The 57671-nt window shown below is 45.4% G+C and carries 45 protein-coding genes and 1 pseudogene (1 of these 46 running past the window's edge); 30 read left to right on the top strand and 16 right to left on the bottom strand.

Annotated elements, in window-relative coordinates; genetic code table 11:
- From QZ076_RS10785 to QZ076_RS10775, 3 genes are all read right to left on the bottom strand, one after another.
- Positions 1-144, bottom strand: the start of a protein-coding gene (locus tag QZ076_RS10785; RefSeq protein WP_293713277.1) for a hypothetical protein. Its footprint begins 324 nt before the window's first position; 144 of the gene's 468 nt are visible here — the first part of the coding sequence; the start codon lies at positions 142-144; the stop codon falls past the left edge of the window.
- A 31-nt stretch (positions 145-175) separates the two neighbouring features.
- On the bottom strand, positions 176-1252 hold the full coding sequence (locus tag QZ076_RS10780; RefSeq protein ID WP_293713276.1) for a GNAT family N-acetyltransferase: 1077 nt from the start codon (positions 1250-1252) through the stop codon (positions 176-178).
- Between the two features lie 165 nt (positions 1253-1417).
- Positions 1418-1933: an outer membrane beta-barrel protein gene (locus tag QZ076_RS10775; protein ID WP_293713275.1), complete on the bottom strand. Its 516-nt coding sequence runs from the start codon at positions 1931-1933 to the stop codon at positions 1418-1420.
- 150 nt (positions 1934-2083) lie between these two features.
- On the opposite strand from QZ076_RS10775, the gene panB reads away from it, so the two are divergent.
- Entirely contained in the window at positions 2084-2911 is an 828-nt protein-coding gene (panB, locus tag QZ076_RS10770; RefSeq protein WP_122352554.1) for a 3-methyl-2-oxobutanoate hydroxymethyltransferase, read from the top strand.
- Positions 2912-3100: 189 nt separating this feature from the next.
- Positions 3101-4432: a cobyrinate a,c-diamide synthase gene (locus tag QZ076_RS10765; RefSeq protein ID WP_293713274.1), complete on the top strand. Its 1332-nt coding sequence runs from the start codon at positions 3101-3103 to the stop codon at positions 4430-4432.
- On the opposite strand, the gene QZ076_RS10760 is transcribed toward QZ076_RS10765, so the two are convergent.
- Positions 4425-5132, bottom strand: coding sequence for a DNA alkylation repair protein (locus QZ076_RS10760; protein WP_293713273.1), 708 nt, complete (start codon positions 5130-5132; stop codon positions 4425-4427). The genes QZ076_RS10765 and QZ076_RS10760 overlap by 8 nt on opposite strands.
- A gap of 101 nt (positions 5133-5233) precedes the next feature.
- On the opposite strand from QZ076_RS10760, the gene QZ076_RS10755 reads away from it, so the two are divergent.
- Genes QZ076_RS10755 through QZ076_RS10745 form a run of 3 tightly spaced genes read left to right on the top strand, consistent with a single transcriptional unit; the run spans position 5234 to position 7944 of the window.
- Positions 5234-5728 (top strand): hypothetical protein, encoded by a 495-nt coding sequence (locus QZ076_RS10755; protein ID WP_293713271.1) that lies wholly within the window; start codon positions 5234-5236, stop codon positions 5726-5728.
- A gap of 19 nt (positions 5729-5747) precedes the next feature.
- A complete protein-coding gene (locus QZ076_RS10750) occupies positions 5748-7376 on the top strand; it encodes a flotillin family protein (RefSeq protein ID WP_293713269.1) in 1629 nt (542 codons plus the stop codon).
- 1 nt (position 7377) lies between these two features.
- Positions 7378-7944 carry a cob(I)yrinic acid a,c-diamide adenosyltransferase gene (locus tag QZ076_RS10745; protein ID WP_293713267.1) on the top strand — a complete coding sequence of 189 codons (567 nt, stop codon included), beginning with the start codon at positions 7378-7380 and terminating at the stop codon, positions 7942-7944.
- A gap of 22 nt (positions 7945-7966) precedes the next feature.
- On the opposite strand, the gene QZ076_RS10740 is transcribed toward QZ076_RS10745, so the two are convergent.
- On the bottom strand, positions 7967-8812 hold the full coding sequence (locus tag QZ076_RS10740) for a histidinol-phosphatase (RefSeq protein WP_293713265.1): 846 nt from the start codon (positions 8810-8812) through the stop codon (positions 7967-7969).
- 203 nt (positions 8813-9015) lie between these two features.
- Here QZ076_RS10740 and QZ076_RS10735 point away from each other — a divergent pair, with 203 nt between their 5' ends.
- Positions 9016-9186, top strand: a complete 171-nt coding sequence (locus QZ076_RS10735; RefSeq protein ID WP_165359877.1) for a hypothetical protein — start codon at positions 9016-9018, stop codon at positions 9184-9186.
- Between the two features lie 80 nt (positions 9187-9266).
- Here the strand turns inward: QZ076_RS10735 and kbl are convergent, their stop codons facing one another.
- Positions 9267-10457, bottom strand: coding sequence for a glycine C-acetyltransferase (gene kbl, locus QZ076_RS10730; RefSeq protein ID WP_293713262.1), 1191 nt, complete (start codon positions 10455-10457; stop codon positions 9267-9269).
- A 250-nt stretch (positions 10458-10707) separates the two neighbouring features.
- On the opposite strand from kbl, the gene QZ076_RS10725 reads away from it, so the two are divergent.
- A complete protein-coding gene (locus QZ076_RS10725) occupies positions 10708-11661 on the top strand; it encodes an NAD-dependent epimerase/dehydratase family protein (RefSeq protein WP_293713260.1) in 954 nt (317 codons plus the stop codon).
- Positions 11662-11965: 304 nt separating this feature from the next.
- On the opposite strand, the gene QZ076_RS10720 is transcribed toward QZ076_RS10725, so the two are convergent.
- The gene (locus QZ076_RS10720; RefSeq protein WP_293713258.1) at positions 11966-12841 is read right to left on the bottom strand and encodes an aldose 1-epimerase family protein; all 876 of its coding nucleotides are present in this window, start codon (positions 12839-12841) and stop codon (positions 11966-11968) included.
- 125 nt (positions 12842-12966) lie between these two features.
- On the opposite strand from QZ076_RS10720, the gene porU reads away from it, so the two are divergent.
- Genes porU through QZ076_RS10705 form a run of 3 tightly spaced genes read left to right on the top strand, consistent with a single transcriptional unit; the run spans position 12967 to position 20294 of the window.
- On the top strand, positions 12967-16401 hold the full coding sequence (gene porU, locus QZ076_RS10715) for a type IX secretion system sortase PorU (RefSeq protein ID WP_293713256.1): 3435 nt from the start codon (positions 12967-12969) through the stop codon (positions 16399-16401).
- 33 nt (positions 16402-16434) lie between these two features.
- Positions 16435-17424 carry an L-glyceraldehyde 3-phosphate reductase gene (mgrA, locus tag QZ076_RS10710; RefSeq protein WP_293713254.1) on the top strand — a complete coding sequence of 330 codons (990 nt, stop codon included), beginning with the start codon at positions 16435-16437 and terminating at the stop codon, positions 17422-17424.
- Positions 17421-20294, top strand: coding sequence for a PD-(D/E)XK nuclease family protein (locus QZ076_RS10705; protein WP_293713252.1), 2874 nt, complete (start codon positions 17421-17423; stop codon positions 20292-20294). Before mgrA ends, QZ076_RS10705 begins: the two co-directional genes overlap by 4 nt.
- On the opposite strand, the gene QZ076_RS10700 is transcribed toward QZ076_RS10705, so the two are convergent.
- The 7 genes from QZ076_RS10700 to QZ076_RS10670 form a co-directional block, all read right to left on the bottom strand.
- A complete protein-coding gene (locus QZ076_RS10700; RefSeq protein ID WP_293713250.1) occupies positions 20295-21011 on the bottom strand; it encodes a porin family protein in 717 nt (238 codons plus the stop codon). It abuts the gene before it with no gap.
- Positions 21012-21016: 5 nt separating this feature from the next.
- Complete coding sequence (locus tag QZ076_RS10695) at positions 21017-21583, bottom strand: flavin reductase family protein (protein ID WP_293713248.1); 567 nt, start codon at positions 21581-21583, stop codon at positions 21017-21019.
- Positions 21584-21588: 5 nt separating this feature from the next.
- Positions 21589-22053, bottom strand: a complete 465-nt coding sequence (gene pyrI, locus QZ076_RS10690) for an aspartate carbamoyltransferase regulatory subunit (protein ID WP_075557846.1) — start codon at positions 22051-22053, stop codon at positions 21589-21591.
- 14 nt (positions 22054-22067) lie between these two features.
- Positions 22068-22982: an aspartate carbamoyltransferase gene (gene pyrB, locus QZ076_RS10685; protein ID WP_293713244.1), complete on the bottom strand. Its 915-nt coding sequence runs from the start codon at positions 22980-22982 to the stop codon at positions 22068-22070.
- A 67-nt stretch (positions 22983-23049) separates the two neighbouring features.
- Positions 23050-24744, bottom strand: coding sequence for an alkaline phosphatase (locus tag QZ076_RS10680; RefSeq protein WP_293713242.1), 1695 nt, complete (start codon positions 24742-24744; stop codon positions 23050-23052).
- A 19-nt stretch (positions 24745-24763) separates the two neighbouring features.
- Complete coding sequence (locus QZ076_RS10675) at positions 24764-25939, bottom strand: Xaa-Pro peptidase family protein (protein ID WP_293713240.1); 1176 nt, start codon at positions 25937-25939, stop codon at positions 24764-24766.
- 79 nt (positions 25940-26018) lie between these two features.
- A complete protein-coding gene (locus QZ076_RS10670; protein WP_293713238.1) occupies positions 26019-28310 on the bottom strand; it encodes an excinuclease ABC subunit UvrA in 2292 nt (763 codons plus the stop codon).
- A 100-nt stretch (positions 28311-28410) separates the two neighbouring features.
- Between QZ076_RS10670 and QZ076_RS10665 the strand changes: the two genes are divergently transcribed.
- The gene (locus QZ076_RS10665; RefSeq protein WP_293713236.1) at positions 28411-28890 is read left to right on the top strand and encodes a DUF456 domain-containing protein; all 480 of its coding nucleotides are present in this window, start codon (positions 28411-28413) and stop codon (positions 28888-28890) included.
- Between the two features lie 42 nt (positions 28891-28932).
- Here QZ076_RS10665 and QZ076_RS10660 read toward each other — a convergent pair whose 3' ends face one another.
- The gene (locus QZ076_RS10660) at positions 28933-29439 is read right to left on the bottom strand and encodes a bacterioferritin (protein WP_293713234.1); all 507 of its coding nucleotides are present in this window, start codon (positions 29437-29439) and stop codon (positions 28933-28935) included.
- 142 nt (positions 29440-29581) lie between these two features.
- On the opposite strand from QZ076_RS10660, the gene QZ076_RS10655 reads away from it, so the two are divergent.
- From QZ076_RS10655 to QZ076_RS10625, 7 genes are all read left to right on the top strand, one after another.
- Positions 29582-29923: a hypothetical protein gene (locus QZ076_RS10655; protein WP_293713232.1), complete on the top strand. Its 342-nt coding sequence runs from the start codon at positions 29582-29584 to the stop codon at positions 29921-29923.
- Between the two features lie 45 nt (positions 29924-29968).
- Positions 29969-32161, top strand: coding sequence for a DUF4838 domain-containing protein (locus tag QZ076_RS10650; protein WP_293713230.1), 2193 nt, complete (start codon positions 29969-29971; stop codon positions 32159-32161).
- 191 nt (positions 32162-32352) lie between these two features.
- On the top strand, positions 32353-34074 hold the full coding sequence (locus QZ076_RS10645; RefSeq protein ID WP_293713227.1) for a phosphoethanolamine transferase: 1722 nt from the start codon (positions 32353-32355) through the stop codon (positions 34072-34074).
- Between the two features lie 30 nt (positions 34075-34104).
- A complete protein-coding gene (locus QZ076_RS10640) occupies positions 34105-36579 on the top strand; it encodes an ATP-binding protein (protein WP_293713225.1) in 2475 nt (824 codons plus the stop codon).
- A gap of 366 nt (positions 36580-36945) precedes the next feature.
- Entirely contained in the window at positions 36946-38121 is a 1176-nt protein-coding gene (locus QZ076_RS10635) for a DUF418 domain-containing protein (RefSeq protein WP_293713223.1), read from the top strand.
- Positions 38122-38171: 50 nt separating this feature from the next.
- Positions 38172-39491: a sigma-54 dependent transcriptional regulator gene (locus QZ076_RS10630; RefSeq protein WP_293713220.1), complete on the top strand. Its 1320-nt coding sequence runs from the start codon at positions 38172-38174 to the stop codon at positions 39489-39491.
- A 38-nt stretch (positions 39492-39529) separates the two neighbouring features.
- Positions 39530-41101: an ATP-binding protein gene (locus QZ076_RS10625; RefSeq protein WP_293713217.1), complete on the top strand. Its 1572-nt coding sequence runs from the start codon at positions 39530-39532 to the stop codon at positions 41099-41101.
- Here QZ076_RS10625 and QZ076_RS10620 read toward each other — a convergent pair whose 3' ends face one another.
- Entirely contained in the window at positions 41102-41566 is a 465-nt protein-coding gene (locus QZ076_RS10620; RefSeq protein ID WP_293713215.1) for a TspO/MBR family protein, read from the bottom strand.
- 188 nt (positions 41567-41754) lie between these two features.
- Between QZ076_RS10620 and QZ076_RS10615 the strand changes: the two genes are divergently transcribed.
- From QZ076_RS10615 to QZ076_RS10560, 12 genes and pseudogenes are all read left to right on the top strand, one after another.
- The gene (locus QZ076_RS10615) at positions 41755-42669 is read left to right on the top strand and encodes a site-specific integrase (RefSeq protein WP_293713213.1); all 915 of its coding nucleotides are present in this window, start codon (positions 41755-41757) and stop codon (positions 42667-42669) included.
- 508 nt (positions 42670-43177) lie between these two features.
- Positions 43178-44557 carry a DUF3575 domain-containing protein gene (locus tag QZ076_RS10610; protein WP_293713211.1) on the top strand — a complete coding sequence of 460 codons (1380 nt, stop codon included), beginning with the start codon at positions 43178-43180 and terminating at the stop codon, positions 44555-44557.
- 15 nt (positions 44558-44572) lie between these two features.
- On the top strand, positions 44573-45481 hold the full coding sequence (locus tag QZ076_RS10605) for a DUF5119 domain-containing protein (protein WP_293713209.1): 909 nt from the start codon (positions 44573-44575) through the stop codon (positions 45479-45481).
- 31 nt (positions 45482-45512) lie between these two features.
- Positions 45513-46430 (top strand): hypothetical protein, encoded by a 918-nt coding sequence (locus QZ076_RS10600; protein ID WP_293713207.1) that lies wholly within the window; start codon positions 45513-45515, stop codon positions 46428-46430.
- 34 nt (positions 46431-46464) lie between these two features.
- Positions 46465-47376 carry a fimbrillin family protein gene (locus tag QZ076_RS10595; protein WP_293713205.1) on the top strand — a complete coding sequence of 304 codons (912 nt, stop codon included), beginning with the start codon at positions 46465-46467 and terminating at the stop codon, positions 47374-47376.
- 64 nt (positions 47377-47440) lie between these two features.
- A complete protein-coding gene (locus tag QZ076_RS10590; RefSeq protein WP_293713203.1) occupies positions 47441-48391 on the top strand; it encodes a fimbrillin family protein in 951 nt (316 codons plus the stop codon).
- 21 nt (positions 48392-48412) lie between these two features.
- Positions 48413-49354, top strand: a complete 942-nt coding sequence (locus QZ076_RS10585) for a fimbrillin family protein (protein WP_293713201.1) — start codon at positions 48413-48415, stop codon at positions 49352-49354.
- 47 nt (positions 49355-49401) lie between these two features.
- Positions 49402-50724, top strand: coding sequence for a fimbrillin family protein (locus tag QZ076_RS10580; RefSeq protein ID WP_293713199.1), 1323 nt, complete (start codon positions 49402-49404; stop codon positions 50722-50724).
- A 23-nt stretch (positions 50725-50747) separates the two neighbouring features.
- Complete coding sequence (locus QZ076_RS10575; protein WP_293713197.1) at positions 50748-51869, top strand: fimbrillin family protein; 1122 nt, start codon at positions 50748-50750, stop codon at positions 51867-51869.
- Between the two features lie 85 nt (positions 51870-51954).
- The gene (locus tag QZ076_RS10570; protein ID WP_293713195.1) at positions 51955-53109 is read left to right on the top strand and encodes a fimbrillin family protein; all 1155 of its coding nucleotides are present in this window, start codon (positions 51955-51957) and stop codon (positions 53107-53109) included.
- 13 nt (positions 53110-53122) lie between these two features.
- The gene (locus tag QZ076_RS10565) at positions 53123-56509 is read left to right on the top strand and encodes a BACON domain-containing carbohydrate-binding protein (RefSeq protein ID WP_293713193.1); all 3387 of its coding nucleotides are present in this window, start codon (positions 53123-53125) and stop codon (positions 56507-56509) included.
- Between the two features lie 759 nt (positions 56510-57268).
- A pseudogene (locus tag QZ076_RS10560) lies at positions 57269-57671 on the top strand (hypothetical protein); the annotation flags it as partial.

Here is a 57671-nt window from a genome sequence, read left to right as displayed (position 1 = left end):
GCTCTTTTTTCTTTCTATATGGGCATTCCTGGAACGGGGACAACCGAACATCCGGACCATCGTCTGGTTAAGAATATGTTCGGCTGTGTGCATAGGTGGATACTCGGCTTTGTTGTGCTCGTTTAATTGAATTTCTTGTTCCATAAATAAATTGAATATCTCTGTTTTTGATTATTTATTCTGCAATATCCTTTTTCAAGATACTATATACATTAATATCTGTGTATTCACCGTTTATTAAAAGTTCGCCGTCGCGTTCCGTACCTTCTTGCTTGAATCCTAAGCGTTGGGGAATGGCATTGCTGGCTGCATTGCCTACGGCACATCTTATTTGGATACGATTGAAACCTTTTTCAAAGAAAGCTAACAGGCATAGGTGATGTACGGCCCGGGTAACAAGACCTTTTCCTCTGTATTCAGGAAGTAGCCAATAACCTATTTCCGTACGATGGTTGGCGCGGTCTGAGAAATGAAAACCGATCAGTCCGCAAATATTTTTCCCTTTTTCAATCATATATACGATATCCCGTTCTTCATACGGCACCTGTAACGATGAGGAAAGGAAGGCTTGTTCATCGCCAACACTTTTCAGGCCATCGACAAAAGGTAACCAGGTCCGTAAGTCGTCGCGGTTTTTATCTATTGCATCGAAAATGATTCCGGCATCTTCATAAATAGCTTCACGGATAGTGTAGCCCGGAACTCCGAAAGACGAGGCATAAGGATAAATACATTTCTCGAACGCTTTCCTTATATTATTACCTCTGTAACGAACCTCTCCTGTATATTGGAATCCCAGCGAATCGATCAGGTGAAGCATATATTCATTGTCATAATTTGTATCGACGCGGAAGTTATAGATTCCTTTCTGACGACTGACCTCTTCGGCTTCCAGCATAAAACGCTTAGCCATTCCCTGATGTTTCATTTCATCGGCAACAGCCAAACGGTGGACAATCATATAAGGTAATTCATTCGTCCATTGTCCATCAATGTCATTGTAGACCGGCTCTCCGTCGAAGGAGATAACACCGTATGCCACAACCGTATTTCCTTTGCAGAAAACATAGCCGTTTCCAGTTTCTATATCTTGCTGGATTGTTTCGAAGGTCGGATAATGTTCATCCCACTGATGGCTACCCAGCTGGCGCATTTGTGCTTTGGCTTGTCCGATAATGACCCAGATACGTTCGAGGTCTGCTTCTTCGGCCTTTCGGAATTGTAAGTTAGATGTGATATTTTTGTTGTCCATATATTCCCCTTTCAAAAGACACAAATATACGGAATGTTTTGGACTGGCGGATGTTTTGGGGAAAGAATGTGTCTTGGGGGTAAAAAGTGTTTCACCCTAATGAAACAACTGTTTCTCCTAGGTGGAACAACTGTTTCATTAGGGTGAAACACTTTTGGAGATAGCCTAAAATTCGTAGTGGAAACCGAATGTCAGGTCTTCTGAACTTAGGCTGATACCGGATACGCTGTTGCCATATTTGTAATCATCGCGGTAACCAGCAAATCCGTATTTGGTAACGAATGACAGATGTTCGCAGATTTCAATAGCAATACCTGGCTTGACACCAACTTCGAAACCGTTGACATTGTTACCATGCTTCTTTATATAAGTAGAAACTCCTACACCACCATCAACGAACAAACGAACGATTCCTTTTTCGAAGAAAGAGTAGCGGGCATAAGGAGCGAAGTGGAAAGCATTCCCTTTTACTCCATCTATTTTAAAATGAGAATAACCGATTTCGGCAGCGATAGCCCAATTTTCAGTCAGATGATAACCAACTTCCGGAGCGATAGAAAACTGTGTTTCATCTGAGTTTCCATTGTGAGTCAGATTGAAAGAACCACCTACATAAACCTGTGCATCAGCACTGATGATTGCCATAAATGCAACCACCAAAGTAAAAATCAACTTTTTCATCTTAGCTTGTATTTTAAACGTTAAATGTAAACGGGCGCAAAGATAAACAAAAATAAACATATGTTGTACGGCATAAATATTTTATTGTTTGTCTTGCTTATTACAGAATATCCTTAACTTTGCCACCGTAACAATTAATAAAAAAGCATTATGTCAGTTGCAAAGAGGGATTTAGATGATACTAGAAAGGTGACTACACATCGCCTGATGGAAATGAAACAACGTGGAGAAAAAATATCCATGTTGACAGCTTACGATTATTCAATGGCTAAACTGATCGATCAGGCAGGTATGGATGTTATCCTGGTCGGCGATTCAGCATCAAATGTGATGGCCGGAAATGTAACAACGCTTCCTATAACACTGGACCAAATGATTTATCATGGTAAATCTGTTATGAAAGCCGTTAATCGTGCATTGGTAGTAGTAGATCTGCCTTTCGGTACCTATCAGGGTAATTCGAAAGAGGCTTTGGCTTCCGCTATCCGTGTCATGAAGGAAACACATGCTGATTGTATTAAACTGGAGGGAGGAAGTGAAATAAGAGAATCTATTGAACGCATCCTTTGTGCAGGTATACCTATAATGGGACATTTGGGTTTGACTCCGCAGTCTATTAATAAATTCGGTACTTATACAGTTCGTGCCCGTGAAGAGGCTGAAGCACAGAAGCTGATTGATGATGCACATCTGTTGGAAGAGATCGGCTGTTTTGCCATCGTGTTGGAAAAGATTCCGGCAGACCTGGCTGCTCGTGTCGCTTCTGAGCTGACTATTCCTATTATTGGTATAGGTGCCGGTGGAGGTGTAGACGGACAGGTTTTGGTTATGCATGATATGCTGGGTATCAACATGGGATTCTCTCCGCGCTTCCTTCGTAGATATGCTAATATCGGTGAAGAAATCACTCGTGCTGTACAAGCTTACATCGAGGATGTGAAGACACAGGATTTCCCGAATGAAAAAGAGCAGTATTAATACTGATTGAACTTATAAGAAGCACGTGTTTCGTGCTGTTGATTCTGTTTTGCCAGTGTGATGGCAAATGTCTGCCACTAGAATGGCAGAACATTGCCATTACAGCGGCAGGGCTCTGCCATCCTAGTGGCAGAATTGTTAGTTTAGCATAAAACCTTCCCTTTATTATTGATAAACATCTTATAGATCATGAAATCTCACCTTTTAATAGGAGCCGCTTCTTCGGGAAGTGGGAAGACAACATTTACACTCGGACTACTTCGGGCATTGAAGAACCGGGGAGGGGAAGTCAGACCCTTTAAATGCGGACCGGATTATATCGATACACGCCACCATAAGATGGCCGCCGGTTCTCCTTCTGTAAATCTGGATAGTTTCATGATGTCGGAGCAACATATAAAGGAGCTGTATCGGTATTATACTTCCGAAGCCGATTATGCAGTGACTGAAGGAGTGATGGGGCTTTTTGACGGATACGACGGAATGAAAGGCAGTAGTGCTGAAATAGCCGGTCTGTTGGGTATTCCGGTCATACTGATTGTCAATGCAAAGAGTACGGCTTACTCTGTCGCTCCATTATTATATGGATTCAAAAACTTCCATAAAGAACTTAATCTGGTTGGAGCGGTTTTCAATTTTGTCGCTTCGGAGAACCATTATTCTTTCCTGAAGCAGGCATGTCTTGATGCCGGGGTGGAAGCATTAGGATATCTTCCTAAACAAGCGGATGTAGAGATTCCTAGTCGCCATTTGGGTTTATCATTAGATGAGGCATTTTGTTTCGATACGTTTGCCGATCGTGTAGCCGAATTGGTAGAAAATCATGTCGATATAGACCGGCTTTTGGAACTGACGGCTTATCAACCTGATGCATCTGCCTCTCATCTTCTTGCTCAATCAGGGGAGATTACACCGTCTTCTTTAAGAATATCGATTGCCTGGGATGCCGCTTTCAGCTTTGCTTATGAAGAGAATATCCGGTTGTTGCATCGATTAGGTAAAGTTACCTTTTTCAGTCCTCTGAAAGATACTACATTGCCGGAGTCTGATTTTGTCTATTTGCCAGGAGGCTATCCGGAACTATATCTGTCTGAATTATCATCCAATCAGTCCATGCTCCGGGCGATCCGTCAGTATGCGGAAGCAGGAGGGAAGCTGCTGGCAGAATGTGGCGGGATGATGTATTTATGCAACGAGATAAGATCGGCAGAAGGAACCGTTTATCCGATGGTTGGCTTGTTCAAACAGTCGGCTACTATGGAACAGATGAAACTTTGCCTGGGATATCGTATCTTGCATTATAAAGACTATATTATGAAAGGACACGAATTCCATTATTCCCGTGTCTTGCCCGGTGAAGGACATCTTGCATCAGTTGCTACCGCGCAAACGGCAAAAGGAGCCTCTGTCGATACTCCACTTTACAGGTATAAGAACGTGCTGGCAGGTTATACGCACCTGTATTGGGGTGACAGCACGAATAATAAATGGTTTATAGACTATTTGAACGGACTTATTTAGCCATAGCCTGTACTTTCAGTTCTTTGGGCATCTTCTCGATGGCATATCTTAATGAGGTACGGGGCATAGTCGCTTTTTTCGACATCACATAATCGAATACCTCTTCCTGATGAGCTTCGCTGGCAGCTTTCAGCATCCAGCCATATCCTTTTTGTACCAGATCGTCCGGGTCGTAAAGGAGAATATCTGCTATCTCGAAAATATCTTGCAGGAACAAACCTTTTCTGGCGGGGATAATCAGGGTGACAGCCGCTGCCCGTTTAGTCCAGCGATTATCCGACCGTGCCCATTCTTTCAGACGGGATATATATTCGGGATACATTTCAAGAAATGTTCCGACCGTATGATTGCATAGTGTGTCGCAGGATGCCCAATTGTTGACATACGAGTTTACCCATTTTTCAAATACGGTAAAGTCTTCCGGTTGGTATTGTGTATAAATATAGTAAGACCAGTTGCAGGCAATGTACGATTCCTCCGAATAACCGGATTCCCACAATGCCTCACATAAAGAAAAGATTTCATTTTTAGGAAGTTCTTTGATCGACGTGAAAAACTCTTTACTGATCTTGTTGACAAGAGGAACCTTTACACCATGATACAGAATCTTTTCCTTGAAGAAGTTCTGGGCATTGCCACGAGTCTTTTCGTCTATGTTTTCAATGAGTGCCTGTTGTACTGTTTCTATGATTGTTCGCATAAGGTCGTCTTAATAATTTACTGCAAACATACATATTTTTATTATATATGCCGGTTTTATCGAAATAATCCTTATTTTCGTGAACACTAATAATTCATACCATGGTCAATACTATTTTTCTCGGTATCGCAATAGTTGCTTCAGCTATATTTCTGATACAGTTTATCATGTCTATCTTTTTCGGTGACCTGGATACAGATACGGATATCGATGCAGATCTTAGTAGTGCCGTATCATTCAAAGGTTTTACTCATTTTTGTATCGGCTTCGGTTGGTATATGTATATTGCTCAAAGTACAGCCATATCGACTTTCCTGATCGGTATCCTGATCGGATTGGCATTCGTTTTCGTCTTATGGTTCCTTTATAAAAAGGCTTATCAGCTTCAGAAAGAGAATAAACCGGAGAAGACGGAAGCCCTTGTTGGCCGGGAATGTACGATTTATGCACACGATGGTATTCGTTACATCGTACAGGTGGCTCAGAATGGGGCTCTCCGTGAAGTGGAAGTCCGTTCGTTGGAGGGAAAGAAGTATCAGACCGGAGACCGTACGATTATTTGCAAAGTAGAATCAGGAACAATTTATATACAATAACAAACTCAAGGATTAAGTTATGACACAGGAAATGTTAATTATGGTAGCCATTCTGGTAGTGGTTATCATCCTTTCTTTTATCGGGATACTTTCCCGTTATCGCAAATGTAAGAGTGATGAAGTGTTGGTGGTGTATGGTAAGACATCCGGTGAGAAGTCTGCCAAACTCTATCATGGTGGTGCTGCCTTCGTTTGGCCTATCATCCAGGGGTACGAATTCCTGTCGATGAAACCGCTTCAGATCGATTGTAAGCTGACCGGAGCCTTGTCTGCCCAGAATATCCGTGTGGATGTTCCGACAACCATTACGGTGGCGATCAGTACGGACTCCGAAGTGATGCAGAATGCAGCCGAACGTCTATTGGGGTTGCAACCGGAAGATAAACAGAACCTTATTACCGATGTCGTATACGGTCAGATGCGTCTGGTTATCGCCGACATGACAATCGAGGAATTGAACTCCGACCGTGACAAATTCCTGTCTAAGGTACGCGACAATATCGATACGGAACTGCGCAAATTCGGTCTTTACCTGATGAACATAAACATCAGTGATATCCGTGATGCCGCCAACTATATCGTCAACCTCGGTAAAGAAGCGGAAAGCAAGGCTTTGAACGAAGCTCAGGCAAATATCGAAGAACAGGAAAAACTGGGTGCTATCAAGATTGCCAACCAGATTCGTGAACGTGAAACGACTGTTGCCGAAACGCGCAAAGATCAGGACATTGCGATTGCTGAAACCAAGAAACAACAGGAAATTTCTGTGGCGAATGCGGATAAGGAGCGTATCGCACAGGTTGCCGTAGCCAATGCAGAAAAGGAATCGCAGGTTGCCCGTGCCGAAGCCGATAAGAATATCAATATCGAAAGAGCGAACACTGATAAAGAAAGCCGCGTGGCCGAATTGAATTCCGATATGGAAATCAAGAAAGCCGATGCCGGAAGAAAAGCAGCCGTAGGACGAAACGAAGCAAACAAGGAAGTGGCCAAGTCAGATGCCGAACTTGCCGTAACTCAAGCAGAGGCCAATAAACAGGCAGGTGAAGCAGCAGCCAAATCGGAAGCCTCTGTACAGGCAGCTCGCGAAATTGCACAACGTGAGGTGGAAGAAGCGAAAGCCAAAAAGGTAGAATCTGCCCTGAAAGCACAAAAGATCGTGCCGGCCGAGATTGCCCGTCAGGAAGCGATCCTACAAGCTGAAGCAGTTGCCGAAAAGATGATCCGTGAAGCTGAAGCGAAAGCAAAGGCAACATTGGCACAGGCCGAAGCCGAAGCTCGTGCGATTCAGATGAAACTGGAAGCCGAAGCTGAAGGTAAAAAGAAATCGTTGCTTGCCGAAGCCGATGGTTTCAAGGCGATGGTTGAGGCTGCCGAATCGAATCCGGCTATCGCTATCCAGTACAAGATGGTGGATCAATGGAAAGAAATTGCCGGCGAACAGGTGAAAGCCTTCGAACATATTCAGCTGGGTGATATTACTGTCTTTGACGGTGGTCAGGGTACAACCGGTAATTTCCTTAACCAATTAGTTAAAACAGTGGCTCCGAGTTTGGGAGTCTTGGATAAATTGCCTATTGGTGATACTGTAAAGGGAATCATACATCCGGAAGAAAAAGAAGAAAAGAAAGATACAACAAAAAAGTAAGATGAGAATTTATACCAGAGGAGGAGATAAAGGCCGTACCGGTATCCACGGCGGCGAACGGGTAGACAAAGACGATATCCGTATCGAAGCGAACGGTACATTGGATGAAGTGAATGCACAAATCGGTATCGTGCGGGCTTTATTGCCTCCTGAACATGAATGGCAGGATGTCTTAGGTAAAATACAGCGGGAACTGATGGTGGTTATGTCGCATGTAGCGACCCCATCGGCTATCCGTGATAAGAATCCGAACAGTCTTTCGGAAGATCTGGTGTTTTTCTGTGAGCAGCAGATTGATGCCCTGACTGCGCAGATGGAAGATAACGGATTTTTCATCCTTCCGGGAGGCACATTGATCTCCGCCCATCTGCAACTGGCCCGCACGATTGTCCGTCGTGCCGAACGTCGTTTGTGGACGTTGAACAGGCAAGATCCCGTTGAAGAGAATATCCTTCAATTTACTAATCGCTTGTCGGATTTACTCTTTACGATGGCACGGTATGAGATGTTCCGCCAGGACCATACCGAGGAGCGATGGCAATCTTTTTTGTATAAGAGAAAAAAATAAGGTGACCTTAGGGCCACCTTTTTTATATTGCAACATCTTGCCAACTACCTTTTACTAATTCCCGTGTTGTTTTAAAACCAATTTCTTTCAATATTTTGAACGCTTCTTCGCGTCCGTCATTTACCAGATCGGGATAATGGCAGTCTGAATTGACCATTACCGGTATATTCATTTCTTTCAACAGGCCGAGATATTCTTTGCGTGGAAATATCTGTTGTTTTTTTACCAGATTCTTGGTATTGACTTCAACCATTAATCCTTTTTGAACTATCAGGTCGAGAGTTGCTTTGAATGGAGCCTGATACCAATCTGCATCAAAAGAGAAATCATTGCATTTGTGTCCGTTCATATAGATCTTGTCCATATGTCCCACAATGTCGAAACCACCTGCTTCGATCATTTTTAATGTAGAGTCGAAATAGCGGGCAACCAGTTTGCCGATATTACCTTCGAAATAACGGTCAACCGAATTTTTGTAATCGGAAAAAGCCCCGTCTATGCACACCATATTATCTTCACTCAGATGTTCCGATAAAGGCAGGAAATGAATGGAGCCGATCCGATAATCTAACGGAAGTTCCTGAAAATAGGTGATGGAAGGATTATAAGTCTCATCCAGGTAGTCGATTTCCAGAGATGTATATATTTCCAGTCGGTCTGCATATTTCTCCTTCAACCGGCTTATCTCCGCCAGATATTCGGGCATATCATCTTTTGACATATTCCAGAAAGTTTCAAAAGGAAGGGGCGAGTGTGAGGAAAAACCGTACGCCCGGAATCCATGCGATATAGCGAATTTTACAAAATCTTCTGGAGTACTACGCCCATCACAGAATGTGCAATGACTGTGATAATTACTAAGTTGCATATAAATATTATATTGTCAATTGTTTTCGGTATGCAAAGATATGAAATCTTTCCATCTTATCGAAGTGGCTTCCCATAATAAATGGGGCCATAGCGGAACGCTTAAAATTTACGTTGTACAGACTGTTTTTGATGAACATATTGGCAATTGCGATTGTTTATTAATTGAGTGATTGTTAAAAAAGTGATAAATAAAAAATAGATATGAACAGGCGCGAAAGATTGGAACTGGAGATATCCAATATCCAGACGAAAATAGATAATCCTCCAAAAGAGACACCATCCCATATCCTGAAATCATGGAAAAAGGACCTGGTAAGTCTGGAGTTTGAATTGAATAATCTCGTGGATGGCGAGGAAGATAATAATTATTAAAGGTTAATGGTTTGTTCTGAAAGAGAAGAAGCGGTAACAAATATGTTCCGCTTCTTTTTTATTTATAGAAAAATGTTCATTTATTTAATCACATTCAGTTCTTTACCAACTTTGATAAATGCAGCGATCGCCTTGTCTAAATGTTCTTTTTCATGTCCGGCAGACAACTGAACACGGATACGTGCCTGGTCTTTCGGAACTACCGGATAATAGAATCCTGTTACATAGATTCCTTCTTCCTGCATCTTGGCTGCGAAATCCTGAGATAATTTGGCATCATATAGCATAACAGCGCAGATAGCAGACTGAGTCGGTTTGATATCGAAACCGGCAGCCAGCATCTTATCGCGGAAATAGGATACGTTATCCATCAGTTTTGTATGCAGTGCATCGCTTTCTTTCAGCATCTTGAACATTTCCAGACTAGCTCCGACAATAGCAGGTGCTACCGAGTTAGAGAACAGATAAGGACGTGAACGTTGGCGAAGCATGTCGATAATTTCTTTTTTACCTGTAGTGAAACCACCCATTGCACCACCGAATGCTTTTCCTAACGTACCTGTAAAGATATCTACTTTTCCATATACATTATATTGTTCTGCTACACCGTGGCCAGTCGGACCGACAACACCCGCAGAGTGAGATTCGTCTACCATTACCAGTGCATCATATTTTTCTGCCAGTTCGCAGATTTTATCCATCGGAGCAACATTTCCGTCCATTGAGAATACACCGTCTGTTGCAATGATGCGGTGACGTTGAGCCTGAGCTTCCTGTAGACAACGTTCCAGATCAGCCATATCGGCATTTGCATAACGATAACGTTTTGCTTTACACAAACGTACACCGTCGATGATAGAAGCGTGGTTCAGTGAATCGGAGATGATAGCATCTTCTTCGCCGAATAACGGTTCGAACAAACCACCGTTTGCATCGAAACAAGCAGCATACAGAATAGTATCTTCCGTTTTGAAATAATCGGAAATAGCAGCTTCCAATTGTTTGTGCAAATCCTGAGTTCCGCAGATGAAACGAACGGACGACATTCCATATCCGTGAGTATCCATAGCTTCTTTTGCAGCTTTGATCAAACGTTGGTTGTCTGACAGACCAAGGTAATTGTTGGCACAGAAGTTTAAAACATCACTTCCGGCATTTACTTTAATGTCGGCTCTTTGAGGCGTAGTAATAATACGCTCATTTTTGTACAATCCGGCAGCTTTAATATTTGCCAGTTCCTGTGTAAGGAATTCTTTCAGTTTACCGTACATAACATTGTTTTTTGTTAGTATTTTTGAATCAAGTAGACGAAATTGTTTATAGTTGATGCGGACAAGTTACAGTTTGAAGCTTTTTATAAATGTAAGCTGCCAACTGTTAATAGTCAACTGTCAACTGATGAAGCAAAGGTCATATTTTTTTTTGAATTTTGGTATTAAAAAACACAAGAAAATAATGCAGGAACAATTTTATTCTCTATACCTTTGCCGCGGAAAAAACTTAAAAAGACAATAAAACGCAATGAAGAATGTATTAATTATTGGTTCTACCGGTCAGATCGGCTCAGAGTTAACCATGGAGTTGAGAAAACGTTATGATGGCGACATCGTGGCAGGTTATATTTCCGGTGCAGAACCTAAAGGAGAGCTGCTGGAATCGGGACCTTCTGCTATTGTTGACATAACAAATGAACAGCAGATTGCTGAGACGGTTTCTAAATATAAGATCGATACGATTTATAACCTGGCAGCTTTACTTTCGGCGGTAGCAGAAGCAAAACCCCAGTTAGCGTGGAAGATCGGTATGGGTGGTTTGTTCAATGTGTTGGAGGTGGCACGTGAAATGAAATGTGCTGTCTTTACCCCGAGTTCTATTGGTGTATTCGGTAACAATACTCCGAAAGACAAAACTCCGCAGGATACAATTCGCAACCCGCGTACAATGTATGGTGTAACAAAAGTTTCCGGTGAGTTGCTGAGCGATTATTATAATATTCGTTTCGGTGTCGATACTCGTTCGGTTCGTTTCCCGGGATTGATCTCTTATGTAACTCCTCCGGGTGGTGGTACGACCGACTATGCTGTTGATATTTATTATTCTGCAGTTAAAGGCGAGAAGTTCGTATGTCCGATCGCTGCCGGAACATTCATGGACATGATGTATATGCCGGATGCATTGCATGCAGCTATCCAGATCATGGAAGCTGATCCTACTCGTCTGCAACACCGTAACTCATTCAACATTGCTTCTATGAGTTTCGATCCGGAAATTATTGCAAATAACATCCGTAAATATATTCCTGACTTCCAGATGGAATACAATGTGGATCCGTTGCGTCAGGCAATTGCCGAGTCATGGCCTAACTCATTGGATGATACTTGTGCTCGTGCAGAGTGGGATTGGAAACCGACTTATGATCTGGATACCATGACCCGTGATATGATTACAAAGCTGAAAGAGCGTTTCGATAAATAACAAATATAAGAGGTTTGGTGATGAGAGGGGATGTCCGGTTTCGGGTATCCCCTTCATTTTTATCTAACGAATAAGAAAGTTTCTAATAATAAATGGTTGCTTTTGTATGTTTTAGAACATGTTTTAGGTAAATAATGTTAATGGAGTGCGTTTTTCTTGCAAATGTTATGCTGTATAACATAAAAGCGCTATATTTGCACTGTGTTTTTCATGGTATTAGATTTAAGGTTAACAATGAAGATTGGCTGTCTGTGATAGATAGCCTTTTTTTTGTTCCATTAGGCCAATCTGTCATCCGTTAAATTCAATGAATCTCCACCAGATAGCTTGCACTGAATGTCTTTCCCGGTTGTAGATGTTGCATCCAGTCTCTGTCCTTGTATTCACCGGTATAGTTTACCCGGTCGCAACGACCGTACCAGGGTTCGATGCAGACAAAAGGTGCATTTTTCGCAGGTGGCGACCATAGGCCGACTACGGGGGTGGTGAAATAGACAGTGAGGTAGGAGCTACCATTCTGGTTGAGCAAATCTATCCGTTTCACCTGACTGTTTTCGAGAACCAAAGCATCTTTATCGAAAGTGTGTGTATCCAGAGGCAACAATCCTTCTTTATCCAGTGGCAATGGATATTCCTGATTTCCTAAGCAGCCTTTTTCCTGAATTAGTTTATACTTTAGTCCTTTTGTGCGGTCGAAGGCAAAGAAACCGCGTTTTTCACTGTTTGCATTATAATTGGGGTAATAGAATGCAGGATGTGCTCCGATTTGGAAGTACAGTTCTTCGCTACCGGTATTTTTCACAACCCATACGATTTCTATCTGATTACCGGCCAGGCGGTAACCGATTTCGAGATAGAACGGGAATGGGTATAGTTTTAACGTGTCTTCATTTTCAGTCAGTTTAAAACGTAGTTCCGTATCTGTTTCTTTTATCAGTTCAAAATCTTTGTCGCGGGCAAAGCCATGTTGCAAAAGTGAATAAGTGACACCGTTGTGTCGGTATTCATTATTCCATAGACTGCCGACAATAGGGAACAAAACCGGAGAATGGCGTTTCCAGAATGCCGGATCGGCTTGCCAGAGATATTCTTTTCCCGTAGCATTGGCAACAATGCTGCTTAACTCGGCACCGTGGGGAGACACTTGGATGGTTAGTAAATCGTTTGATAATGTTTTCATATTCTGATAATTTTTGTATCGTTTTCAAGACAAGCAAAGTTAGTAAACTTCTTTTGGGAATTCCCGGCTGTTTTATAATAAAACAAAACGGGAAGCGTTAAAAGATCATTGAATAGTTGAAAAATATGATACTACACAAAAGAAGATTGTCAGCGAAAAGCTGTTTCGTGTTTCTGTTTTGTTTTTGTCTGTCGCTCTCGTTAGGGGCACAGGAGAGGTATGCTAAAAACTCCGTACTAAGCAATGGAACCTGGGTGAAAATAGCGATCGAGAAGGATGGAATCTATAAACTAACAAATTCCGAACTAAAGAAGATGGGGTTTGATGATCCTTCGAAAGTGGCTGTGTATGGCTATGGCGGCTGGCCGCTCGAAGAAGATTTCTCGAAGCCTTATGTGGATGACCTGCCTGCGGTTCCGGTCTTGAGGAAAGATGATTATCTGCTTTTTTATGGGCGGGGGACGACGAAGTGGGAGTATAAGTCTGAACAGTATACCGGCCAAACCGAAAGAAAGACCTTTGTTCATACAAATAATCCTTATTCTGAATACGGATATTATTTCCTTACTTCTTCTCAGAACGCAAAAGAAATGGAGACGATAAAATCAGAGTCCAAAGATGCAGTGGAAGTATTTAATACTTTTGACGATTGTCTTTTACATGAAAAGGATTTGGTCTCTCTCAATACTTCGGGGCGTGAACTTTATGGAGAGTCGCTTATGTCGTCGATATCAGTGCCTTTTAATAATGTAGAAGGAATAGTGCAGGAAGATGCTATGGTGAAATGCCGATTGGTTGCTAAAACGAATGAAATTAAAAATTTTACCCTTTCGATAGAGAATGAAGATGTTGTGAAAGGGTCTGTATCGGGCATATCTTCAAGTACAAAAAACTTCATTTATATAAAAGCCAGATCGGCTGAAGGATCTGGTTATTGGAAAGGACAAAAAGGTAAAGATTTTATTATCAAAGTGAATTATTCCGAAAGAAATAATAAAACTGCATTTCTGGATTACATTTGTGTACACCTGAAGAGAGAACTTCGAACGTATAATGAACCGACTTTTTTTCGTAATGTTTCATCGATAGGACATAAATCCCGTTTTACAATAAAAAATGCCAACTCAAATACGACTGTGTGGGATGTTACGGATGCGTTAAATCCGAAAGTGATGGAGGCTGAATTGAGTGGAACAGACTTGTCATTTATAATTCCTGAAGCAGATCTGCTAAGAGAGTTTGTTGTTATTCAGCTGGACAAGACTATTCCGTCTATTTCAGCAAAAGAGGCACAACTGGTTACTAATCAGAATTTGCATGGATCTGAACAGGTCGATATGGTGATTATCTCTCCTTCGGCTTTTAAAAGTGAGGCGGAAAGATTGCAAAAAGCGCATGAAGAGAAAGATGGTCTGATTACCCGGATATTTACCCCGGAGGAAATCTATAATGAATTTTCAAGCGGGACACCAGATGCCACGGCTTATCGACGTCTGATGAAAATGTTTTATGACCGAGGTAAAGACAACGCAAAATCTCCTAAATATCTTTTGCTTTTTGGAGACGGTTCGTTTGATAACCGGTTCCTGACAAAAGATTGGCAGGATGTGAGTGAGAGTGAGAGAATGAATATGTTGCTAACCTATCAAACGACTGAGTCATTGGATATGTATTCGTATCCGGTAGATGATTATTTCGGTTTTCTGGAAGATAGTAATAAAAGTTTGTCATCGGCAGATTTGAATCTTGGTATCGGACGTTTCCCTGTTCGCACCCGTAAGCAGGCAACAGTGGTTGTGGATAAAGTTATCTCCTATATGAATAATTCAGATTTTAGTATTTGGAAGAACAACCTGTGTTTCATAGCTGATGATGGTAATAATGCGGATAGCTTTGATATTGTACATCAGAATGATGCTGAGGCTTTAGCAAAAGTGATAGAAGAGTCCCGTCAGGAGTATATCGCAAATAAAATTTATTTCGATGCCTTTAAAAAGGATCTGGGAGGTGGTGGCAAATATCCGGAAGTGGAAGAGAGAATTATAGAGAAACTGAGAAATGGAATGTTTCTCCTGAACTATGTTGGCCACGGAAACACGGAGAGTCTGAGTGACGAAATGGTTATAAAACATAGTGATATTTTAAAATATACATACAAACATTTACCTTTATGGATCACTGCAACCTGCGACTTTTGTCGTTTTGATGCTGTGGCTACATCTGCCGGAGAAGATGTGTTTTTAAGAGAGAAGAGCGGTGGTATTGCCTTGTTTACTACTTCTCGCGTAGCTTTTGTGGATATTAATGAGGAGATTAACGCGAAGTTTATGAATTTGTTATTTGATAAGAAATATTCTCAACTAACGTTAGGTGATATTATAAGGAAAACGAAGTCTAATTCTTCTGATGTACGCAAACTAGGCTTCTGTCTGATCGGTGATCCGGCATTGAAGTTGTCTTATCCCAAGCATCGTGTTCAGGTTACCGCAATTAACGGTTTGGCGATAGAAAAAGATACGGTTGTTTTTAATGCAAATGCCTGGATAACTTTGGAAGGAGATATTCTAGATACGAAAGGAAGCCTCGTCTCTGATTTTAATGGAGAATTGCGTACAAAGATCCTGGATGGCTACCGAAAAGATTCCACATTGGGAAATAATCCTTATAAAAATAAGATCTATTATCATGATTACTTTAATACTGTTTTTGAAGGAGGCGGTTCTGTGAAAGACGGTAAGTTCAAATTCACCTTTAAAGTACCAAAGGACATTTCCTATTCAGCGAAAACTTGCGGTAAAATGAGTTTATACGCTTTTGACGAGACTTCGGGTGAGGATGCACAAGGTTATTTTGATAAATTCCTTGCCAATGGGACGAAAGATGATCCGGATAATGATACGCAAGGTCCTGAAATACGATCCTTGTTTCTGAATGATTCTACTTTTGTGAGTGGGGATCAGGTAAATAATACCCCTTATTTCTATGCAAAGCTCTGGGACAAAAGCGGTATAAATGTGACAGGTAGTAGTATCGGACATGATATAACACTCAATATTGATAATAATCCGGCAACAAACTATACGTTAAACCGGTATTATGAATTTGTTCCCGACTCGGAAGGAGAAGGCATTGTTAGGTTTGCTGTTCCGGCATTGAAACCGGGTTTGCATGAAGCCGAATTCAAGGTTTGGGATATAATGAACAATCCAACGAGTTATACTTTCCGATTCGAGGTAGTGGAAGGTTTGAAACCTTTCCTCTCCCGTATCATTGCAACCCCGCCGCCGGCCAACGGCAATGTGAAGTTTCATCTTTCACACAATCGTCCTGAGACACAGATGAAGGTCGGCATCATGGTCTATGATATTAGCGGACGTTTACACTGGAAGCATGAGGAAACAGGATCGTCCGAATTGTTTAAAGACTATGTGATCGATTGGGATTTGAGAAATAATGCAGGCTCGCATGTACGCCCTGGCATTTATTTATACCGTGCCGCTATCAGCACCAATAATTCGAAAGAAGCAACTGAGACGGAGAAAATGATTATTTTATGGTGATTTTATCTACATTTGTAGGAAATAAAATAAACCATGGAAAGTATATACAAGGCAAATGAAAACAGATACAACGGAATGATGTATCGTCGTTGCGGCCGTAGCGGGATATTACTGCCGGCTATTTCACTGGGGTTATGGCATAACTTCGGAAGTGTGGACGTATTCAGCAACTTTATCAGAATCGCTCATGCCGCTTTCGACAATGGGATCACCCATTTTGATTTGGCTAATAATTACGGACCGGTCTACGGATCGGCGGAAGAGAACTTCGGCAGGATATTGAAAAAAGGTCTCGGCGCCTATCGTGACGAACTCCTTATTTCGACCAAAGCCGGTTACGATATGTGGCCCGGCCCGTATGGAAACTGGGGAAGTCGTAAATATCTGATGGCAAGTCTGGACCAGAGCTTAAAACGTATGGACCTCGATTATGTGGATATTTTCTATTCACACCGTCCTGATCCGGAAACGCCTCTGGAAGAAACGATGGGTGCTTTGGCTGATATTGTCCGTCAGGGGAAAGCCTTGTATGTCGGCATCTCCAATTATAATGCAGAGCAGACAGCGAAAGCCCTCGCGATATTGAAAGAACATCGTGTGCCCTGCCTGATTCATCAGGCACGTTATTCCCTGTTCGACCGTTGGACTGAACCCGATTTATTGCCTTTATTGAAAGAAGAAGGAGTCGGTATGATTGCCTTTTCACCTTTGGCGCAAGGAATGCTTACCAATAAATACCTGCATGGAATACCTGAAAACTCCAGAGCTGCTAAATCGACCGGACACTTGCAACGTGAGCAGGTGACGGAAGAAAAAATAAACAAGATCCGTCAGTTGAACGAGTTGGCGATGGAACGTGGACAGACATTGGCAGAGATGGCTTTGGCCTGGTTGCTGAAAGACGACCGCGTAACCAGTGTACTTGTCGGAGCCAGTTCGGTAGATCAGTTGCTCGATAATCTGAAAGCATTGGAGAATATCAGTTTTACAGCGGAAGAGCAAGAAAGGATTAAAAGAATATGAAACCATTCTTATATCAGATAGCTTCTATATTCTATCAGCAATACGGTGCGGAAGTCTGCAAGCTTGCTTTTGTGTTTCCTAACCGCCGAACGGGACTTTTCTTTCAAAAATATCTTTCGGAGGTAGCCGAGAAACCTCTTTTCTCGCCAACCATCCTCACGATCAACGACCTGTTCGTGCAGCTAAGCGGTAAGCAGACAGCCGACCGTATCAATATGCTGTTTATGTTATACGATATATATATACGCCATAGCGGTTCGACAGAAACATTCGACGAATTCCTGTATTGGGGTGAGATGCTATTGAACGATTTCGACGATGTCGATAAATACATGGCGGATGCACGTATGCTCTTTACCAACGTTACCGACTTGCGCGAGATAGAGAATGATTTCAGCTTTCTGGATGAAGATCAGATTGCCGCTATCCGTACTTTCTGGTCCTCATTTTATCCGAAAGGCGATTCGCCCAACCAGGAAGAATTCCTTGCTGTATGGAAGATACTTTATACATTGTATGATGACCTGAAGAAGGCCCTCGCTGCCGAAGGCAAAGGCTATGAGGGAATGATCTTCCGTGAGGTTGTCGAGCAGATGGAGCAGGATCGTTGTTGTGACCTGCCTTATACGAAGGTCGTCTTTGTAGGATTGAACGCCCTTTCTGTTGCAGAGGAACGTTTCCTCTTGCAGCTCCAGAAAAGAGAGATCGCCGATTTCTACTGGGATTATGCTTCAGCCAAAGTGACTGACCCTAATAACAAAGCCTCTTATTTCGTGGAACGTAACCTGAAGAACTTCCCTTCGAAATATCCTCTTCCCAAAGAAGAAGAGGTAAACACAAATATCGAAGTGATCGGTATTCCTTCAGGTATCGGCCAGGCCAAACAGGTATATTCCTTATTGAATGAACTTTGCAAAGAAGATGAAATGAGTCCCGAAGAGGCATTACGTACGGCTGTTATCCTGCCGGACGAACATTTGCTTATCCCTGTACTCAATGCAATTCCCGAGCAAATCCGCCGTATTAATGTAACGATGGGGTATCCGCTGGCCGGTACGCCAGTGGCTTCACTGATGGAATATATTCTGGCACTGCAAAAGAATGTCCGTTACGTAGACCGGCAGCCGATGTTTTATTTCCGTGATGTATTGCCTATACTGAACCACCGGTATATCAGCACCACGAACCCGGAGACTGTCTCTTTCCTGATCAGGGATATAGCTGAGAACAATAAGATATATATTACTTCTGCCGATCTGGGTAAAACTGCTCTTCTTTCTGTTCTGTTTACTCCGGTAACGGATGTCGAAACCTTCTCCGATTACCTAATCAATGTCTTGCAGGAACTGAATAAGGTGATGTACACCCTTTCCAACGAAGAGGAAGAAGACGCTACCCAGCGGACCAATGATATCGAACAGGAATTTATCTTCCATTATTTCACGACTGTGAACCGTATGAAAGAGATCATGCAGGACACCGGTATTGAAATGAAGATCGACACCTATTTCCGCCTGCTGAAACGTGTGACGGATACGATTACGATTCCTTTCCGGGGTGAACCGCTTTCCGGCCTGCAGATTATGGGAGTACTGGAAACCCGTGCACTCGATTTCGACCGCCTGATCATTCTTTCTATGAATGAAGGGATCTTCCCGTTGAGGAAAGCGGCCAATTCGTTTATCCCGTATAACTTGCGTCGTGGGTTCGGATTACCCACCTACGAGCATCAGGACAGTGTCTGGGCCTATCACTTCTATCGCCTGATCTATCGGGCAAGCCATGTCAGCCTATTATATGACACCCGGAGTAACGGATTGCAGACGGGAGAGGTGAGCCGTTTCGTCCATCAGTTGCATTATCATTATGAACAGCCGATGCATGATAAATTGGTTGTCTATAATGTCTCGTCCGCTAAGACTCCGGCCTTACAGGTCCAAAAGACCGATGAGGTGATGGCGCGTTTGGCGGCATTCCGTAAGGGTGGTGTACGTGCCATTTCCGCCAGCGCCGTAAATACCTATCTGGATTGTCCGCTTAAGTTCTATTTCTCAGTCGTTGAAGGTATCCGTGAAGAAGAGGAGGTGAGTGAGACGATAGAGAGTAATGTGTTCGGTAGTATCTTGCATAAGGTAATGGAAGAATTATATGAACCTCTTTGTGGAAAGATGGTGACAGCCGATTTGCTGAAAGCCATCAAAAAAGATACTCCGGTACTGACCGGCGCCATTGCACGTGCATTCGCTGAGGTCTTTTTCAAGACAGACGTGGTGCGTCCGCTGACAGGACAGAACTTCCTGATCGGTGAAATGATCCGTAAATATGTCGAAAAGATACTGGAGCGCGACAGCAAGCTCACCCCGTTCAAATACATCGAATCCGAGAGACTGATCAACCGTCTCTTTACCCTGAGCGACCGCTCGGAGATCCAGTTGAAAGGTTTTATCGACCGCATCGACGAGGTGCGGGATGCTGTCCGTATTATCGACTACAAGAGCGGTAGCGGGACTTCTACGTTTACTACCGTGGAAAGTCTGTTCGATATGGAAGAGAAAGACCGTGCCAAAGCAGTGATGCAGGTCTTCATGTATTCTTTGATGTATGGAGAAGTTCCGGCGGGGAAAAAACTTCAGCCGGGTATCTATTATATGCGTACGCTTTTCTCAGACTCGTTCGATGCAGCCGTAAGCCGCCGTATAGAAAGAACCCGGTCGGAACGGGTGACTGATTTTGCGGAATATTCGGCAGCCTTCGAAGACGGTTTGCGCGGCTGTCTGGATGAAATATTCAGCCGCGAGAAACCATTCGTGCAGACCCCGACGGAAAAAGCCTGTGCCTGGTGTCCTTTCAAGGATATATGCGGAAAATAATCAGAAAAGAAATCCCAGTGAGAAACTCATCATATTGGTACGCTTGTCGATCGAAATATTTCGTTCGACAGGCAATTGTGATGATCGGTCTTTGAAATCGGATTCGATCTGGTTGATTCCGAACTCGTAGGTAAACTCAAAGAACAGACGCCAGATGCTTACGCCCAGCCCGGCGGCAATACCTATACCGAAAGGTGTATTGTCATTGATATATTCATTGGTAAGTTCGGAGAAATGGGTCGTGTAGCGTAACTTATAATTGTATTTCAATTTAGGTCCGACCATCATACTGAGAGCATACGGACCCTCTTTCACCAGATAATATCCGATCATGACCGGAAGTTCCAAAGAGGTAGACTTAAGTTTAAGCTGGTCGTTTCCGGAATTTTTGCCTGCCATGGTTCCGGCACTTTCTGTTTCCGGTAGTGAGAAAAAGATATCGCCTTCTGTCCGATACCAGGACAGATCAGGCTGAATAAAAAAACGATCGATGTTGATCCTGCAAAAGATAGAAGCCTGGTAACCAACCTTGTATTGCAACCGGATGTTCTCGGCTTCGACATCATCGATCCTGAGCGAGTTCACGATCGGGAAAGTTGAGTTGACACCGACTTTAGCTCCGAAATTGAAAGCTTTATCCTCGATCTGGATAAACTTTTGTGCCTGGACGGAGATACCGGCAAAAGACATAAACAACAGAAGGAAGATCTTTTTCATAATACTTATTTTTTCTTTTTCACCGACCAGCCGAACTTACCGACAAAGTCTCCCAGTCCGTAATATTTTCCATGCGAGTAAGCCAACAGGTCGGCACGTTGCATGTCGAATGCTCCTGTTTGCGGGTCCAGATACCGGTCGTCTGCCTGTACATTCAGTACGTCGGCGATAAACATATCGTGACTGCCCAGGGCAATTACTTCTTTTACCCGGCATTCGATACAGAGAGGAGCTTCTTCTATGGTAGGACAATCGACCCGGGTCGCTTTACCAGGCGTAAGTCCCATTTCCTCAAATTTATGATGGTCTTTTCCCGAGTTCACACCGCACCAGTCGGTGGCATAAGCCAGTTCGCGTGTGGTCAGGTTGATAACAAATTCCATATTCTTTTTCAGAACAGGATAGGAATGACGTTCGGGACGTACGGATATATAACACATGGGTGGATTGGTACAAATCGTACCAACCCACGCCACAGTAATGATATTGTATTCTGAAGGTTCGCTACCACAACTAACCATTACTGCTGGCAATGGATAGATCATGGTACCGGGCTTCCAGTTCTGCTTCATATTATTTATTTAATAATGATATCTTCTTTATTGATCTTACGTTCGCAATAATGACATTTGATCGTGCCTTTTTCCTTATCTATCACCTCGAAGCGACTTGGCATCGGTTCGTTATTGGTGATACATTTCGGATTATTGCATTTTACCAGACCAACCAGTTCGTCCGGCAAAGTGACCGTTTTCTTTTCTACAACCTCGTAATCACGGATAATGTTCAGGATCACTTTTGGAGCGATCAGGGCGATACGGTTAATCTCGTCTTCCTCAAAGAATTTATCAGAGATCTTGATTACACCTTTGCAACCCATTTTATTGCTGTGGAAATTGTTTCCGATCGTGATTGTGTTATCCATATTTTCAAGGCCCAGCAACTTGGCTACTTTAAATAACTGGCTGGGGGGGATATGGTCGATAGCAGTTCCGTTCTCTAAAGCGGCTACCTGCAATTCTCTTTTCTTTTCTACTGACATAATGATTATCAGAATTAAATATTGATACCTAAAACTTCACAAATAATGGCCTGGCGGGCAAACAGTCCGTTGCGTGCCTGCTGGATATAGTAGGCCTTCGGATTATCGTCTACATCATAGGCGATCTCGTTGACGCGGGGTAGCGGGTGAAGTATGCGAAGGTTTTCACGGCTATTTTCCAGCATCTTGTTACGCAGGATATATACATTCTTAACCCGTTCGTATTCTTCCAGGTCGGTGAAGCGTTCGCGCTGTACGCGTGTCATATAGAGAATATCTGTATTGTTGATTACTTCTTCATCGAAAGTGGTATGTTCGTAATATTTGATACCGTGTTCGTCGCAGAAGTTCTTGTATTCGTCCGGCATGCGAAGCTCGTCCGGCGCCACGAAATGAAAAGTAGGATTGAAGTGCGACATGCCGACGATCAGCGAGTGTACCGTACGGCCGTATTTCAAGTCGCCCACCATTGTGATATTCAGGTCGGTCAGTTTTCCTTGTGTCTTTTGGATCGAATAGAGATCGAGCATCGTCTGCGAGGGATGCTGATTGGCTCCGTCTCCTGCGTTGATGATTGGAATATCTGTTACTTCCGATGCGTAGCGGGCAGCACCTTCCAGATGATGTCTCATGATGATGAGGTCTACATAGTTGCTTACCATCAGGATCGTATCTTTCAGCGTTTCGCCTTTTGAAGAGCTTGTGGTCGAAGCATCCTGAAATCCGACAACCCGTCCGCCCAGGCGGTTGACAGCTGTTTCAAAGCTTAATCGCGTGCGGGTAGAAGGTTCAAAAAACAGGGTAGCCGCCACTTTACCTTCCAGTAGCTTTCGGTTCGGGTTCTCCTCAAACTTCCTGGCGTTATCCAGAATACGAAGAATGTCCTCTTTGGTACATTGATCGATAGAAACTAAACTTTTACTTTTCATTTTGTGTATAATCTTCTTTTATGCAAAAGTATAAAAAAAGCGGAGACTGAATAGCCTCCGCTTGTATTTATTTAAGATATTCTGCCAGCTTCGTCGGAAGGTAGAATGTGTTGTTCTTATCGACGTAGACAACGACCGAATTGAGCCGGACTTCCTCCTGTCCTTTTTTACCGATGGTTACGATATTGCTGAACGGAGTGATGTTGATCTGTTTCTTCTTGTTTTTCACAATCAGCGAGGGAGAGCCTTTCTCATCTTTTGCCGGAATGATCTCGCAGTTATAACCTTCGAATACTTCTGTATGAGGAGCGAAATTTTCGGCAGTCAGTTCGTCCAGTTTATCCCGGTTCATACCGAAAAGAGCACACAGATAAGCGTTCAGTTCGATGTTGGTATGCATACCGATCGGTAAGCTGGCCTGATCCGGATGGTAAGCAGCCAGGAATACATCTTCGCCGGTGTGTCCGCCGGTTGTAAATCCGAAGCAGGTTTTTGAAGTCAGCAGCTTAGACATGAAAGAGGTCAGCGAACCGCTGTACAGGGAACCTTTGCCTTCGGCCGTACGTTCGCTTTCGGGGATCGGGCTGTTCTTATAGTCTTTACAATGGTTCAATGCGTCCAGCTCTTCCGGGCTCAGTTCGAAACCTGCATATTCACGGAAAATGTTCTGTACTTCGGAGTTGGGCTCGCTGTTCACCTTTTGGGCGAAACCTTCGGCAGTCAGCTTATAGAGGGAGAACTGGTGGAACAACTGGTCTTTTGTCAGTTTATCGTATCCTTTACAATCCGCACGGCCGATGCTGATACCGCTGTTTCCGTGGTCGGGAACCATGATAACGGCAGTTTCACCGTTCTGGCGGGCAAACTCGAGTGCAGCACCGCAGGCACGGTCGTAAGCCAACATATCTGTAGCCATGCCGACAGGGTCGTTTGCGTGAGCGGCCCAGTCTACTTTGCTACCTTCTACCATCAGGAAGAAACCTTCCGGATTTTTGGACAGCTTTTTGATTGCGATACGGGTCATTTCTTCCAGTGAAGGCTGCTGAGCCGGGTCACGGTCGAGGTCGTAAGCCATTTCGCGGTCTGCGAACAAAGCCCACATATTGTTGCCGTTATAGTTGCGCATGCCGTTGATGTCGTTTTTGAATACACCGTATCCGTTACCTTTCAGATAGGCTTCACTTTCTTCCGGAAGGAGGGAAGCACCGCCGCCGATCACTACGTTCAGATCGTTATGAGCCATCTGCGGAGCGATCCATTCGTATTTACCACGGTTGTAGCTGTGAGCAGAACAGTCTGCCGGAGTAGCGTGTGGAAATTCGCAGGTGAAAACAAGACCGGTCGATTTGCCCTGTGTTATTTTAGCGGCTTCCAATACAGTTGTTAGCGGTTGGAAAGCGCGTGCCGGATCGGTCGGGTAAATATCATTGTCGCCGTCATTCTCAGGATAGGTCGATACGTAACCTGTGCGGCTCGGGTAGCCTGTCATGTAACAGGAGGTAGTCGGAGCAGAGTCACCGATCGGAGCATTCGAGGAGTGCGTACGTACAGTACCACACAGATACGGGTCCAGATTCAGGTTGGGTTTGTCAGGATTGGTGTACCATTGCAACCAGCGTGCCATAGAAACGGTAGCCAGTGAAGTGCCGTCCGGTATCAGTAGGATGATGTTCTTGACCGGTTTTACGTTTTCCACATCCGCAGCTTTTGCCGGCATAATGATGATTGCCAGTAGAAGCAGAAAAGTAATCGTCTTTTTCATGTGCTTGTATGTTTATTAATTAATGTAATTGTATGATCTCTTCTTCGAAATGAGTTAGCTTTTCGATACCGGTTTCCGTAACCAGGAAGCTGTTCTCGATGCCGACGGCTCCAACGCCCGGAATAACGAATTTAGGCTCGAGGGCAAATACCATATTCGGTTGCAGTTCTTCTTTGGAGCGGGGTGTCAGTACCGGAAGCTCGTTGATCTGGATGCCGATACCATGTCCGACGAATTTGGCTTGCTGTTTGGTCCCCATAAAGTTTCCGGCAAATCCTTCTTTCTCTGCAATATTTGCGGCAATGTTGTACAGCTCCGAACAAACGACACCCGGATGAGCCATGTTTTCTATTTCGCTTTGTATCGTTAATGAGGTCTGATGCGCACGATAGGCTTGTTCTGTCAGTTTACCGACCGAGAATACGCGGGTCATGTCGGTCATATACGGCGTATAATTACCTGCCATATCCACCATGATGGCTGTTCCGTCTTTCAGGATCGTGCCGTTGGCTCCGAGCGGACAGGAGGCGTCCATTCCGCTGCCGCCGAGGGCAAAGTCGAAAGGAGAGGGGGCTTCGGCATTTTCGCCGGCGAGGATACTTCCCATAAAGATATCCATATTGGCTCCGAAAGCGCGGAAGATTCCGATCGAACCGTTCTGGCGCATACGTCTTTCTATTTCATATTGAAATTCAAGATCGGTCATTCCCGGACGGAAACATTCGGCAACTTCCGAGTATGTCTTGGCGTGCTTTTCGGCAGAGATGCGGAACTGCGAGATTTCCCACGGCGTTTTGATCTCGCGAAGGGTTCTCATCAGGGTGGTCGCATTGCCTGTTTCTTTCGGGTTGAATATGGATTGCAGGCGGATATAGTCGTTGTATGTCAGCTCATCGGCTTCCAGCAGCAACTTTTCCGGCATCTTGATGCCACGGGCGGCAAATATCTCGGCCATTTGTTCCGGCTTGCGGATATATTCGATGTGATCGTCGTTCAATCCGTTCGGGCGTTTAACGAAAAACCAGGGAGCTCCTTCTGCGGGCAGATAGAAATATCCGCTGAAAATCCTTCCGGTTGTATAATACAGGTTTACATCTACACTTAGCAGGCAGGCGTCTGCATTCAATACTTGCATTGCCTGTTGTATACGACCCCATTTAAGTTGCAGGTCGTCGATCAGTTCTTTTTGTATCATTTCCAACTTTTATTTTTATGTGGCTTCAAAGGTATTAAAATCTGCCGGGAAAAAGGAAGAACAGGCTATTAAATCTTGATTAAGATTTCCTGTTTCCCGGCAATTCCGCTTTCAGATAATTTGCTGTAATGGAAGATGGGTAAGAGAGCATTTGCTGTGGTGTTCCTTGAAAAATCAGTTTGCCACCCATTTGTCCGCCTCCCGGGCCCAATTCGATCACATAGTCGGCTGCTTTCAGTACATCCAGGTTGTGTTCTACCAGGAAGATCGTATTGCCTTGCTCTACCATGGAATCGAACAATTCGATAATGTGCCGGATATCTTTCACATGCAGACCGTCGGTCGGTTCGTCCAGTACATATATTTTACCCCGGTCGTCGAGATGGGAAGCCAGCTTTACGCGTTGCAGCTCGCCACCCGATAGGGTAGAAAGCGACTGATTGAGGTGCAGATACCCTAATCCGACCTGCATGAGTGGCAGCAACTTCTTCTCAATAATCGTCCCTGCAAAACGGAGTGATGCTTTCCGCACGGTTAAATCCATCGCTTCGGCTATATTGATACCTTCTACCTCATATTGCAAGGCTTCCGGCGAGTAACGTAAACCGCCACATGCTTCACAAACCGTTTCTATCGCATCCATAAAAGCCATATCCGACACGATTACCCCTTTCCCTCCGCAGACAGGGCAACCGCCTTTCCCGTTGAAAGAGAATGTGCTTAAACCGGCGCCACTCTTTTGTGCGAAAATCTTTCGGATATCGTCCGCTACGCCCAGATAGGTGGCAGGCGTCGAACGCAGGCTAATACCGATATTCTTCTGGCTGATATAGATAACCTCTTCCGGACAGGCTTTGCGGAAACATTCCATCAGGGAGCTTTTTCCTGACCCGGCAACTCCGGCGATGACGGTCAGAACTCCCATCGGAAGTTTGACGGTCAGGTCTTTCAGGTTATGTTCGTTGGCATGTTCGAGTGTGAACCAGCCTGACGGTTGCCGGAGATTCTGCTTTAACGGTACTTTTTCGGCTATCATCTTTCCGGTCTGTGTGCCGCTTTTCAGCAAACCTTTGTAATCCCCTTCGTACAGGATATTGCCGCCGTCCATTCCCGAGCCGGGCCCCATGTCGACGATGTGGTCGGCAATTTGTATCATCTCCTTGTGATGTTCGACAAGAAGAACGGTGTTGCCGTGGTCGCGCAGTTTGCGAACAGATGCTTTCAGTAGATGAATATCGTGGCTGTGTAGTCCGACGCTCGGTTCGTCCAGAATATACAGCATGTCGCACAATGACGAGTTGATGTATTTGGCAATTTTGCACCGTTGCGCTTCTCCGCCCGAGAGAGTTCCCATGCTACGGTCGAGTGTCAGGTAACCCAATCCTATTTCCAGCAGTGCCGCTAACCGTCCACCGATGGATTGTTTTATATCGTAGGCGATAGGATCTTGTATGGTGTTTAACCATTCGATAATATCAGGGATGGCCATCCTGGTGACTTCGGCTATATTTTTCCCGTTGATGCGGCATGACAATACGGTCTGGTTGAGACGTGTCCCTCCGCAATCAGGACAGACCCCCATTGTCAGCATCGGTTCGAGCAGTTTCTGGTGAACTTTACCCTCCTCCGAATTGATAATACTCCGGTACATACGCACAACGAGCCCCTCATATTTGGCTGTCTTGGGCCAGTTTGCCGGCGCGTTTTTCAACTTGATACTTGGAGAATAGAGGAATAGTTCCAACTCTTCCGGCGAGTAATCTTTTATTTTTTTGTCGAGGTCGAACAGTCCTGTATTGGCATAACGTATCCAGCGCCATTCACCGGGCTTGAATGCTACATAATTGATCACTCCGTCTTCATTCAGCGATTTGTTGAAATCGACCAGCTTGTGTATATCCAGCTCTCTGATCTCGCCGAGCCCGTCACACCGGGTACATCTGCCCTGCGGATGGTTGAAAGAAAATGTGTCTGAGTAGCCGACAAACGGTTTCCCGACACGTGAGAACAACAGCCTCAATAAAGAGTAGATATCCGTGTAAGTTCCGACGGTAGAACGTGCATTAGGTGCAGGTTTTCGCTGGTCGATCACGATGGCTACCGGCAGATGTTCTATCTTATCCACATGCGGACGCCCGTATTTGGGCAGATACTGCTGGACAAAACTCGGGAAAGTCTCGTTCAGTTCCCTTCGTGATTTGGCGGCAATCGTATCGAGTACCAACGACGATTTCCCGGAGCCGGAGACTCCTGTGAAAATACTGATCTGTTTCTTCGGGATATTCAGTGAAACATGTTTCAGATTATTCTCGTGTGCACCTTCTATTATAATGTATTCTTCTTCAGAACTGTTCATATTATTCGTCATCATCTGTATTCATTCTGTATCGACTCACAAATATCGGGTGAAAAATCCTCACAACAAAATACTTTTCATATCTTTGAGCGGATTCTGATTTAATAAATAGCGAATGGATATCTTTTTGATTGTTATCGGGGCTGTTTGCCTGCTGGTAGGATTTGCCGGATGTTTTTTGCCGGTCTTACCGGGACCTCCTTTGTCTTATCTGGGACTTCTGTTACTTCATTTTACGGATAAAGTGCAGTTTACGGTTACGCAACTGGTTGTTTGGGGCGTTTTAGTTGTCGTTGTGCAGGTACTGGATTATATAACTCCGGTACTCGGTTCAAAATATGGTGGCGGCAGTAAATGGGGAAACTGGGGATGTGTGATCGGAACGATTGCCGGTATATTTATTTTTCCTCCCTGGGGCATCCTGTTCGGTCCGTTTGCAGGAGCCGTGATCGGCGAGTTGTTAGGTGGCAAAAAGTCATTCGAAGCTTTTAAGGCGGGGATAGGTGCATTTGTCGGATTTCTGCTTAGTGTGGTTGCTAAGATATCGCTTTGCGGATATTTCGTCTACTGTTTTATAAAAGCACTGATTGTATAAAAGAAGAGAGGTCCATTCGAACCTCTCTTTTTTTTTCTGTAATTATTCAGCAGGGGTACCGCCGGCTGAAATGATCTTGCTGCGTTCGATAGATTGCAATGCCAGATAATTTGCTCCGAAGTTTTCCATGTTTTCAATTTCTGTTTCGAACTGATCCAGATGGCCTTCTTCTTCGATAACCAGGCCTTCGAAAACCTTCTTGGTGGCAGAGTCTGCATGTTGAGCACATTCGTTTGCCCATGCATTGTAATCGTCTACACTTCCGGTTTCCATTTGAGCTGCTTTTTCAAGCATAGCTTTTACATCGTGAATTTTTTCTACGGGGGCTGAACATTTCATTTCTACTTCACCTTTCAAGAACAGGATACGTTCTGCCAGGCGTTCCACATGCATCATTTCTGTGATGGCTGTACGTTTGAAAAGGTTTGACAACAGGTCGTATCCCATGTCGTCCAAACGAAAATGAAAATACATGTACTGGTTAACAGCTGTCATTTCATCGGCTACTGCTTTGTTTAGCAGTTCAATACTTTTTTCTCTCTTAAGCATAATCGTTGAGTTTTTAAATTATGTTATGTAAAACATATTTGTTCCAATGCCGTAAAGTTAACAGTTTCCTTTATACAATGGAGCGGGGCTGTAATAATATTTTTTATCTTTGTCATAGATTCTATCAATAAAAAAAGATCAAATGACAAAGATACAGGAATTTCTGGCTGCGTTGCCGGAAGACAAAAAGGCCTTATTCGTTCCGGTGTTCGGTAATGTGGACAAGTTTTATACTGTTGTATATCTCGTTACCCGTAACGAGCATATAACGGATCAGGAAAAACCGGAGCGTTATGAAGACCGCCTGCAGGTGATCCGGCAAGTGAAAAGTAAATTGGAAGCATTAGTTTCTTCTTACGGACTGGATGGGAAAGAGATTGTGGCTGATATTGCCAGCGACTATTTTGAAGATTATGTAAATTACAAGGAACCGGAGTTCGATATCACGAACGAAGAGTTTATAGGCATCATACAAAAGCTGTAAATTCCGGTATTATATACTACACTTATATTCTAAACAAATTCAATTATGAAAATCTTAAATCTATGTACGTTATCTCTTTTATTGATAACGCCTTGCCTGAATGCCCAGGTAACGGTAGTAAAAGACAGTAAACCGGTTTCACGTATTCTGGTGGAAAAAGGCGGTGAGATCGATAACGAAGCCGCACTTCTTCTCCAGGATTTTGTGAAACGGATAAGCAGTGCCACGTTGCCGGTAATCAACGATAAGACTCCCCGCAAAGGTGATATCGTGATTGGCGGGAAAGACGTGTCGGGCCTGACGGAAGACGGATTCCGTCTGCGAACCGACAATGGTATTGTATATATCAGTAGCGGTGGAGATAAAGGTTCCGTTTATGGGGTGGTCACTCTTTTGGAAGACTATCTGGGTGTTGCTTATTACGGAGCGAATGCTTATACGCTGACGGAAAATCCGACTATCGTGATCCCGGAACTGAACAGGGCCGAGAATCCGGCATTCCGTTACCGTCAAAGCCAGTGTTATGCGATGCATGAAGATCCGGTTTATAAACAATGGTTTCGTTTTGAAGAACCATCCGAAGTATTTGCCGGTGGCTTATGGGTGCATACTTTCGACCGGATTCTGCCATCCGATGAATACGGCACATCCCATCCGGAATATTATTCCTTCATTAATGGAGAACGTCGTCCCGGAAAAGCCAGCCAGTGGTGTCTGACTAATCCCGAAGTATTCGAACTGGTCTCCCGGAAGGTCGATTCGATCTTTAAGGCCAACCCCGGAAAGAATATGATCTCTATCAGTCAGAACGACGGTAACTATACGAATTGCAGTTGCCCGGAATGTAAAGCGCTGGACGAGCAGGAGGGAGGTCCTTCCGGCAGCCTGATCCATTTCCTGAATAAGCTGGCCGCCCGTTTTCCGGATAAGGAGTTTTCCACCCTGGCTTATCTGTATACCATGCATCCTCCAAAGCATGTTAAACCTTTACCGAATGTCAATATTATGCTTTGTGATATCGATTGCGATCGTGAGGTTCCCCTTACCGATAATGCTTCGGGGCAGGACTTCATGAAGGCTATGGAAGGTTGGTCTGCCATCAGTAATAATATATTTGTATGGGATTATGGTATTAATTTTGACAATTACGTCTCTCCGTTCCCGAATTTCCCGATCCTGCAAAAGAATATCCAACTGTTCAAGGAGCACCATGCGACCATGCACTTTTCGCAGATCGGAGGATCAAAAGGAGGTGATTTCCCGGAAATGCGTGCCTATATGGTCAGCAAGCTGATGTGGAACCCTTATCAGAATGCCGATTCATTGATGCGTGCGTTTATGGATGGCTATTACGGAGCGGCATCCCCTTATATTTATCAGTATGAGAAATTGCTGGAAGGAGGATTGCTTGCCAGCAAACAACGTCTCTGGATATACGATTCCCCGGTTACACATAAAGACGGCATGCTGAATACCAACTGCCGTAAGCGTTATAATCTACTGTTCGATCAGGCTGAGCAAGCCGTGGCGTCCGATCCTGTTTTGTTGAAACGGGTACAAATGTCTCGCTTGCCGCTGCAATACGCAGAGTTGGAGATCGCGCGGGCCGAAGGCAATCACGATCTGAATGAGATCAAAGCCAGACTGGCCCTGTTTGATGAACGCACCCGCGAATTCGGGATACCGACATTGAATGAACGTAAAAACTCACCTGCCGATTATTGCCGGTTATATGCTGAACGCTATCTGCCCGGTAAAGAAAAGAATCTGGCAAAAGGAGCTAAGGTGATCTGGATACAGGAGCCGACGGGTAAATATAAGGCTTTGGGAGAAACAGCTCTGACCGACGAACTGTTTGGCGGTACAACCTTTGTGGAAAGTTGGGTAGGATGGGAAGGTACGGACGGTGCCTTTATTCTCGATTTGGGAAAGGACACTTCGTTCAGCTCGATAGAAGGCGATTTTCTCCACCAATTGGGACAATGGATATTGCTGCCTGAAAAGGTTACCTATTCAATCTCTTCCGACAACAAGACCTGGCTGCCGTTCGGAGAGAAGACCTTGCCGGAAGACCGTTCCGTACAAGTGAAATTTGTCGGTGTGAAATGTGATAAACCTTCACCTGTATCTGCCCGGTATATAAAGGTCGGGATCGTAGGAACCCAAATCTGCCCGTCCTGGCATTACGGTGTCGGATATCCGTCCTGGTTCTTCCTGGATGAGGTTACAGTACATTAAATCAATGTATCTTTTATTAATCTTGGGATGAAACTTTATTGAAATATTGACTTAATATCAATGAAATAACTTTTTTTGTATCAGGTTAGCATGACTATGTGCTGAATAACACCTACTTTTGCGGTTCGCCCGGTGATTAATCCGGGCGGCAAATAAAAGAATAGTTGTTTTTTGGTATATACACTACATTGATGAGTTATTTTATAAAGTTGAGGGATTGGTTTACTTCCCAGAAGCACTTATTGTTTCTGTTTGCACTATTGTTTATCATTCCTAATTGTGTATTGTTTTTTACGGAGCCTTTGCCAATAACGGTGGGGATTGCTTCTTTGATCCTGCCGTATGCCTTTTGGGTGGCTTTGCTTCTGCTGGCGCGTAAACCAGGAATAGTAGTCTGGTGCTTGTTGCCTAAAGTTATTCTGGATGGCGGCCAGCTGGTCCTTCTCCATCTTTTCGGAGAATCGGTCATTGCAGTGGATATGTTTCTGAACCTGACCAGTTCAACGGCTTCTGAAGCCAGCGAGTTACTGGGGAATATCTTTCTGGTCATTATAGGGGTCTTTTTCTTTTATACGCTACCCACGCTAGTATTGGCTACCTGGTCTATCCGGCTGAAAGAAAAACTGACCGGTGATTTTCGCAGGAAATGGGCGATAAGAAGCCTCGGTGTTTTCGCATTGGGGATTATTCTGTGCCTGCTAGCTCCGATACAGGGCCATAACGTCTCCTTGAAAGATGATTTTTATCCGGGAAATGCACTTTATAATCTTTACTTCGCGATCAATAAAGCGGAGAAGAACAGCAACTACCACATTACTTCGGCCGACTTTACCTTTAATGCCACGAAGCCGGTACAGGCCGAAGGCAAGCGGGAGATTTATGTATTGGTAGTGGGCGAAACTTCCCGTGCTATGGAATGGAGTTTGTATGGTTACGAACGCGAAACGACTCCCCGGATGGAGAAGCTGGACGGGTTGGTGCACTTTACCGATGTTGTCACCCAATCCAATAATACACATAAGAGTGTCCCTATTATCCTGTCGGCTGCCAGTGCCGAAGACTACGGGGTTATTTATGACGAGAAAAGTATTGTAACCGCTTTTAAGGAAGCCGGTTTCCATACGGTTGTGATTGCCAATCAGAACCTCAATACTTCGATGATCGGTGCATTCTACCGCGAAGCCGATACCTTTATCGATATGAGCCAGTTCAAGACAGGGTCTTCCTATCTGACATCTTTGCACGATGGCGCACTGCTTCCTTACCTTCAAAAGGAGCTGGACAAAACGGACGGTAATCTTTTCTTTGTGATTCATACATACGGGTCGCACTTCAATTATCATGAACGTTACCCGAAGGAATTTGCATTTTATACCCCCGATAAGGCGGAAGGTATCCGTGCTGCTTATAAGACGCAGTTGCGTAATGCCTACGATAATTCGATCTATTATACCGATTATGTCCTGGGAGAGATCACCGATATGCTTGCTAAAACAAATGATTGCGTGTCGATGCTTTACCTGAGCGATCACGGCGAGGATATTTTTGACGACAGCCGGGCCCGTTACCTGCATGCATCGCCTATCCCGACCTATTATCAGTTGCATATACCTTATATTATATGGTTCTCTGAAGCCTATCGCACAGCCTATCCGGAGAAGTACCAGGTTGCTCTGTCCCACAGTGCTTTACCTGTCAGCACGAACAGCGTGTTCCATACAGTGCTCGATATTGCCGGAGTGCACACTCCGGTAGCCGATTCGACACTGGCTGTGTCGAATTCCGCCTTTACGGTTCACGACCGCATGTACCTTGGAGATCATGACGATCCTGTTCCTTTCTGGAAAGTCGGATTAAAGAATGCTGACTTTGTCATGTTGGATAAATGGGGTATTGTTTACGATAAAGATTGATATTCCGTTACAAACATTTATCTTTGTTCCATGGCTGAACAAAGTGGACATATAACCCTCAAAGTGATCATGGGATATCTGCTATTGATAGTAATAGCAGTATGTTCGGTCGTATATATCTATCAGATCGTGGAGCAGATAGCAGGTGAGGAGGAGCCCGATACCAAGGCACGCCGGAAGGTCTATCTGGTCACGAATACGTTATCCCTGCTTTATGAAAGCGAAGCGCTGGGGCAACTTGTCGGTATGCCTCAAAACGATGTGAAGCATTTTAACCGTACCTTGAATAAAGCCCATCGTAACATGGACTCGTTGCGGGTCCTGATCTCCGATTCCGTGCAATTATTGAAGATCGATACGATCGACATGCTGCTCAGGCAAAAGCGGAGAAATACCAGCCGGCTGCTTGAAACCTGGAAAGAGGTCAATACCGAACATCTTTATACGCTTAATATTGAAAAGGTGATCGCCCAACAGGATACGCTCATTCAGCAGATGGAGATCAAAGAACATGTAGTTGTCAAGCAGGATACCGTTCTCAATCCGGTAAAACCCCGTGGCTTTTTCCGTCGCTTGGCCGATGCTTTCTCCCCCCGACGTCCCGATACGAGTATTGTGGTGAATACGACCCGCCAGATCGTGACGGACACATTGGTGAATGCATTTAATCCCTCCGATACGATTGTAAGTGTATTGAAAAGTATTCAGGACAGTGTCGCCGATCAACGTAAATTGTTGTCGGAGCAGTTATTGGATCGTGCTGCCAACCTACGTTATAATAATAGTATCGTAACCAGTAAGATCAATCAGATTTTACGTGATATAGAGGAGGAGGAAGTGAATGCCTCGCTCGAACGCATGCAAGGAAAGCAACAGCTCCTGCGAGAAACATCTTTGTTGATCGCGGGAATTGCCATTGTATCGGTCGTGATAGTGATCATTTTCATCTTTATGATCACGCGGGATATATCGAAAAGTAAATACTACCGGATGCAATTGGAAAAGGCCAAGCAATATGCGGAGGACCTGCTTCATAGCCGGGAAAAAATGATGCTGACCATCAGTCATGATATCCGTGCCCCGCTCTCGTCTATCATCGGTTACATAGACTTATTGATGAGAAGGCATCCCGACGAGAGACAGCAATATTATCTGGAAAACATGTCCGGATCGGCCAGTCATATCCTTTCTCTGGTGAACGATTTATTGGATTTCCATCGTCTTGAATCCGGACAGATAGAGATACAGCGGATTCCGTTCAGCGTGTCGACCTTGTTTAATGAGATCTATACCAGCTTCCGTCCGATAGCCGAAGCGAAGTCGCTGGAGTTTGTCCTGAATCTGAAAGAGGCGGGTAGCGATAAGCTGTATGTCAGCGATCCGATCCGCATTCGCCAGGTGGTAGGCAATCTGCTGTCGAATGCTATTAAATTTACCCGCGAAGGAAGGGTTGTGATGGTTGTTTCCGTCAATGTCCTTACCGGTAACAGCGCGCAGCTGAATGTGATTGTGAGTGATTCCGGTCCCGGTATCCCGGAGGAAGAGCAGGAGCGTATTTTCGGTGAATTTACCCGTCTATCGGTAAGTGAAAAGGCGGAAGGGTTCGGTCTGGGATTGTCTATCACCCGGAAGATGACGGTCCTGATGGGTGGTTCTCTCTTGCTAAAGAGTGTTGTCGGCAAAGGGTGTGATTTCACGATCGAGCTTCCAATAACTGTGGCGGATGTACAGGTACTTCCTGCAGCCGAAGAATCGGTAGCCGAGCCTGCAACACCAGCATTTTCCGGACGCGATATTTATTGCCTGTTGGTGGACGACGACCCGTTGCAACTGGCCCTTACAGAAGAATACCTGCGTCAGAACCATGTGGAAGTGGTAAGTTGTACCGATCCGTTTGCCGTAACCGGTTTATTGGAGAAAAATACGTTCGATGTTATTATTACGGATATACAGATGCCCGGAATGGATGGTTTCCAACTGCTTGCGCAGATACGCTCTTCCTATATGCAGGGGATGGATAAGATCCCGGTGATCGCTCTTTCTGCCAGTGTGGAAAATGAGCACGATCATTATCTGGAATCCGGCTTTACAGGCTTTTTGAATAAGCCTTTTACGGCCCGCCAGCTGATTATGTTATTGAATAAGTTGCTTTCGACGAAAATAGAAGTGACGACAGAGTTCAAATTCGATTCGCTTACAGCATTTGCCGGTGAAGATAAGGATGCGTCCAATTCCATATTATCCACTTTCATTTATGAGACAGGAAAGAGCAATGATTTGCTGGAAGCCTGTTTGAGTGAAGGCAACCGGGAGCAATCGGCAAAACTTTCCCATAAAATGGTCCCATTGTTTACTATGTTGGGAGCAACTTCCCTGGTCGAAAAGCTAAGGTCGATAGAAAAAAATGCACAATTCATGGCGGAGGAAGAGTGGAGAAGTCGGCTTTCCGAGGTAATCGCCGAAGTAAAAAATATCATAGCCCAGGCTACCAGGCTGATAGGGTAGGTCTTATATGATGATGTGGAATATAGTTGTGGATTTTTTCCACAGTTGTATCCTGATTTCTACAACAATGCATTTTTATCTTCTTGTCTGTTAGAACATTTTATCTTCCTTTTCTGTTAAGTTATAAGAGTTTATGAAATCAACGAAGCTCTTTTGCGGACTTTGGCATGAATTTCGTACTCCTATTATCAGAATCGTAAGTGGACGTTTCTACATTTAAACCGTTTAAAGCAAAAAAGATTATTTCTGAGTATTCTATTAAGTCTGCAAAACAAAAAAAGCATCTGTTGGGGATGCTTTTTTTGTTTGGTGTAAGTTTGTTTGCTACATTTGCGCTCATTAATAAAAAAAGACCAATAGAATACCATGGAGCACGAAATGCCACTCAAGTCGGCACGCATTGAAGTTGTCGACGCCTTAAGAGGTTTTGCCGTTATGGCAATTATGTTTTTACATAATATCGAACATTTTAATTTCTACGAATTCCCGGAAGCTACTTCCGAGTTCATGAAGTCGCTTAACACGAATGTCTGGGATACCCTGTTCTTCCTTTTCAGCGGAAAAGCATATGCGATTTTTTCCCTCTTATTCGGTTTTAGCTTTTTCATTCAATATAACAACCAGGCTAAAAAAGGAAAAGACTTCCGTTTGCGTTTCCTGTGGCGGTTGTTCCTGCTTTTCCTGATCGGCTGTTTCAACGGTGCGTTCTTCCCCGGAGATATCCTCGTTTTGTATGCTATAGTAGGGGTTGTTCTTATACCGGTCTGCCGGTGGAGCGACAAGGCTGTATTGATAACGGCTATTATATTGATGCTTCAACCTGTGGAGTGGGCTAAATTTTTCTATGCGATGAATAATCCGGAGTATGTGGCTACGCCGGGTCAATGGTTGGTACATCATAAAAATATGTATCCGTTCCTGAGTCAGCCTGATTTCTGGGCAATGATAAAGTCAAATCTGTGGGACGGACAGCTTTTCAGCCTGTTGTGGGGATGGAGTCATGGCCGTTTCTTCCAGACCGCTTCCCTCTTCCTTATAGGTATGTTGATCGGACGTCGCCAGCTGTTTGTCCATTTATCGGAGAACCGTAAATTTTGGCTTCGAACGTTACTGATCGGCTTTGTTTGTTTTATTCCTCTTTATTATCTGGCGGAAGCTTTACCGGAGCTGTTAGCGAATAAAAGTATGTTGTCTCCAATGAACACGATCGTCTCCTCTTTCCGTAATTTCTCATTCATGTGTGTATTGGTTGCACTCTTTGTCTTCTTGTGGCAACAGGTATCCGGTCACAAAGTATTATCTGTTCTGGTACCTTATGGGAAGATGAGTCTGACAAACTATTTAAGCCAGTCTATTATAGGGACATTTATCTATTTCGGCTATGGTCTGTCACTGTATAATGTGTTGGGAGTAGCAGCCAGTTTCGGAGTCGGCATCGGGCTGTTTGTCCTTCAACTGGGATTCTGTCATTGGTGGTTAAAGAATCATAAACAGGGGCCGTTCGAAGGGGCCTGGCGTAAAGCAACCTGGATTTGTTCCTGATTTATCCTTAAAATATATATCTTTGCCTAAGGTTTAAATATAATTTAAGTATGCCATCAGTTCTTATAGTTGAAGATGATATAACTTTCTCTTTGATGCTCACAACCTGGTTAGGGAAGAAAGGCTTTGAGGTTAAGGCATTAAGCTCGGTTTCGGACGCAAAGCGCCAGATTGAGAGTGTCAGCTACGACCTGATCTTGTCAGATCTGCGTTTGCCGGACGGTGATGGGATCGACTTGTTGAAATGGGTAAAGGAAAAATACAACTCTTTACCTCTGATCATGATGACGAGCTATGCGGAGATACAGACTGCTGTGCAGGCCATCAAATTGGGGGCATCCGATTATATAGCCAAGCCGCTGAATCCGGAAGAGTTGCTGGGTAAGATCCGTGAGGTGGTAAAAGCGCCTGCGGTGGAACATCCGGTTGCTAAAAAATCATCGGAAGGCAACACTTATATTGAAGGACAGAGTCCTGCTGCCCGTCAGTTGTTCGATCATGTCCGTCTGGTAGCTCCGACGGATATGTCTGTACTGATTACCGGGGCGAGCGGAACAGGTAAAGAATATATAGCCCGCCGTATCCACGAATTAAGTAACCGTAGTAAAGCTCCGTTTATCGCTGTCGATTGCGGGGCGATCCCTAAAGACTTGGCGGCATCCGAATTTTTCGGCCATGTGAAGGGATCGTTTACCGGTGCGATAGACAATAAGACGGGAGCCTTTGTAGCAGCCCATGGAGGAACGATCTTCCTGGATGAGATCGGTAACCTGACTTATGAGGTGCAGGTGCAGTTGCTTCGTGCTTTGCAGGAGCGTAAGGTCAAACCGATCGGCAGTAATGAAGAGACCGCTATTAATGTCAGGCTGATTTCGGCCACGAACGAGAATCTTCGAACTGCTATTGAAAAAGGAGATTTCAGGGAAGACCTCTATCATCGTATCAATGAGTTTACCGTCCGTATCCCGGATCTGAAAGAGCGGAAAGAAGACTTGTTGCTTTTCGCCAATAATTTCCTCGATCAGGCGAATGCGGAACTTCAGAAAGACATTATCGGTTTCGACGCTGAGACGATCCGTCTCTTCCAGTCGTATTCATGGCCGGGTAACCTGCGTCAGATGAAAAACGTCATCAAGTATGCTACCCTTTTGGCTACCGGCCGGTATATCACCCGCCGCGAACTTCCCGAAGAGTTGACGGAAGCTCAGGAGAGGGACACCCGTATCCTCCTGAAAGACGAAACCCACGAATGCGAACTGATCAAACGAGCTCTTCAGGAGTCCAACAACAATAAAACCCGTGCCGCCCAACTCTTAGGCATCGACCGTAAAACGCTTTATAATAAGTTGAAGTTGTATAATTTGGATTGATTGTTTACCTTTGTGTTTGTCATTAAAAACAATAGAGTATGGAAACGATGCCGATCAGAAAGCTGCCTGTCGGGGTACAGGATTTTACAAAACTGCGTGAAGACGGTTTTATATATGTGGATAAAACAGCTTTGGTTTACAGGTTGGCCACAACCGGATCGCAGATTTTTCTGAGCCGTCCCCGTCGTTTCGGTAAAAGTCTCCTTCTCTCTACCCTTGAAGCTTATTTCCTTGGAAGGAAAGAGGTATTTAAAGGACTCGCTATGGAAAAGCTGGAACAGCAATGGACAGTTCATCCCGTATTACATCTGAGTCTCAATGCACAGTTTTATGAAGATAAACGGAGCCTGGAACAAGTATTCGAAGGACATTTTATTGAGTGGGAGAAACTGTACGGCGAAACCAATAAGGAGTTAGGATATGCCGGACGCTTCATGCAAATCATTCGGCAGGCTAACGAAAAGGCCGGACAGAAGGTGGTCGTTCTTATCGACGAATACGATAAACCCTTGCTTCGAAGCCTGACCGACGATAGCCTGCACCACCTTTACCGCGAAATGCTGACCGGCTTCTATACTGTATTGAAGGATGCCGACCGCTACCTGCGGTTCGTATTCATTACCGGTGTAACCAAATTCTCGCAACTGGGTGTGTTCAGTAATCTGAACCAGTTGATGGATATCAGTATGAGTCCTTTCTACGCCACTATCTGTGGCTTGACCGGAAAGGAAATCGAGCAGAATTTTCAACCGGAACTGGCTGTACTCGCTGAAACAAACGGGTTGACTTATGCAGAGACAATGGATAAACTCACCCTGCAATACGATGGATATTATTTCACGCCCGTTTTTAAAGAGGGAATCTATAATCCGTTCAGTATACTGAATGTATTCAGTAGCATGCTGTTCCAAAACTACTGGTTTGCTACCGGTACTCCTACCTCTTTAGTGGAAATGCTGAAGAAAACAGATTATGACTTGCGCAAGCTGGATGGCATCGAGGTGCCTGCCGCCGCCCTGACCGATTACCGCATGGACTTCAAAAATCCCGTACCGGTGATTTACCAGAGTGGGTATCTGACGATCAAAGGTTATGATCCTGAATTAAACTATTATGTGTTGGGTTACCCTAACACAGAAGTGAAATATGGCTGGCTGAATTTTATTGCTCCATTTTACACTCCGTTGTCAGGTACGGATGCTCCTTTTTATATTGGCAAGTTTACAAAAGAACTGCGTGACGGCGATGTAGATGCATTTATGACTCGTTTGCGTGCTTTTTTTGGCGATATATCCTATGAACTGAACGATAGGACCGAACGGCATTATCAGGTGATCTTTTACCTTGTTTTCAAACTGCTCGGACAATTTGTGGACGCAGAGGTACGCAGCGCCCGCGGACGCGCAGATGCCGTAGTAAAAACAGATAAGCGTATCTATGTATTCGAATTCAAATTAAAAGGTTCTGTCGATGAAGCCCTCCGACAGATCGATGATAAAGGCTATCTTATTCCATATACTTCCGATGGACGCCAACTGATAAAAGTAGGTGCTTCATTCGACCCTGCAACACGTAATATAGAGGAATGGAAGGTTATCACGCTGCAGTAGTTAATTATACATCAATATATACCCATTCAGATAAGTTGCGAACAGCAGCCACGCTACATAGGGGATGAATAAAATAGAACTAGCCTTGCTGACAAAGTAGCTCTTTAGGGTGTAGTTGATAACGAATATATCGAGCAGCAGGATATTGATGAATCCGATAAGCGGATTCTGGAAATAAAAGAAACCGATGCTCCAGGTGAAGTTGAAGAATAACTGCATGATGAATGCTTTCACAAAGAATCGCTTTTGTTCTATTGCTGAATTAATGATCAGTCCGATCGAGATACCCATACATAAGTAAAGAATACTCCAGGCTATTGGAAAGACGATATTCGGAGGGGTGAGTGCCGGCTTGATGAGAGTTGGATACCAGTTCTTTATTGCGTCAGCCTGAAAGTAGCTGGCAGTAAATCCTACAAGGAAACAAACCAGAATAGGGATAATGATGGATAATACTTTTCTCATGATCGTTTGCTTTTCTTATATAACAAAGCGCGAAACCTTAAGGTTTATGTTTGTGATAGTAGCCAGTTTTTACTCCCTGCGCGGATAGTGAAAGATGGCTGCGCAGGGAGTGAGAACTGGCTGCGCGGTTAACTTTTGTCGGGGAGTAATTGTTGTATCTTTGCCCTTCTTAAAAATAGGGAAAAGTTATGAAACATAAGGATTTTTGCAAACAGATGAGGCTGCAGGAACAGGAGAAACGCGCTGCAGGCGATGAAAGTACGGCAGACTTGTATCGGACTGTCCGGAACCATTTCATACATTTTAATGGAGGCCTCGAGCCGGGGTTGAAGGATGTGACACCACAGATGGTACATGCCTTTCTGAAATGGCTGAAGGAAAAGGGACTCAAAGTGAATAGCGTGAACAGCTATATCAGTAACCTGCGTGCCATGTATAACCGTGCCTGTATGGGATGGAAAGGCCGTCCTTCCGAATCGCCTTTTACCGGCATTCATTTGAAACGTGAGGAAACAATGAAACGTGCCGTATCGGTTGAAGTAATCAAAAAACTGGCTTTGCTCGAATTGAAAGAGGAACCCCGGAAACAGCTGGCTGTCGATATAGCCCTGTTTTCGTTTCTGGCTTGTGGTATTCCTTTTGTAGATATCGTGCATCTGACAAAAGCGAATTTGAAGGATGGTGGTAAAATTCTGGCTTATCGCAGGCGGAAAACAGGTATCCTGATTCAGATGGAGATCAATCACGGGATGCAATTGTTGATAGACCGTTATAATAGCCCCGATGCCTGTTATCTTTTTCCCGTATTGCCGGAGAATGCCACGCACGAACAGTATAAATATTGTCTGGCAAAGGAAAATCAGTATTTGAAGCAGATATGTATCGACCTTGAACTGGTGGATATACTGACTACTTACGTCTTTCGTCATGGATGGGCTTCGGAAGCTCATCATCAGGGAGTACCGATCGGTATCATCAGCCAGGCGCTGGGACATACCTCGGAAGCAACGACCCGTATCTATCTGAAAGCTTTTGAACCTGATAAAATGGCAGAAGCAACACATGTTGTAACAGGGGAAGTAGAAGCTATGATGAGAGCGTAGGATACACCCTTATTTATATAATAAGGGAAAAATGTTGTTTCTATCTCAAACATAGGCTTTTATAGTCTCTTAGATTTATTATTTGAGATAAAGTACTGTGCAAACATAGATAGATTCCTACGAATAAACAAGGCTTTGAAAGTGTTTTATTAAAAAAAGCACATCTATTTAGTATATATTCACACATTTTCTTCTTTTATCACCCTATAACTTGAATTTTAGATAGTCTAGGCATGAAGGGGGCTGGGAATGCTATCTCTTTAATGTCTATTAGAAAAAAACTGTTATTATCTCTGTCCATTTTTTCCCTAAAAGAACTTCAAAAAAATCTCAATCCTGCATTATATGCCATTTCTGGGGGCGAAATCTTTCTCCTAAAAAAAGTTTTTTTACTGATTTCCCTTATTATATAAATAAGGGAAGAAAAATCAAGAAAAATTGAATATCAAAAGCTAATAGGGGGATGTATAGGATGAAACAGCAAACACATAAAAGGATACTAGAAGTAATGAGAGCCACACTTAGCTTGTTCCTGCTTTCTGTGCTTTTTTTCCCGGAAGTAAAAGCTCAAACTACCTCCTATACGAAAGCAGAATCTTTTTTATTTTCCTTTAAGGAAAATAATGATATGTTCCTGGCTGATTTCGGTGACAATGCTTACCAGTTGGAACGGATGGGACGATTGTTTCCACTTTTAAGAAAGCAAATGTTAACGGGAAGTTGTCATGTGCTGATCATATCGCATGTGAGCGCCTACGACTCGGAAGATTTTGCCGTTGTCAATGAAGCGTCTCTTCGTGCAAACCGTATCCGTGCCTATCTGAAAACCCGGTTGGATATTCCCGGTGATTGTGTAGCATTCTATATCGATCGCAGTGGAAGTTATCGGGACAGGGTACACGTTTATCTGGTGGAATCACCGCTTCCCTGGTTTGCTAATACCGCGATCCGGTATAGTGAAAGCCGTTATCCGAAAGCCATCCGGGATGCATTGGAGAAATATGGAGCCATACCCTACGCAGACCTATTCGGACGGGGAGAGGTAGGCGGTTACGATCGTGTGGTATACCGTATCGACGATCCGTTGTTCGATCCTTCTGAGCTGGAAGATTACCGCTTGGCTTCGGTAGTGGATGAGTCAGTGCAGAATCCTCTGTCTTCAACAGTTGTAACGACACATGAAAAAACGCGAGTTGTCAGGAAAGAAGTTCCGGTGAATAAAGTAACGGAGGATATACCGGCAAAAGCGGATGAACCCGTAGCGGTTACCAGCCGGCATCCGTCTCCTTCAATTCCGGGATCGCCTGTGTATATGTCCGTCAAGACCAATTTATTACCCTGGTTTACAGTCTCTCCTTCCGTTCAGTTGGGTACAGGAGACGTGAAGCTTCAAACCGGCTCCTTTATGCCTAACCTGGAGGTGGAATGCTATTTTTCCGACCGTTGGTCGGTTGCCGTGTCGGGCATGTATTCCGATTTTTCCTATAAAGATAAGACACGCGACCGCTGGTCTATATCCGAATTCTCGGTCGAACCCCGTGTGTGGCCTCTCACTCCCGGAAAATTTACCTGGTTGAATACCGGCTTGTTCGGTGAATACGGCGATTTCGATGTACGAGGTAGCGATATCGATCCCGATGAAGATGTGCTCTATGGCAGGACCGGCCGTTTCTGGACGTTAGGGGCTTCGATCGGCTGCCTGATTCCTTTAGGAAAAGGTTTTTGTGCCGAGGCGAGTGTGCGGACAGGGTACCGTTCGGTTTTCGACGGGAAGAAATATCGCTACGATAAAATAGACGACAAGAATTATCTGGAAAGCCGTTTTTCGTCGACGGGTTTTATGGTCGGGCTGAAAGTCAGCCTGGTGTATCGTTTTCAAATCAGATAAGGAAAGGGTAAATATATGAAAAAGCAGAAACAGAATAGAATAACGGGTTGGATAGCACTTCTTGCATGTGCCTTTACGGTGTCGTCTTGTGTCTATCGTATGCCCGACGAAGATTGGGAGAAGAACGGTAAAGTGCGTTTGTCTCTTGAATGGCAGACCCGGAGCAGTTATCCGTCGGCTATGACCTATTATTTCTATAAAGACGGGACCGGGCGCCCGATAGTCCGCCTAGGAAGTGCTTCGGGTTATGAAGGGACATTGCCGTCGGGACAATATAAGGTGGTGGTTTGCAATACCGATTGCGATAATGTCCTGCTGGAAATGGATAACGGCTATGAACGGGCTTTCGGCAAGGCCCGGCAGATTTCTGCTTTAAAATCCGCTTCCGTACATATTGCACGTCCCGGTAATTTATACGGTACGGGTTGTCAGTCGATCGATGTAGGAGGAGAAAAGACCGTTGTGGAAGAGCTGTATCCGGTCAGTCTGGTGAAGACGCTGGAACTCAATATAAAGGTGACAGGAGGAGAAGATACCCGGTTGACGGGACTATCCGGCCGGTTGACAGGCGTTTCGTCGCAGGTACAGATCCCGACGGGAAAAGCATTGTTCGATACCCCGGCTTTTATGGCATTCGAGCCGGAAGCGGCTAATCCGGGAGTATATACATCTTCTCTTAATCTGTTCGGCCTGTCTGACGGAGGCGAGGAGGGTGATCCGGTCGAACTTTACCTGACGCTTACGCTGAAAGACGGAAAAGAGGTCACTTCGTTTACGGATATAACCGGAGTAGTGGGTAACGCGTTCGAGCAAAGCATATCGGCTCATGTCGTACTCGACCTGGAGATCGCGTATGATGAGATAAAAGGTGCAACGATCACCCTGTCCGGCTGGAAAGAAGGAACCGGTGAGGTGGAAAACTGACAATACTTGATATATAATAACGTATAGGGAAATGAAGATTAAAAACAGATATGTAGGAGGATGGTATCTGTCTGTATTTGTCCTTTTAGGAACAATAATGGCGGCCTGTTCAGACAGTGACGGAGATTTAACCGATCCGTTGGGGCAAAAGCTGGTGCTTCGTGCCTTTTCGGAGAAGCTATCGGGCGAGGTTTCTTTTGCCGACTCCGTATTTTTTGCCAAAGGCAATGAATCGGGAAAGTATACGGATATATGGAAAGCCCGGGTAAAAGCGGATGGGAGCACGAGTCTGACGGAACCGAAATATTATCCATCAGACAACAGTCGTATTTATCTGCGCGGCTTTGCACCTGAAGGTCGGTTGGCAGGTGAGGGGCGGATCGCTTATTCGATCGACGGACGGCAGGACTTGCTGGTGACCGACGAACAGAATGGCTCCCTGACGGATATGTTCTGGCAGGAAGGAAAGTCGTTCCGGTTTACCCATCTGCTGAGCCAGTTACGTTTTCAGTTCCGGTGTGACGAGGCTGGGAAAGAGAAAGGGTGGAAACTTTTCGGCCTTGTGGCGGAAGGTGTACAATGCGATGCCGTATTGTCGATGCCGGATAAAGGGTTGACTTTCTCCGGCGAACAAAAGGGGGTAGTCGTCCTTGACCGGATGGCCGGCGGCGAGTGTCTGCCGCTGGATACCGATTGGGTAGACATGTCGGAAATGGTCATGATACAGCCCGGTGTTGCGGTCGGCCTGACGGTGATACTGGAAGACCGTGCAGGCAATCTGACGCGGTTCGAGCGGTTGCCGGTATCGTTTCATGAAACGGATGGCTATCCGGCATCCGGCACTTCTTATCTCTTGTCGGTCGTGCTTCGTGCCGATGGTGCCTGTTCCCTGTCGGCACAGGTATCGGAATGGAAGAGAGGGAATAACGGAACGGGAGTTATCGATTGAACATATATTATTTAATCAATTAATAAAAGAAAGTATGAAACAAGTATGGATGTATGCCGCTTTTCTGGCGGTAGTGATGTCGGGTTGCTCTTCTTCGGAAGAAGGAGAGCTTCAAACATCTGAAATCAGGGTCGGAGCAACCGTAAGCGGAGCTATAACCAAAGCGCCGGTCGTTACGGGCGATACGTTTACGGCAGCTATCACCGCTTTTGAAGGAGCGCAAACTCCTCCATCATGGACGGCAGCCCCTGCATGGCAGAACAGTATCACATTGGTTGCTGCCGAAACAGCGGCGGGAACATCGGTCCCTTTGAATGTATCGAAGGTGTATCCGGCCACAGGAAATGTTTATATGGCAGCCTGGCATCCGGAGATCGCTTCCCTATCGGGGGTCGTGACTTTTCTGCAGACAGGAACGGAGGATGTGATGTATGGCGGTATCGTTAGCGGAAGCAAAAGTGTTCCGGCAGGAGCGTTTTCCTTTACTCATGCACTGACGCAGTTGAATTTCCAGGTACAGGCATCGGATGGTTATCTGACGGCAAACCCGGATAAGAAGATCACGAAAATAGAAGTTTTAGCTGCTTCTTATCCGAAGACAATGACGATCGCAGACGGTACTGTTACGTATGAGGCTGCAGCTACATTGCCGGTACCGGGCATTACATCTACCCAGCTTACCAAAGATGTGACGAAGATCGGTGAACCTTTCATGATACAGGCATTGAACGGCGTAAAAGTGAAAGTGACCTATGAAGGTGGTACAACCAGTCCGGAAATCAGCATTATGGATGCGTCTACCAAAGAAGGTCTGAATGCCCTGGCCGGAAATTCTCATCTGATCACTTTGTCATTCCTGAAAACAGGTGAAATAGCCATCGAAGGAACAGCCACTGTAGCCCCGTGGCAGGTAGGTGCCTCCGGAAACGGAACGGTAACAGAGTAGATTAGCAAATTGGCTTATTATTGAAAATAAATGAAACTAGTATTATTATTAAACGAGAAATAAAATGAGAACAAACAAATTTTTAGTAATGAGTATGTTGGCGACGGCTTTTCTGTGCAGCTGTTCCAACGAAGAAGAACCTGCTGTGGGAGGTACCCCGGAAGCGATGCAGGTAAGTGCCGGTATCGGAGAGGCTACCCGTGCGGTGATCGATGCCGGTTATGGCAGTGATCTGGCTGTGTCGTTTGCACGTTTGGATAATCCGGTATCTAATACGGATTGGACAACGCCGGCTATCGATGCTACCCGCCTCGGCGGTGGCGGCAATACCTCCGTTACGTTTGCAACGGCGCAGACTTATATGTCTGCCAATGGCCAGTCGGTGCTGATCGGTTATTATCCGCAGGCTGCCCTGAGCGGGAAAAATAACCCGACAGTCTCTTACACTATTACGGGCGACGAGGACATTATGGCAACAGAAGTACAGACCGGGGCTGCTAATGCCAAGTTTACCCCATTCACCTTTCAGCACCTGCTTACCCAGTTGCAATTCAAATGCTCCGGTTCGGCGGAAGCAGTTAAGAAATGGACAAAAGTTTCATCTATTACGGTAAAGAACGTACACAATACGCTGTTGTTGTCGCTCGACAAAACAAGCGGCGCTACGCTGGCGACAACAGGTTCGGCCAGCACCAGCCTGCCTGTGATAGGTTGTCCGGAAGAAGTATCGGCTCCCGATGCAGTCGACCCGCAGACCGGATATCTGATGATCTACCCCGTCGCGGATATGGGTACGGAGTCTGCCGCTATCGCCCTGGAAGTAAAGGCGACCTACGAAGGAACTGAAAAAACATTACAGGTTCCTATCAGCAATATCAGCGGAGGAGCACAGAAAGGACAGTCTCACCTGATCACCCTCAATTTCACGATCGACGGCGAGATCACCATCGAAGCAGGCATTGCCGAATGGCAGCCGGGCAACGGAGGCAGTTCAACGATCACTCCCGGAGCATAATCCTTTTTAGAATAGCAGGAGATGAAGAAAATAATAGTGATAGCCACCATCGTTTGCCTTTGGGCATTAACCGCTTGTTCGGACGGCAGCGATTCGACGTTGCAGCCGGTTCCCGAAACGACGGTGTGCCTGGAGGGGGCGATCGGTGTGTCTACCCGTGCAGTGATCGGCTCCGGCTATAAAAAGGATCTGGCTGTGTGTTTTGCCCGTCAGGACGAAACAGCCTCCGGAGCGTATGGTACGTGGAGTATATCCGGAGCCGTCCGGAGCGGCGGGGCGGGCAACCGTCCGGTCGTGTTCGACGAGACGCAGCTCTATCCGTCCGATGGAAGCAATATCCGTTTGCATGGCTATTATCCGGCAACCGGTGAAGCGGATGCTGCGGCAGGTCGGATAGCCTTTACCATAGACGGAATGACGGATGTGATGGCAACGGGCAGTCTGTCGGGAAACAGCTTTGCACCCCTGCGCACCTGTACGTTCCGGCATCTGCTGACCCAGCTCGGTCTGGTTTGCTACAGCGACCGGGCCGACCGGTGGGGAGAGATCGTCCGGATAGAAGCAACGGGGGTACATACCCGGCAACAACTGGACTGGCTTTCGGCTTCGCCCGCGTTGGCCGATGTTTCTTCACCCGAAGAAATAAAGATTGTAGCCGTACAGGAGATAGCTGGTCTGCCGGTTCCCCAGGTAGAGGAAGGCGGAGAACTTCCCGAAGCGCAGGGATATATCCTGCTTCCGGCCTTATCGGCCCCGATACAATTGCAGGTGACGACCACAAAGGATGGCAACGGGAACGAAACGGAAACTGTCTCCCGTGTATCGGTTGCCGTTGAAGGAGGTTTTCAGGCCGGCAAACGGCATGTCGTCTCACTGTTTTTCACCGACGGACGGAAGATACAGGCTACGACGGTCGGCGTAGAACAATGGGCGGATCGAGATGCCGGCGAAATACCGATTTAAGTAATAGAATAAGTTATAACTAGTATTTATATTAAAAACGAACGAAAATGAAAAAGACAATGACAATGGGCGCTATGGCAGTTGCCCTGCTGACAGCAGTCAGTTGCTCGAATGAGGAAACGGAAATTATTACCGGACCCGGCAACGACGGCCAGGTAGCGTTGGGGATCACCCCGAATCTGAAAGTGGATGCCGGAACCAAAGCGGCTACCAAATCTGTCGTGAGCGGTGAAGCGATCACGTATGATAAGGCCAATTTCTCAAGCAGCGATAATGCACCGGGGTTGGGTGTGTTGGTCACGAACAGCGGTGCTACCGGTTGGTACACGCCCGACGGAACAGAGTATACGGGCCATCATGTATGGTATCTGGGAGATGAAAAGGGAGCTAATTGGATTTCTGTCAAAACAAAAGCCGGTACTTTCGCCGATACGAAAGAAGTTCCTTATTATCTGAGTAAAACAGTCGGTAAAGTATATGCCTATTATCCTTATAATGCAGATCTTGCGACCACTCTTTCTTCTATAACTCAGGAATCTGACCTGAAAATCCCGGTAACGGTATTGACTACCGGTGAAATAGATGCTACGAAAAACAATGCGAAGAAGTATTGGAACGCCGGTAGTTGGGCTACGACTGCCAAGGGGGATCTGATAAACCTGGCGATGGCAACAGAAAAGGATTACCTTTATTTTGCAGGAACAGAAGGACGTTATGTGAACAACGGACGTGCGGACGGACAAACACCGGTCACTCCGGATGCCGAACCGGATAATAAGAATGCGGACAATCCTGGTTATAAGATCAATCTCGATATGCACCATGCCATGTCTATGGTGTCTTTCCGGGTGTACGATGGCGGTAACCTGAGTACTAATGACGTGAAATTTACTAAGTTCGAGATAAAAAACAATACAACTTCCGGAGCAAATCCTTTCAAGGTAGGAGCCGGAACCATGTCTTTGGTTGACGGTACGATTGCCGGCCCGTCTACGACAACCGGAATGGCTCGTACGATAACGAACTATATCCTGATGAGACAGGTGGATCCGACAACGGGAACTGAAGGTGAACATGCTTTCAAATCGACAGGTACCAGCACCAGCTCTGTAAACGGTAAATCGGTATCCAAAACGGTCAGTGCTATTGTGTATCCTACCACTTTCAATGAGGGAGAGATCGACGTGGTAATCACTCTGCAGGAGGGTAGTAACACTCCTGTCGAATATCCGGTAACCCTGACGGCCAATGAATGGGCTGCCAACAACAATTACATCTATACGCTTTCTGCCGGCCGTAATAAGCTGACGATAATGGATGTTACCGTAGAAGCATGGGTCGATAACGAACAGGACGAAATCCCGCTGTAATCATTTCCATTAAAACAAAGCCCATGAAACAGAATCTATATACATTTCCGCTAGCGCTCTTCCTGTTTTTGTGTACTGCCTGTACACAGGCTGATATCGTTTTGCAGGTAGCCGGTGGCGATGGAGGAGACGGCGGGAAAGACAAAGGTGTCCCTCTGTCGGTTAAGAACCTGGGCTTATCGGTGGAGATAGAAACGAGAAGCCTGGTGACCGGAGGTCCCGTGAGGAGTGACACCAATCCGAATCCGCTGACGCAGGTAGGACTTTGTGTCACGAAGCAGAGCAGCAGCGGTTCGGTGAGCGTTTATGCCAGCGGCAATAACACACAGATGTTCACCTACAATACCGTTACGCCTGCCTGGGAACTGGCGGAAGGCGAAGAGGCGCTCTACCTGTACTCTGAAAAGGGAACGGTATATGCTTATTCGCCTGCCGATAAAAGCGTCTCGCTCTCAGGCACTCCGAAAGTGCCGGTAATGAGCAGTGTGAAAGTCTCGGAAAAGCAGAATTTCGTATTCAATGACGGCGGTGGTGCGGTGGATGCTGCTACCGATGTACTGTGGAATACCGATCAGGATGATTATCTCTATTGCACGGCATCCGATCAGGTGGACCGCTGGCATCCGGAGGTTTCCTTAACCATGCGGCATGCGCTGACGAAGGTGAGTTTCCGTATTCTGGAAGCTGACGGGGGAACAGCATTCGATGGTTTCCATGTGGCTAAGGTGGTATTGAAAAGCAGTGACGGTTTTAAAAAGTCGACTTCTGCCAAGCTGAACCTGTTGACAGGGGAGTTGAGCGGTACGCTGACACCGGTAAGCCAGCTGACCTTTACTGCCGATGGCGATATGCGTGCTGTCGGAACCGGTGTGAACGAATCTGCGCAGGTGCCGGTACAGGCCTTCGGGCTGGTGATCCCGGTGACGGGTGTATCCGTTACATTGGAGCTGACACTCGACGACGGTCGCGTGTTCACGATGTCTCCGCCAGAAGGGAGTGCTGATCCCGGCACATTCACAGCCGATTGGGTGAAAGGGAATAATTATATCTATAATATCCGTATGCTTCCGCAAGGAATCGTTATAGCGAATATGGAAGTATCCGGCTGGAACGACGGTGGTTCGACCGACATTCCGGTAGAATAGGCTGCAACAAACAGGGCGGGCGGGGAGCGATACCCCTCCCGTTCACAAAGAAGAATGTGACAAGTAAAGATTAAAATGAACTGAGATGAAACGGAGTCGAATACAACTATATCTGTATGGGTTACTGGCCGGCAGTTTGCTGGTAGGGTGTACGGCAGGACCGGTGGAAGAGATCGTACCGGAGGAGGCACAGCTGGTGATGCTTAGCTTCGGCAAGCCTGACCTGGGAGTGCCTGCGGTACTGACCCGTGCCGATGAAATGGTGACGACACCTACGCCGTTACCTGTAGGAACAACCGTACGGATCGGCGCTTATTTCACCGGGAACGTCGGGGATAAGCAACAACCTGCTTCTTTTGCTACGGATGAACCTTCGTTTGAGGCTACTTATCGGATAGGCGATGACGGTGCGTTGACTCCCTGCCGGGTGGACGATGCCGGAAAGGTAGTGGAAGGAGAAGCCAAAGGCTTGCAGGTGAGAGGGGGCGTATACGATTTTTATGCGGTATCGCCGGCGCGGAAGCTATTGAAGGGTGCCGATAATAATTATAAGATAACCGGTATCCCCCATAAGGAAGATGTGATGGATGCTTTTGCCCGCGGTGTTGCGGTTGCTAAAGAATCGCGTGTGGTGACACTCGGCACTTTCCGGCGTAAATGTGCGTTGGTGGTGTTTAATGTGGCTCCTTCGCCCGACAACGCGCTGCCTTTCGAAACATTGTACGGCACAAAGCTGGAACTGAAAAAGATATCTTCTTCGGGGGCCTCTCTGATAGCCGGCGAAGATACCGGAATACCGCCCACCGGGGGGAGTGAAGAGGAAGAGGCCCGGATCGTATTTGCAGCCGAAGAATTCGAACCGGTGGAGTCGGACTCCGAAAATATCGGATTGAACAAGACAAAGGGAATCCTTATTCCCAAGAACAACCTGCCTTTCGATGTAGAGATAACAGTGGTAAGAGACAATGAAACGGCTACCCTGAAAGCGACGATCGATAAGAATATTTCTTTCGACGAAGGTAAGCGGTATGTTTTTACGCTGGAAGTGAAGAACAACGAAAGCAGCTTGCTGATGAAGGTGCTCGACTGGAATGCAATCGCATTTAAAGATGATAACGTCGGAGGCCCCGACGAGCCTTATCCCGATCCGGATGTGAATGAGGGGATCGGCACTACGATAGTTGTTGCCAAATGGACTGAAATACCCTGGAGCGGAAACGGGGAAATTGGAGGAAATTAAAAAACGAAATACAATGAAACGAGGAAGTGAAACAGGATGGAGGCCTTTGACGAGGATCGGAAGATTGCGCATCGGCTTATTGCTGGGATGGTTGTTTGTGTATCTGATCTTACTGGTGGCGGGTGGCTGCACACAGTCCGAAGTGGAAGAAGATGTGATCCCACCGCATGCCCTGAAAGATGTGGAAGCGGGTTTTAACCTGCATGTGCTGGCTAACCAGACACCCGTGACACGGAGTATAACATGTAGGTCTGAGGGTACGATAGATGCCGACACGTTGGTAGCGGCTGTAAGCGATACGGTGCGGACACGGGCTGCCGCTCCGTTGTCGGAGATACAGGAAAATAAGATTGCCAGTTTGTGGGTCGGACAGTACGATGCTACATCCGGAACCCGGCTGTTTAGCCAGTATATCTCCTCGATGGCTGATAATACGGTGAATGTGAAGTTGAAGCAGAGCCAGAGCGGAGCTAAAAGTCGTGTGTGGTTTGTAGCGAATGCCGGCGATCTGGGAGAAGTGGCTACCGAAAAGGCGTTGAAAGAGCGGACATTGACACATAAATCCACTGGTGAGGGCTTGCCTGAAGATAACTTATGTAAGATGACAGGAACCTGGGAAGGAATTGTACAGGAAGGTGGAGTGAAAGAGGTTACTGTGAACCTGAAACGCCTCCTCGCCAGGATTACGTTTACTTATTCGATGGGGAATGATTTTGCGTTTACACCTACATCGGTCATTTTGAAGAATGCTCCATCCGTATCGCAGGTGGAGGCACCGACAGGACAATTGACGACAGGTGTTACTTATAGTAACTATACAGGTACGGCCAATAATGCAGGTGCTACGGTCTACTGGTACCTACCGGAGAATATGGCGGGTACCGTTAGCGGAGAAAATGCAGTCGATTCGGAGAAAAAGAAGACCGGAAAAGGCGTTACGAATGCGACTTGTATCGTGTTGTCCGGCGATGCCGTACAGGGAGGTGTCACTTATAAGGATGTAAGTTTCACTTTTTACCCGGGTAGCAACATGAACAATTACGATATCATCCGCAATTCTCATTATACGATGACGGTCACATTGGTAGGTATAGATGCTTCTGACGAACGTATCACCGTTGGCGAAATACCTCCTATTGAGGTCGATCCGAGTGAAATGCCGGCAAATAAAGGCGGTGAAAAGGATATACAGATAACCGCCCGTCCAGGTCAGCCGTGGGAGTTTAATATGCCTGAGTGGTTATCCGCCGTACTGGATGGGAAAGATATCCCTACGGGGGCAACCATCACGCATCAGGGACCTGCTAATGTAGTATTTAAGGCTGTATCTGCTAATCCGAAAGCAGAAAAGCGATCTGTTTCGTTTAATATCGAAGTGAATGGAGTTAATCAGGAGATAACGATCACTCAAAGCGGTTCGACCCTGACGAAAGGAAATGCTGTTTCGTTAACTGCCACAAAGAATTCGGAGGGTGAATCTTCTTTTACTGCTACCGAGGGTTTGCAGTGGCTTGCCGCTTTGAGCGATGGTGACGGCTGGCTGGGTTGGTCGACAACAAATCCGGGAACTTCCGGAAGTGAGGCACCAGCTGGTGCACAGATACTTAAAGTAAAAACAACGGCTGCTAATCCTTCGGCACAGGCACGTAGCGGAAAAATCATAGTGAAAGCGGGTGCTTCTGTGGGTGATGCCACTTACACAGGGTTGAAGCAGGAGATAGCTGTTAGTCAGGCAGGTTCGACCGTTAACGGTTCGACTATTAACAGTATAGCTGCCAAGGGAGCGACCGGTGATGCTTCGTTTACGGCCACCGCAGGATTAGCTTGGGCATCGAGTGTAACGTCGGGCAGCTGGATCACTTTAAATTCCGGCGGCTCGGGAACACCTACCACTGGAGGGCCTCAGACGATCAACTATACGGCAACCGTAAATCCCTCTTCTTCTCCCCGTAGCGGCACGGTCACCGTCCGTGCGGGTGATGCCTCTGTCGGTCCGACAGGAAGTATCGTTCTGAACCAGTCGGGTGCAACCTTGAATGCAGATGCTGCCACCAAGACAGTAGCAGCAATAGCTTCTACGGGTAACACTTCCACTTTTACCGCCACTGCGGGTCTGTCCTGGAATGTGGGTGTTGCTTCTACCGGTAATTGGTTGTCTTTAACAGGTACAACTAGCGGAACGAACAATACGACCGATGCTGCTCAGACTATCACTTATAATGCTGTCGTCAATCCTGATGCATCCACTCGTCAGGGAACGATTACCGTAAAAGTCGGTAATGCCGTCAATGGTACGGATGCGGGGTTGACTAAAACGATTGCTGTTACTCAGGAGGCTTCTTCCTTAACGGCTTCCGGTAGTAAAATCACATTGGCAGCCACAAAAGGTGACGAAGGGACATTCACTTTTAAAGGAACTTCGGGTTTGTCTTTTTCTGTCACTAAGCCTGACTGGTTGACGTTAACAGGAACAACATCAGGAACAACGAACGGAGCAGATCAGACTTTTGGGTATAAAACAAACGCCGTCAATTTGAATAGTACCGAACGTGCAGCTGCCAATATATCTGTTAAAGCCGGGAATATAACTAAGAATGTTGAAATCAAACAGTCGGGTTCAACGTTTACTGTTGACAAAACGGAGATTGAGTTGGAGAATATTGAAACTTCGGGTTCTGTAAAGGTTACCGGTACGGATGGTTTGCCGTGGACGGTAACTCCGTCTGTGCAAACAAATGGAATAACTCCCGGTACCACTTCGGAAACGGCTAATGGCGGTGCTCAAACAGTGACATTCTCTTCTACAGCGAATACCGGTGGTGCCCGTGAGGTTACATTTACTATTGCAGTCACTGGAGGTAATCATTCAAAGGAGGTGAAGGTAAAGCAGAAAGCTGGGTTGACAAATACTGTGACGATTGATCAGGCTATAGCGGATGCTTATAAGGCATGGAATTCTAACACAGCTTATCCTCCTTTTAATTATGATAATGGAAATGTAACGGGAGGTGGTAGTGATTATAAAGGAAATTCTTCTGCTTATACAATAAGTACACCTTATACAGTAGAGGTTGAGAGTACTCAAAGTTCTTCAACCTATGTCTATAATAATAGTGCAGCAAAAAATTATTGTACGGGTAAAGGTGCTGGTTGGCGTTTGCCTACCCAGATCGAGTTGTTTGCTATGTGGACAAAGTGTAAAGGAACAAATAATGATGCAACGGATAATGAGGATGCATCAACAGCACTCGGCGCTAAGTTCATCAGCTATTACTACTGGAGTAGTTCGGTCTCCAATGGCAGCAGCAATAACCGCTGCGTACTGTACTTCACCAGTGGCGGTTTCAATTACAGCGGCACGGACGGCAGTCGCTATGTTCGCTGTGTCCGGGATAACTGAACAATTTATCAATTTAACAATTTAAAACCGAAAGACCGCCGTAAGGCGGTCGAAATTTGAAAATTAATCAAACAGAAAGGAGTAAGTATATGAAATAAGAAAATAGTCTGGACTTCAGAATACCATATCGTTACGGCGTATGGTAGCGTAAAGATTCGGACGAATCCGGTTGTCCACAGGATGTGAGTTCTGTTAAAATTATATCGGGGAGCCCCGTTTATAAGTTACGAGCGACAACTTCACCGTTCATCAGCAATTGGTACTGGAGTAGTTCGGTCTACAATGGTAACAGCGATCGCCGTTGCAAACTGAACTTCAACAATGGCAATTTCAATAACAACAACACGAACAACAATAACTATGTTCGCTGTGTCCGGGACTTGTTTGGAATCTTTGGGAATGAATGTCCGGAAAATAAGAGATAAATAGAAGTAAATGACAGATAAAAATAGTTTGAACTTCAGAATACCATATCGTTACGGCGTATGGTAGCGTAAAGATTCGGACGAATCCGGTTGTCCACAGGATGTGAGTTCTGTTAAAATTACATCGGGGAGCCCCGTTTGTAAGTTATAAGTGACAACTACACCGTTCATCAGCAATTACTACTGGAGTAGTTCGGTCTACAATGGCAACAGCAATAACCGCTGCAAACTGAACTTCAACAATGGCAATTTCAATAACAACAACACGAACAACAATCGCTATGTTCGCTGTGTCCGGGACTTGTTAGCGAATCTTGAATAAATGGAGTATAAAATGAAAATAGATTTTGAATCTTTGCTGGAAGCATGGTACGAATGCCGTAAGACGAAACGGAGAACGCCAGCTGCTATGGAGTTTGAGATAGATGCGGAGCATAATCTCTATACATTATATAAAGAGATAGAAGAAGGGCGCTACAAGATTTCGCGTTCGGATGCATTTGTCGTACTCGAACCTGTCAAACGGGAAGTCTTTGCAGCTTCTTTTCGCGACCGGGTGGTACATCATTATCTGGCAGCACGTATCAACCCTTTATTTGAAAGGGAGTTTATACTGGATAGCTATTCGTGCCGTGTCGGTAAAGGCACATTGTTTGCTGTGAACCGCCTGAAACGGTTTATAGCCCAATGTTCGGCCAATTACACCAAAGACTGTTATGTCCTTCAGTGTGACATAC

It is taken from the genome of uncultured Parabacteroides sp., from assembly GCF_905196875.1.
In the GTDB taxonomy this organism is placed as follows: domain Bacteria; phylum Bacteroidota; class Bacteroidia; order Bacteroidales; family Tannerellaceae; genus Parabacteroides.
Note: the sequence above shows the minus strand (reverse complement) of the source record. Positions and strands in the feature narration are given on the sequence as shown.

What these genes read in the sequence shown, in the direction of transcription:
- QZ076_RS10570 (WP_293713195.1), top strand. Translation starts at nt 51,955, where the DNA reads ATGAAACGGAGTCGAATACAACTATATCTGTATGGGTTACTGGCCGGC.
- QZ076_RS10580 (WP_293713199.1), top strand. Translation starts at nt 49,402, where the DNA reads ATGAAAAAGACAATGACAATGGGCGCTATGGCAGTTGCCCTGCTGACA.
- QZ076_RS10635 (WP_293713223.1), top strand. Translation starts at nt 36,946, where the DNA reads ATGGAGCACGAAATGCCACTCAAGTCGGCACGCATTGAAGTTGTCGAC.
- QZ076_RS10670 (WP_293713238.1), bottom strand. Translation starts at nt 28,310, where the DNA reads ATGATGACGAATAATATGAACAGTTCTGAAGAAGAATACATTATAATA.
- QZ076_RS10595 (WP_293713205.1), top strand. Translation starts at nt 46,465, where the DNA reads ATGAAACAAGTATGGATGTATGCCGCTTTTCTGGCGGTAGTGATGTCG.
- QZ076_RS10605 (WP_293713209.1), top strand. Translation starts at nt 44,573, where the DNA reads ATGAAAAAGCAGAAACAGAATAGAATAACGGGTTGGATAGCACTTCTT.
- QZ076_RS10675 (WP_293713240.1), bottom strand. Translation starts at nt 25,939, where the DNA reads ATGATACAAAAAGAACTGATCGACGACCTGCAACTTAAATGGGGTCGT.
- QZ076_RS10705 (WP_293713252.1), top strand. Translation starts at nt 17,421, where the DNA reads ATGAAACCATTCTTATATCAGATAGCTTCTATATTCTATCAGCAATAC.
- QZ076_RS10650 (WP_293713230.1), top strand. Translation starts at nt 29,969, where the DNA reads ATGAAAATCTTAAATCTATGTACGTTATCTCTTTTATTGATAACGCCT.
- QZ076_RS10775 (WP_293713275.1), bottom strand. Translation starts at nt 1,933, where the DNA reads ATGAAAAAGTTGATTTTTACTTTGGTGGTTGCATTTATGGCAATCATC.
- QZ076_RS10720 (WP_293713258.1), bottom strand. Translation starts at nt 12,841, where the DNA reads ATGAAAACATTATCAAACGATTTACTAACCATCCAAGTGTCTCCCCAC.
- QZ076_RS10610 (WP_293713211.1), top strand. Translation starts at nt 43,178, where the DNA reads ATGAGAGCCACACTTAGCTTGTTCCTGCTTTCTGTGCTTTTTTTCCCG.
- kbl (WP_293713262.1), bottom strand. Translation starts at nt 10,457, where the DNA reads ATGTACGGTAAACTGAAAGAATTCCTTACACAGGAACTGGCAAATATT.
- QZ076_RS10725 (WP_293713260.1), top strand. Translation starts at nt 10,708, where the DNA reads ATGAAGAATGTATTAATTATTGGTTCTACCGGTCAGATCGGCTCAGAG.
- QZ076_RS10755 (WP_293713271.1), top strand. Translation starts at nt 5,234, where the DNA reads ATGGTCAATACTATTTTTCTCGGTATCGCAATAGTTGCTTCAGCTATA.
- QZ076_RS10665 (WP_293713236.1), top strand. Translation starts at nt 28,411, where the DNA reads ATGGATATCTTTTTGATTGTTATCGGGGCTGTTTGCCTGCTGGTAGGA.
- QZ076_RS10740 (WP_293713265.1), bottom strand. Translation starts at nt 8,812, where the DNA reads ATGCAACTTAGTAATTATCACAGTCATTGCACATTCTGTGATGGGCGT.
- QZ076_RS10620 (WP_293713215.1), bottom strand. Translation starts at nt 41,566, where the DNA reads ATGAGAAAAGTATTATCCATCATTATCCCTATTCTGGTTTGTTTCCTT.
- QZ076_RS10745 (WP_293713267.1), top strand. Translation starts at nt 7,378, where the DNA reads ATGAGAATTTATACCAGAGGAGGAGATAAAGGCCGTACCGGTATCCAC.
- QZ076_RS10765 (WP_293713274.1), top strand. Translation starts at nt 3,101, where the DNA reads ATGAAATCTCACCTTTTAATAGGAGCCGCTTCTTCGGGAAGTGGGAAG.
- QZ076_RS10760 (WP_293713273.1), bottom strand. Translation starts at nt 5,132, where the DNA reads ATGCGAACAATCATAGAAACAGTACAACAGGCACTCATTGAAAACATA.
- QZ076_RS10585 (WP_293713201.1), top strand. Translation starts at nt 48,413, where the DNA reads ATGAAGAAAATAATAGTGATAGCCACCATCGTTTGCCTTTGGGCATTA.
- QZ076_RS10615 (WP_293713213.1), top strand. Translation starts at nt 41,755, where the DNA reads ATGAAACATAAGGATTTTTGCAAACAGATGAGGCTGCAGGAACAGGAG.
- QZ076_RS10645 (WP_293713227.1), top strand. Translation starts at nt 32,353, where the DNA reads ATGAGTTATTTTATAAAGTTGAGGGATTGGTTTACTTCCCAGAAGCAC.
- pyrI (WP_075557846.1), bottom strand. Translation starts at nt 22,053, where the DNA reads ATGTCAGTAGAAAAGAAAAGAGAATTGCAGGTAGCCGCTTTAGAGAAC.
- QZ076_RS10640 (WP_293713225.1), top strand. Translation starts at nt 34,105, where the DNA reads ATGGCTGAACAAAGTGGACATATAACCCTCAAAGTGATCATGGGATAT.
- QZ076_RS10735 (WP_165359877.1), top strand. Translation starts at nt 9,016, where the DNA reads ATGAACAGGCGCGAAAGATTGGAACTGGAGATATCCAATATCCAGACG.
- QZ076_RS10575 (WP_293713197.1), top strand. Translation starts at nt 50,748, where the DNA reads ATGAAACAGAATCTATATACATTTCCGCTAGCGCTCTTCCTGTTTTTG.
- mgrA (WP_293713254.1), top strand. Translation starts at nt 16,435, where the DNA reads ATGGAAAGTATATACAAGGCAAATGAAAACAGATACAACGGAATGATG.
- QZ076_RS10600 (WP_293713207.1), top strand. Translation starts at nt 45,513, where the DNA reads ATGAAGATTAAAAACAGATATGTAGGAGGATGGTATCTGTCTGTATTT.
- QZ076_RS10655 (WP_293713232.1), top strand. Translation starts at nt 29,582, where the DNA reads ATGACAAAGATACAGGAATTTCTGGCTGCGTTGCCGGAAGACAAAAAG.
- QZ076_RS10625 (WP_293713217.1), top strand. Translation starts at nt 39,530, where the DNA reads ATGGAAACGATGCCGATCAGAAAGCTGCCTGTCGGGGTACAGGATTTT.
- QZ076_RS10700 (WP_293713250.1), bottom strand. Translation starts at nt 21,011, where the DNA reads ATGAAAAAGATCTTCCTTCTGTTGTTTATGTCTTTTGCCGGTATCTCC.
- QZ076_RS10630 (WP_293713220.1), top strand. Translation starts at nt 38,172, where the DNA reads ATGCCATCAGTTCTTATAGTTGAAGATGATATAACTTTCTCTTTGATG.
- QZ076_RS10565 (WP_293713193.1), top strand. Translation starts at nt 53,123, where the DNA reads ATGAAACGAGGAAGTGAAACAGGATGGAGGCCTTTGACGAGGATCGGA.
- pyrB (WP_293713244.1), bottom strand. Translation starts at nt 22,982, where the DNA reads ATGAAAAGTAAAAGTTTAGTTTCTATCGATCAATGTACCAAAGAGGAC.
- QZ076_RS10590 (WP_293713203.1), top strand. Translation starts at nt 47,441, where the DNA reads ATGAGAACAAACAAATTTTTAGTAATGAGTATGTTGGCGACGGCTTTT.
- QZ076_RS10780 (WP_293713276.1), bottom strand. Translation starts at nt 1,252, where the DNA reads ATGGACAACAAAAATATCACATCTAACTTACAATTCCGAAAGGCCGAA.
- QZ076_RS10660 (WP_293713234.1), bottom strand. Translation starts at nt 29,439, where the DNA reads ATGCTTAAGAGAGAAAAAAGTATTGAACTGCTAAACAAAGCAGTAGCC.
- QZ076_RS10695 (WP_293713248.1), bottom strand. Translation starts at nt 21,583, where the DNA reads ATGAAGCAGAACTGGAAGCCCGGTACCATGATCTATCCATTGCCAGCA.
- panB (WP_122352554.1), top strand. Translation starts at nt 2,084, where the DNA reads ATGTCAGTTGCAAAGAGGGATTTAGATGATACTAGAAAGGTGACTACA.
- porU (WP_293713256.1), top strand. Translation starts at nt 12,967, where the DNA reads ATGATACTACACAAAAGAAGATTGTCAGCGAAAAGCTGTTTCGTGTTT.
- QZ076_RS10750 (WP_293713269.1), top strand. Translation starts at nt 5,748, where the DNA reads ATGACACAGGAAATGTTAATTATGGTAGCCATTCTGGTAGTGGTTATC.
- QZ076_RS10680 (WP_293713242.1), bottom strand. Translation starts at nt 24,744, where the DNA reads ATGAAAAAGACGATTACTTTTCTGCTTCTACTGGCAATCATCATTATG.